The organism is Umezawaea beigongshangensis (assembly GCF_016464305.1).
Taxonomy (GTDB): Bacteria; Actinomycetota; Actinomycetes; order Mycobacteriales; family Pseudonocardiaceae; genus Umezawaea_A; species Umezawaea_A beigongshangensis.
The window spans coordinates 285210-332587 of sequence record NZ_JAEIOJ010000001.1; the positions used below are offsets into that span (position 1 = coordinate 285210).

General features: G+C 72.9%; 46 protein-coding genes (1 of these 46 only partly in view). 13 read left to right on the top strand and 33 right to left on the bottom strand.

Going from position 1 to position 47378, the window contains the following annotated elements; translation table 11 throughout:
* From IMZ35_RS01315 to IMZ35_RS01325, 3 genes are all read right to left on the bottom strand, one after another.
* Positions 1-132: the start of a sigma-70 family RNA polymerase sigma factor gene (locus IMZ35_RS01315; RefSeq protein WP_438816818.1), read on the bottom strand. 444 nt of this gene lie to the left of the window's left edge; 132 of the gene's 576 nt are visible here — the first part of the coding sequence; its start codon is at positions 130-132; its stop codon lies beyond the left edge, outside the window.
* A 203-nt stretch (positions 133-335) separates the two neighbouring features.
* Positions 336-1031 (bottom strand): RNA polymerase sigma factor, encoded by a 696-nt coding sequence (locus IMZ35_RS31255; RefSeq protein WP_199438995.1) that lies wholly within the window; start codon positions 1029-1031, stop codon positions 336-338.
* 230 nt (positions 1032-1261) lie between these two features.
* Positions 1262-1993 carry a class I SAM-dependent methyltransferase gene (locus tag IMZ35_RS01325; RefSeq protein ID WP_199438996.1) on the bottom strand — a complete coding sequence of 244 codons (732 nt, stop codon included), beginning with the start codon at positions 1991-1993 and terminating at the stop codon, positions 1262-1264.
* Positions 1994-2027: 34 nt separating this feature from the next.
* Here IMZ35_RS01325 and IMZ35_RS01330 point away from each other — a divergent pair, with 34 nt between their 5' ends.
* The 3 genes from IMZ35_RS01330 (at position 2028) to IMZ35_RS01340 (ending at position 4843) form a co-directional block, all read left to right on the top strand.
* Entirely contained in the window at positions 2028-2873 is an 846-nt protein-coding gene (locus tag IMZ35_RS01330) for a ParA family protein (RefSeq protein WP_199438997.1), read from the top strand.
* A 98-nt stretch (positions 2874-2971) separates the two neighbouring features.
* The gene (locus IMZ35_RS01335; protein WP_199438998.1) at positions 2972-3766 is read left to right on the top strand and encodes a DNA-formamidopyrimidine glycosylase family protein; all 795 of its coding nucleotides are present in this window, start codon (positions 2972-2974) and stop codon (positions 3764-3766) included.
* Between the two features lie 39 nt (positions 3767-3805).
* Complete coding sequence (locus IMZ35_RS01340) at positions 3806-4843, top strand: quinone-dependent dihydroorotate dehydrogenase (protein WP_199438999.1); 1038 nt, start codon at positions 3806-3808, stop codon at positions 4841-4843.
* Here IMZ35_RS01340 and IMZ35_RS01345 read toward each other — a convergent pair.
* The 7 genes from IMZ35_RS01345 to rimO all read right to left on the bottom strand — a co-directional run bounded on the left by IMZ35_RS01345 (position 4840) and on the right by rimO (position 11541).
* Positions 4840-6090: a uracil-xanthine permease family protein gene (locus IMZ35_RS01345; protein WP_199439000.1), complete on the bottom strand. Its 1251-nt coding sequence runs from the start codon at positions 6088-6090 to the stop codon at positions 4840-4842. The two genes, IMZ35_RS01340 and IMZ35_RS01345, sit on opposite strands and share 4 nt — an antisense overlap.
* 176 nt (positions 6091-6266) lie before the next feature.
* The gene (gene pspM / locus IMZ35_RS01350; RefSeq protein WP_199439001.1) at positions 6267-7049 is read right to left on the bottom strand and encodes a phage shock envelope stress response protein PspM; all 783 of its coding nucleotides are present in this window, start codon (positions 7047-7049) and stop codon (positions 6267-6269) included.
* Positions 7050-7075: 26 nt separating this feature from the next.
* Positions 7076-7930, bottom strand: a complete 855-nt coding sequence (locus IMZ35_RS01355; protein WP_199439002.1) for a PspA/IM30 family protein — start codon at positions 7928-7930, stop codon at positions 7076-7078.
* 356 nt (positions 7931-8286) lie between these two features.
* Positions 8287-8745: a helix-turn-helix domain-containing protein gene (locus IMZ35_RS01360; protein ID WP_199439003.1), complete on the bottom strand. Its 459-nt coding sequence runs from the start codon at positions 8743-8745 to the stop codon at positions 8287-8289.
* Positions 8746-8879: 134 nt separating this feature from the next.
* A complete protein-coding gene (locus IMZ35_RS01365; protein WP_438816805.1) occupies positions 8880-9386 on the bottom strand; it encodes a CinA family protein in 507 nt (168 codons plus the stop codon).
* Positions 9383-10069, bottom strand: coding sequence for a CDP-diacylglycerol--glycerol-3-phosphate 3-phosphatidyltransferase (pgsA, locus tag IMZ35_RS01370; protein ID WP_199439004.1), 687 nt, complete (start codon positions 10067-10069; stop codon positions 9383-9385). Before pgsA ends, IMZ35_RS01365 begins: the two co-directional genes overlap by 4 nt.
* Positions 10066-11541: a 30S ribosomal protein S12 methylthiotransferase RimO gene (gene rimO / locus IMZ35_RS01375; RefSeq protein ID WP_199439005.1), complete on the bottom strand. Its 1476-nt coding sequence runs from the start codon at positions 11539-11541 to the stop codon at positions 10066-10068. The genes pgsA and rimO overlap by 4 nt, the downstream gene beginning before the upstream one ends.
* 159 nt (positions 11542-11700) lie before the next feature.
* Here rimO and IMZ35_RS01380 point away from each other — a divergent pair, with 159 nt between their 5' ends.
* The 3 genes from IMZ35_RS01380 (at position 11701) to IMZ35_RS01390 (ending at position 13698) form a co-directional block, all read left to right on the top strand.
* Positions 11701-12201 carry an amino-acid N-acetyltransferase gene (locus tag IMZ35_RS01380; protein WP_199439006.1) on the top strand — a complete coding sequence of 167 codons (501 nt, stop codon included), beginning with the start codon at positions 11701-11703 and terminating at the stop codon, positions 12199-12201.
* 53 nt (positions 12202-12254) lie between these two features.
* On the top strand, positions 12255-13103 hold the full coding sequence (locus tag IMZ35_RS01385; protein WP_199439577.1) for a MerR family transcriptional regulator: 849 nt from the start codon (positions 12255-12257) through the stop codon (positions 13101-13103).
* A gap of 106 nt (positions 13104-13209) precedes the next feature.
* Complete coding sequence (locus IMZ35_RS01390) at positions 13210-13698, top strand: phospholipase (protein WP_307867643.1); 489 nt, start codon at positions 13210-13212, stop codon at positions 13696-13698.
* A 61-nt stretch (positions 13699-13759) separates the two neighbouring features.
* Here the strand turns inward: IMZ35_RS01390 and IMZ35_RS01395 are convergent, their stop codons facing one another.
* Positions 13760-16246: an FtsK/SpoIIIE family DNA translocase gene (locus IMZ35_RS01395; RefSeq protein WP_199439007.1), complete on the bottom strand. Its 2487-nt coding sequence runs from the start codon at positions 16244-16246 to the stop codon at positions 13760-13762.
* Positions 16247-16437: 191 nt separating this feature from the next.
* Here IMZ35_RS01395 and IMZ35_RS01400 point away from each other — a divergent pair, with 191 nt between their 5' ends.
* Positions 16438-17184, top strand: a complete 747-nt coding sequence (locus IMZ35_RS01400; RefSeq protein ID WP_229369232.1) for a lysophospholipid acyltransferase family protein — start codon at positions 16438-16440, stop codon at positions 17182-17184.
* A 43-nt stretch (positions 17185-17227) separates the two neighbouring features.
* On the opposite strand, the gene IMZ35_RS01405 is transcribed toward IMZ35_RS01400, so the two are convergent.
* Positions 17228-20323 carry an efflux RND transporter permease subunit gene (locus IMZ35_RS01405; RefSeq protein ID WP_199439009.1) on the bottom strand — a complete coding sequence of 1032 codons (3096 nt, stop codon included), beginning with the start codon at positions 20321-20323 and terminating at the stop codon, positions 17228-17230.
* Between the two features lie 92 nt (positions 20324-20415).
* Between IMZ35_RS01405 and IMZ35_RS01410 the strand changes: the two genes are divergently transcribed.
* A complete protein-coding gene (locus IMZ35_RS01410; RefSeq protein WP_199439010.1) occupies positions 20416-20862 on the top strand; it encodes a MarR family winged helix-turn-helix transcriptional regulator in 447 nt (148 codons plus the stop codon).
* A gap of 40 nt (positions 20863-20902) precedes the next feature.
* Here the strand turns inward: IMZ35_RS01410 and IMZ35_RS01415 are convergent, their stop codons facing one another.
* The 8 genes from IMZ35_RS01415 to thyX all read right to left on the bottom strand — a co-directional run bounded on the left by IMZ35_RS01415 (position 20903) and on the right by thyX (position 29927).
* The gene (locus IMZ35_RS01415) at positions 20903-22582 is read right to left on the bottom strand and encodes a ribonuclease J (RefSeq protein WP_199439011.1); all 1680 of its coding nucleotides are present in this window, start codon (positions 22580-22582) and stop codon (positions 20903-20905) included.
* Positions 22579-23496 carry a 4-hydroxy-tetrahydrodipicolinate synthase gene (gene dapA / locus IMZ35_RS01420; RefSeq protein ID WP_199439012.1) on the bottom strand — a complete coding sequence of 306 codons (918 nt, stop codon included), beginning with the start codon at positions 23494-23496 and terminating at the stop codon, positions 22579-22581. Before dapA ends, IMZ35_RS01415 begins: the two co-directional genes overlap by 4 nt.
* A 38-nt stretch (positions 23497-23534) precedes the next feature.
* A complete protein-coding gene (locus IMZ35_RS01425; RefSeq protein ID WP_199439013.1) occupies positions 23535-24161 on the bottom strand; it encodes a TIGR03085 family metal-binding protein in 627 nt (208 codons plus the stop codon).
* Positions 24162-24182: 21 nt separating this feature from the next.
* Entirely contained in the window at positions 24183-25607 is a 1425-nt protein-coding gene (locus IMZ35_RS01430) for a serine/threonine-protein kinase (protein ID WP_199439014.1), read from the bottom strand.
* 94 nt (positions 25608-25701) lie between these two features.
* Positions 25702-27156, bottom strand: coding sequence for a serine/threonine-protein kinase (locus tag IMZ35_RS01435; RefSeq protein WP_307867645.1), 1455 nt, complete (start codon positions 27154-27156; stop codon positions 25702-25704).
* A gap of 51 nt (positions 27157-27207) precedes the next feature.
* Positions 27208-28650, bottom strand: coding sequence for a serine/threonine-protein kinase (locus tag IMZ35_RS01440; protein WP_307867646.1), 1443 nt, complete (start codon positions 28648-28650; stop codon positions 27208-27210).
* A gap of 120 nt (positions 28651-28770) precedes the next feature.
* A complete protein-coding gene (locus tag IMZ35_RS01445; RefSeq protein ID WP_199439015.1) occupies positions 28771-29169 on the bottom strand; it encodes an ACT domain-containing protein in 399 nt (132 codons plus the stop codon).
* A gap of 5 nt (positions 29170-29174) precedes the next feature.
* Entirely contained in the window at positions 29175-29927 is a 753-nt protein-coding gene (thyX, locus tag IMZ35_RS01450; protein ID WP_199439016.1) for an FAD-dependent thymidylate synthase, read from the bottom strand.
* A gap of 107 nt (positions 29928-30034) precedes the next feature.
* Between thyX and IMZ35_RS01455 the strand changes: the two genes are divergently transcribed.
* Positions 30035-30565 (top strand): toxin-antitoxin system HicB family antitoxin, encoded by a 531-nt coding sequence (locus IMZ35_RS01455; protein WP_199439017.1) that lies wholly within the window; start codon positions 30035-30037, stop codon positions 30563-30565.
* 19 nt (positions 30566-30584) lie between these two features.
* A complete protein-coding gene (locus tag IMZ35_RS01460; RefSeq protein ID WP_199439018.1) occupies positions 30585-31493 on the top strand; it encodes a DUF4097 family beta strand repeat-containing protein in 909 nt (302 codons plus the stop codon).
* Here the strand turns inward: IMZ35_RS01460 and IMZ35_RS01465 are convergent.
* A complete protein-coding gene (locus tag IMZ35_RS01465) occupies positions 31474-32694 on the bottom strand; it encodes a winged helix-turn-helix domain-containing protein (RefSeq protein ID WP_199439019.1) in 1221 nt (406 codons plus the stop codon). The genes IMZ35_RS01460 and IMZ35_RS01465 overlap by 20 nt on opposite strands.
* Positions 32695-32747: 53 nt before the next feature.
* Positions 32748-33662, bottom strand: a complete 915-nt coding sequence (locus IMZ35_RS01470; protein WP_307867649.1) for an EamA family transporter — start codon at positions 33660-33662, stop codon at positions 32748-32750.
* Between the two features lie 170 nt (positions 33663-33832).
* Here IMZ35_RS01470 and IMZ35_RS01475 point away from each other — a divergent pair, with 170 nt between their 5' ends.
* From IMZ35_RS01475 to IMZ35_RS01485, 3 genes are all read left to right on the top strand, one after another.
* A complete protein-coding gene (locus tag IMZ35_RS01475; RefSeq protein ID WP_199439020.1) occupies positions 33833-34378 on the top strand; it encodes a GNAT family N-acetyltransferase in 546 nt (181 codons plus the stop codon).
* A gap of 46 nt (positions 34379-34424) precedes the next feature.
* Positions 34425-34922: a YqaA family protein gene (locus tag IMZ35_RS01480; protein ID WP_199439021.1), complete on the top strand. Its 498-nt coding sequence runs from the start codon at positions 34425-34427 to the stop codon at positions 34920-34922.
* 104 nt (positions 34923-35026) lie between these two features.
* Entirely contained in the window at positions 35027-35878 is an 852-nt protein-coding gene (locus tag IMZ35_RS01485) for a helix-turn-helix domain-containing protein (RefSeq protein WP_199439022.1), read from the top strand.
* Positions 35879-35968: 90 nt separating this feature from the next.
* On the opposite strand, the gene IMZ35_RS01490 is transcribed toward IMZ35_RS01485, so the two are convergent.
* The 11 genes from IMZ35_RS01490 to IMZ35_RS01540 form a co-directional block, all read right to left on the bottom strand.
* On the bottom strand, positions 35969-36406 hold the full coding sequence (locus IMZ35_RS01490; RefSeq protein WP_199439023.1) for a tetratricopeptide repeat protein: 438 nt from the start codon (positions 36404-36406) through the stop codon (positions 35969-35971).
* Complete coding sequence (dapB, locus tag IMZ35_RS01495) at positions 36403-37167, bottom strand: 4-hydroxy-tetrahydrodipicolinate reductase (protein ID WP_199439024.1); 765 nt, start codon at positions 37165-37167, stop codon at positions 36403-36405. Before dapB ends, IMZ35_RS01490 begins: the two co-directional genes overlap by 4 nt.
* Positions 37164-38498: a M16 family metallopeptidase gene (locus IMZ35_RS01500; protein ID WP_229369234.1), complete on the bottom strand. Its 1335-nt coding sequence runs from the start codon at positions 38496-38498 to the stop codon at positions 37164-37166. The genes dapB and IMZ35_RS01500 overlap by 4 nt, the downstream gene beginning before the upstream one ends.
* A gap of 74 nt (positions 38499-38572) precedes the next feature.
* On the bottom strand, positions 38573-40807 hold the full coding sequence (locus IMZ35_RS01505; protein ID WP_199439026.1) for a polyribonucleotide nucleotidyltransferase: 2235 nt from the start codon (positions 40805-40807) through the stop codon (positions 38573-38575).
* Between the two features lie 281 nt (positions 40808-41088).
* Entirely contained in the window at positions 41089-41358 is a 270-nt protein-coding gene (rpsO, locus tag IMZ35_RS01510) for a 30S ribosomal protein S15 (protein ID WP_199439027.1), read from the bottom strand.
* A 105-nt stretch (positions 41359-41463) separates the two neighbouring features.
* Complete coding sequence (gene thpR / locus IMZ35_RS01515; protein ID WP_307867759.1) at positions 41464-42000, bottom strand: RNA 2',3'-cyclic phosphodiesterase; 537 nt, start codon at positions 41998-42000, stop codon at positions 41464-41466.
* 1 nt (position 42001) lies between these two features.
* On the bottom strand, positions 42002-42478 hold the full coding sequence (locus IMZ35_RS01520; protein WP_199439581.1) for a helix-turn-helix domain-containing protein: 477 nt from the start codon (positions 42476-42478) through the stop codon (positions 42002-42004).
* Between the two features lie 132 nt (positions 42479-42610).
* Entirely contained in the window at positions 42611-43582 is a 972-nt protein-coding gene (locus IMZ35_RS01525; RefSeq protein ID WP_199439029.1) for a bifunctional riboflavin kinase/FAD synthetase, read from the bottom strand.
* A 45-nt stretch (positions 43583-43627) separates the two neighbouring features.
* On the bottom strand, positions 43628-44536 hold the full coding sequence (gene truB, locus IMZ35_RS01530) for a tRNA pseudouridine(55) synthase TruB (RefSeq protein WP_199439030.1): 909 nt from the start codon (positions 44534-44536) through the stop codon (positions 43628-43630).
* A gap of 11 nt (positions 44537-44547) precedes the next feature.
* Positions 44548-45879 (bottom strand): MFS transporter, encoded by a 1332-nt coding sequence (locus tag IMZ35_RS01535; protein ID WP_307867650.1) that lies wholly within the window; start codon positions 45877-45879, stop codon positions 44548-44550.
* 114 nt (positions 45880-45993) lie between these two features.
* Positions 45994-47301 carry an MATE family efflux transporter gene (locus IMZ35_RS01540; RefSeq protein ID WP_199439032.1) on the bottom strand — a complete coding sequence of 436 codons (1308 nt, stop codon included), beginning with the start codon at positions 47299-47301 and terminating at the stop codon, positions 45994-45996.
* Positions 47302-47378 lie beyond the last annotated feature (77 nt).

A 47378-nucleotide genomic window follows, 5' to 3' on the forward strand; every position in this document is an offset into this window, starting at 1 on the left:
GCTGCCGACCCGCGCGCGGCAGTAGCGCACCACGAGCGGCCGGATCGAGCCCAGCAGCCGTTCGACCGCGGCGCGGTCCCCCGCGGCGGCGGCCACGATCTGCGCGTCGGCGTCGGCCCGCGCGGACAGCACGGGCAGCGGCGGCGCGTCCACGGTGGGCTCCTCCGGCTCGGCCGCGGGCGGAGTCGCCCCCGCGACCAGCGCGGCCAGCGCGGGCCCGTCGGCGCGGCCGGCGAGACTCACCACGGCCTCCTCCCCCAGCGAGGACCCCTCCACGGTCGTCGCCGCGTCGGCGATCCTGCGGTGCCGCTCCGGTGACACGTCGATCGACGCCATCACCACTCCCCCTCCTGCTCGGAGACCTCGCGGGCCGTGGCGCGCGCTCGGCGAACGCGCGCCTCGACGGCGCGGGGCGTGATCCTCATGATCTCCGCGATCTCCGCGTGCGTGTAGTTCTGGTCGACGAGGAACATGACGGCGCTGGCGTTCTCCCCCAGCCGACGGAAGATCGAGTCCACCGCGGCCCGCGCGACGACCAGGCGCTCGGGGGACGCCGTCGTCTCCCGGAGCGACTCCTCCGGCCAGGAGTCCAGCAGCGGAACGTGCTGCCAGGTGCGTCTGCTCGTCTGCCACCGACGATAGGCGTTGGGGAAGACCAGCACGCAGGCGTTGAGGAAGTAGCTCCGCAGCGAGGCGCCGCCGTCGGGACGCCACCCCCCGCGCACCAGCCCCTCGCGCCGGAACAGCTCGAAACCCTCGCGCACGACGTCGCTGGCCAGCTCCTCGGCGTCGGCCGGGGGCAGCCGCTCGGCGTTCACGGGTCTGCCCCGCCTGGTGCACCTGCCGAAGATGGCCTCCGAGCGGACCAGCGCTGTAACGCTGGAGAGGCCGTATCCGAGTAACCGTTGTACGAAGAACTCCCACGCCGGGCCGGTGAACCCCCGTTCCCGGAAGTACTGGCAGAGCACGGCGTCGACGCGCAGCCGCTCGGGACCGGCGTCCGGGCAGCGCGAATCGAAGTAGCGCGCCACGTCGGCGACACCGAGCGGTGGGCGGGCGGTTAAGAGCGGATCGTCGGACCCGGGTTCCGCAGGCTCCTCCGGGAAGCCGTTCATGCACAATTCCTGACGTCGGCGGCTGATCGACCTTCCGATCAGGCATAGGTGATCGCGCGACGCCGACCCCACACGACGCCCGCAACTGTTCGCGAGCGCAAATCCTGGACGGCCGGCGGAACCGCGTCAAGGCATTCGTGCGGAGATCAACCCGGTCGGCGGGCCAGAACGTGCAGTCGCGCGGCGACGTCGCGCAGCGGCGAGCGGGTCGCGGCGGCCAGTTCCAGCTCCGCCAGCGCGTCGGCCGCCCCGACGCTGGACTCCAGCACCGAGCCCGGCACCAGGTCCGACACGACCCCGTGGCCCTGGAGCAGCTCGACCTCCAGACCGGCGGTCACCACCAGCGACTCCAGCCCCGCGACGTCGAAGCGGCGGCGCAGCGGGTCGCGCGTCCCGGCGAGCTGGCCCGCGTCGTCGTCGAGCAGGCGGCGCGCGTCGACGAGCTTGCCCGCGACGGCCCGGTGCAGCACCGCGGCGAACCGGTTGGCGACGAGGACCGACACGGCCCCGCCCGGCGCCGCGGCGGCGGCGAGCGCGGCGAGCGCGTTCTCGGCGTCGTCCACGACCTCCAGCAGCCCGTGCCCGAGCACCAGGTCGGCCTCGCCCTCGCGCACGAGGTCCAGCAGCGCGTCCGTGTCGCCCTGCACGGCCGTGACCAGGTGCGGGACACCCGCGTCGGCGGCCCGGCGGTGCAGCGTCGCCAGGGCGTTGGGGCTCGGTTCGACGACGGTGACCAGGCAGCCGGCCACGGCCAGCGGCACGGCCCAGACGCCGCTGCCGCCGCCCACGTCGAGCACTCTGGGCATCTCGGTGCCACGCCGACGGCCTGCGGCGGCCAGCTCGGCGTCGAGCACCCTCTGTACGGCGTCCGGTCGCATACCACCAGAGACTAGAGACCGTAGGCTGCACGACGTGCATACGGTCGCGGTGCTCAGCCTCAAGGGTGGCGTTGGGAAGACGACGGTGGCGCTCGGTCTCGCATCGGCCGCGCTCCGTCGTGGAGTGCGGACTCTGGTCGTGGACCTCGATCCGCAGTGCAACGCCACCTCCACCCTCGAACCCGGAGACACCTCGGCGAGCGTTCACGACGTGCTCCAGGACCCGACGCCGGAGACGCTGCGGGCCGCCATCGCGCCCAGCGCGTGGGGCGACGGGGTGGACGTGCTGGTCGGCTCGGAGGACGCGGAGGCGCTCAACCACCCCGATCCGAACGAGTCGAGACTGCGCAGGCTGCGCGAGGCGCTGCGGATCGCGCGGGACCTGGACGACGACCTGCCGTACCAGCTCGTGCTGCTGGACTGCCCGCCGTCGCTGGGGCAGCTGACCCGCTCGGCGCTGGTGGCGGCGGACCGCGCTCTGCTGGTGACGGAGCCCACGATGTTCGCCGTCGCCGGTGTGCAGCGCGCGTTCGAGGCCGTGCAGAACGAGCGGGACAACAACCCGGACCTCCAGCCGCTGGGCGTGGTCGTCAACCGCGTCCGCCCGCGCTCGCACGAGCACCAGTTCCGCATCGAGGAGCTGCGCGACATCTTCGGCCCGCTGGTGATGCCGGTGGCGCTGCCGGACCGGCTGGCCGTGCAGCAGGCGCAGGGCGCGTGCATGCCGATCCACGAGTGGGGGACGCCCGGCGCGCGCGAGGTCGCGCTGGCGTTCAACCTGGTCCTGGCGCGGGTGCTGAGGGTGAGCCGCAGCAGGCGCAGGCCGGTGCACCAGGAGTTCGACGAGCAGGAGCTGGACGAGGCCGTGAGCGCCGAGTAGAGCTCGAAGGCCCGGCTCGCGGTGTCTGCACGGTCGACTCGCGATGGTGGGAGCGGCCGGGTCGGAGCGACCGGGCCGCCGTCTCCGAAGGAGCGGCAGTGCCAGAGGGCGACACCGTCTTCCTCGCCGGCAAGCGGATGCAGGACGCGCTGGCCGGTGGGACCCTGCTGCGCGGGGAGCTGCGGCACCCCGCGCTCGCGACGGTCGACCTGGCCGGGCGGGAGGTGCTGGCCGTGCGCACGGTCGGCAAGCACATGTTCACCCGCTTCTCCGGGGACCTGAGCCTGCACAGCCACTTCCGGATGGACGGCGCGTGGCACCTGTACCGGCCAGGTGAGAAGTGGCGGCGGCCGGGACACCAGGTCCGCGCGGTGCTGGCCGTCCCGGACCGGGTGGCGGTGGGCTTCGCGCTGCACGACCTGGAGCTGCTGCCCACGGACGAGGAGTCGCGGCTGGTCGGGCACCTGGGACCGGACCTGCTGGACGAGGGGTGGGACCAGGTGCACGAGGACGAGGCGGTGCGCCGGTTCGCCGCCGATCCGGACCGGGAGCTGGGCGTCGTGCTGCTGGACCAGCGGGTGGTGGCCGGTGTCGGCAACCTCTACAAGGCCGAGGTGTGCTTCCTGCTGGGCGCGTCGCCGTGGTCGCCGGTGTCGGCGGTGGACGCGCGGGCCGCGGTGCGGCTGTCGCGGAAGCTGCTGCTGGTCAACGCGTGGCGGCCGGAGCAGACGACGACCGGGGACCTGGCGCGCGGACGGCACCACTGGGTGTTCGAGCGCACCGGCAAGCCGTGCCGCCGCTGCGGGACGCGCGTGCGGGCGGGTTCGCAGGGCTCCGGCGTGCAGGAGCGGGTGGCCTACTGGTGCCCGAGGTGCCAGCCGGGCCTCACGTAGTCTCTGGGCCGTCGTCGACGCACGAGCACGGGAGTCCCGGTGGTCTACAAGCAGGTGGTCCGCAGGGCCCTGTTCCAGCTCCACGGCGGTGACGCCGAGCGGGTCCACGAGACGACCCTGTCGACCCTGTCGGCGCTGTGCTCGGTCCGGCCGCTGACCCGGCTGAGCACCGCGGTGCGCTCCCCCGCGCTCGAACGCACGGTGTTCGGCGTGCGGTTCCCGAACCCGGTCGGGCTCGCCGCCGGACTCGACAAGAACGGCCGCGCGCTGCCCGCGTGGCCCGCGCTGGGCTTCGGCTTCGTCGAGGTCGGCACGGTGACCCGGCACCCGCAGCCGGGCAACCCGGCGCCGCGGCTGTTCCGCCTGCGCGACAGCGAGGCGATCATCAACCGGATGGGCTTCAACAACGACGGGGCGCAGGCGCTGGCCGCGCGGCTGGACGCGCTGGGCCCGCTGCCCGTGCCGCTGGGCATCAGCCTGGGCAAGTCGAAGGTCACCCCGGTCGAGGAGGCGGTGGAGGACTACCGCACCTCGCTGCGGGCGCTGCACCGGCACGGCGACTACTTCGCGATCAACATCAGCTCCCCGAACACGCCCGGCCTGCGGCAGCTTCAGGACCGCACCGCGCTGACCGAGCTGCTGGGCGAGCTGACGGCCACCGCGACGGAACTGGCGCACGGCGGGCCGCGCAAGCCGATCCTGGTCAAGATCGCGCCCGACCTGACCGACCAGGCCGTCGCCGAACTGCTCCAGGTGTGCGCCGACCACGGGGTGAGCGGCCTGATCGCGACGAACACCACGCTGTCGCGCGACGGCCTGGCCCCGGCGGACCGGCACCTGGCCGGTGAGGCGGGCGGGCTGAGCGGCCGGCCGCTGGCCGCGCGGGCGCTGGAGGTCGTGTCGTTCGTCGGCCGGGAGACCGGCGGGACGCTGCCGATCATCGGCGTCGGCGGCATCTCCGGCCCGGACGACGCCCGGCGGATGCTGGACGCGGGAGCGAGCCTGGTGCAGCTCTACACCGGTTTCATCTACGAGGGACCCGGTCTGGTGCGGCGCATCAACCGCGCCCTGGGCTAGGAACGAGCGGCCCGCAGCCAGCGCATGATCGGGTGCAGGACCACGACGAGCAGCGAGCCCCACACGAGGCCGCCCATCTGCATCCCGCCCGCGGTCACCGTGAGGTCGCCCACCCCGGCGACGAGCGCGGCCCCGCCGACCATGGCGTTGGTGGGGTTGGTGAGGTCGACGCCGTTGTCCGTCCAGATGCGCACGCCGATCAGCCCGATCAGGCCGTAGAGGACGAGCGCGGCACCGCCGAGCACACCGGGGGGAACCGTGGCGAGCAGCGCGGAGAACTTGGGGGAGAACGAGAGCAGCACCGCGCCGACCGCCGTGACCGCGTAGGCGGCGGTGGAGTAGACCTTGGTGACCGCCATGACGCCGATGTTCTCGGAGCGGGTCGTGGTGCCCGTGCCGCCGCCGAGGCCCGCGAGCGCCGTGGACAGGCCGTTGGCGATGATCGAGTCGCCCACGCTGCCGTCCAGGTCGCGGCCGGTCTGCGCGGCGACGGCCTTCACGTGGCCGACGCTCTCCGCGACCAGGACGATCACGACGGGCAGCACGAGCAGCGCCACGCTGGGGCGCAGCTCCGGGCCGTGGAACTCGGGCAGACCGATCCAGGCCGCGGCGGACAGCTCGCGCAGCCGGTCGGGGTCGAGCGCTCCGGTGGCCGCGGCGGCGCCCCAGCCGATCAGCACGGCCAGCAGCACGGAGAACCGGAACACCGGGCCGGAGCCGAGGACCCCGCCGAGCAGGACGAGGCCGGTCGTGGCGGCGGCCAGCAGCGGCTGCTCGGCGAACGAGTCGGTGGCGGTGTGCGAGAGGTTCAGGCCGATGAGGACGACCACGGCGCCGGTGACGACCGGCGGCATGACCGGTTCCAGCAGCCGCGGGCCCAGCGCCTTCACGGCGATGCCCACGACGACCACCAGCAGGCCCGCGGTGAGCACCCCGCCCAGCTGGGCCGCCGTGCCCTGCTCGCGGGCCGCGGCCAGCGGCGCGACGAACGCGAACGACGAACCGAGGTAGCTGGGCACGCGGTTGCGCGTGACGAGCAGGAAGAGCAGGGTGCCGAGCCCGGAGAACAGCAGGGTGGTGCTGATGGGCAGTCCGGTGGCCGCCGGGACGACGACCGTCGCGCCGAACATCGCGACGAGGTGCTGCACTCCGATGCCGACGGTGAGCGGCCAGCTCAGCCGCTCCTGCACGGCGACGGCATCGGTGCCGGTGACCCGGCCGTCGCCGTGCACGGTCCACAGCGCCACGCAGTGTCCTCCCACGGGTGCGACCGGATCAGTCCCGGTCTGACCAGGCGATCCTGCCACGGCGGGTAGTGGGCACGGCTATATAACGGTCTGATAATCACACGTTCGTATCAAGCGTTCCAGCTTTGAGTGCCAGTACGGCCCCGTGCGATCACTCGGAGTGAGACTCTGGTCGGTCAGGGCCTGATGTCGCGCAGCGCCGACGCCAGCCCGGCCAGGTGGTCCGTCGCCTCGACGAGCACCCGGCGGGGGTCGGACGCGGTGCTGGCGGCCAGCGTGCGACCGGCCGCGCCCACGAGACCGCAGTAGCCGTCCACGGCCTCGTCGAGCTGACGGCGCAGCTGCCGCACGCCCTCGACGAGCTGGGCGCGCTCCAGCGGTGGCGCGGTGTCCCGCGCCCGCTCCACGGCCTGGAGCTGGGTGGAGACCACGCGGATCGCCCGCACCGCCTCCGCCGCGGTCGCCCCGGCCTGCTCCACGGACTCGGTGGGCACCGAGGTCATCGTGGCGGAGTCGAGGTGGGCCAGCAGCTCGGCCAGCGTCTCCTCCGCCTCGGCGAGGCGTTCCATCGGCTGCCGCGCGGCCGAGGACCGTGCGGGCAGCGGCGCCCGCCGGACGGTGGCCGTCAGCTCCAGCCTGCCGCGCGCCGCGGTGATCTCCCGCGCCTTGGCCCGGTTGCGGTGCAGCAGGACGCCGGTGCCCGCGACGCCGGCCCCGCCCACCACCGCCAGCGCGGGGGTCCCCACCACCACGCCGAGCGCGACCGCGCCGGTGAAGAGGACGAGGAAGATCAGCCACAGCGTGAGCGTGCTGTTGACCCGCTGCTGCCTGCGGTCGAGCTTCGCCACCGGGTCGGTCCACGCGGCCATCCGCTGCCGGACCTGGTCGGCGACGGGGCCCCGCATCTGGCCGACGACGATCTTCGCGATCTCGTCACCGGTCTTCTTGGGGGACCCCATCGTCGACTCCTCGCTCACGGTCGTCGTCAGCCCTGGCTCGCGGGCGGGTTCTGCTGGGTCTGCTGCGCCTGCTGCACGCGCTGCTGGATCTCGCTCTGGATGCTGGCGCTCGGAGTGGCGGACGCGGTCTGCCCGGAGGTGACCTCACCGGCCACGGAGCCGCCCTTCATCGAGGCGCGGATCTGCTCCAGCCGCGACGAGCCCGCCATCTGGGTCGTGGACTGCTGGACCTCCAGCATCCGGCCCTGGACGGAGTTCTGCGCCAACTCCGCGGACCCGAGAGCCGTGGTGTAGCGCTTCTCGATCTTGTCGCGGACCTCGTCGAGGGACGGCGTGTTGCCGGGGGCGGCAAGCTCCGTCATGGAGCGCAGCGACGAGGAGACCTGCTCCTGCATCTTGGCCTGCTCCAGCTGGCTGAGCAGCTTCGTGCGCTCGGCGAGCTTCTGCTGCAGGACCATCGCGTTGCGCTCGACGGCCTGCTTGGCCTGGCCGGCGGCCTGGAGCGACTGGTCGTGCAGCGTCTTGAGGTCCTCGATGCCCTGCTCGGCGGTGACGAGCTGGGTCGCGAAGGAGGTCGCGGCGTTCTCGAACTCCTGCGCCTTCTGCTCGTCGCCCTTCGCCCTGGCCTCGTCGGCCAGCACGAGCGCCTGGCGCGCGGACGCCTGGAGCTTCTCGACCTCACCGAGCTGGCGGTTGAGCTTCATCTCCAGCTGACGCTGGTTGCCGATGACCGCAGCGGCCTGCTGCGACAGCGCCTGGTGCTGGCGCTGCGCCTCCTCGATGGCCTGCTGGATCTGCACCTTGGGGTCGGCGTGCTCGTCGATCTTCGACGAGAACGACGCCATGAAGTACTTCCACGCCTTCACGAAAGGGTTGGCCATCTGCAGTGCCTGCCTTCTCCGTACTTCCTGGTGTGCGCCCGTGGTCACGCGTGCTCGCCTCGCCGCGACCAGAAAACGACCCGGTACCGGTGTTGGTTCCATCGTGTCAGTTGCAACGCCGTGCTTCCACCGACCCGGGGACATCTCCGGGTTGTCCCGGAGATCACCCCGACCTCCGTCGACCGCCCCGCTGGGCCGCTGAGGCGGCAGCGCTGTCGTTCTCGTTCAATCCTGCCCGTTCGACGGGTCGCCCACGTCACGACCCCCGAACTGATTCACCAAAGCGTTAAGCGGCACCCGGACAGCACGACGCCGAGCAGGGGCGCTGGCCCCGGCTCGGCGTGGGTGAACAGGTCTCAGGCGGCCACCACGGCACCGCGCGGCCGGGACAGCGACGACTGCGTGATCGACGAGGACAGCCGGTGGGTGAGCACCGGCTGCAACCGCAGGTCGGACAGGTCGTCCCCCACCACGGAGGGCAGCAGGCGGCCACCCTCCAGCGCGGGCCGGCGGCCCGTGCTCGCCCCGGGTTCGACCCCGGCCGGCTCCGGCGTGAGCTCGGCCGGACTGGTCACGGGCTGCAACGCGCCGATGTCGGACGCGACGCGGTGCAGCAGTTCGGACAGGGGCAGTTCCAGCGCCTCGCAGATCGCCGCGAGCAGCTCGCTGGACGCCTCCTTGCGACCACGCTCCACCTCGGAGAGGTAGCCGAGGCTGACACGGGCGGTCCTGGAGACCTCGCGCAGCGTGCGGCGTTGGGTGGTGCGGGCATGACGAAGCCGATCACCGATCGCTTCGCGCAGCAGCACGGACATCGCGCGCCTCCTTCCGGCCGGCCGTGCCCCCACGTTACCGATCCACCACGACTGCGGGGAGCGACTTGAGAACACGTCCGCCAAGGGCGAACGAGCGGGAGCGGCCGATTGTTCCCCGGCCCGTCGCCCCGCCGTCACCCGCGTTCGTCGTCCAGCAGGGCCGAGAGCAGCGACAACGCCGCGGCGACCGCCGCGGAGCGCACGGCGTGCCGATCTCCCGGCGCGGTGATCGTCCGCACCTCGGACGCACCGGTCCGCGACACGCCGACGTGCACCGTTCCCGGCGCGACACCGTCCTGGGGGGCGGGTCCGGCCACGCCGGTGAGACCGACGCCCCACGTCGCGCCGCACCGCGTCCGGGCTCCGTCGGCGAGCCGCGCGGCCACCAGCGGGTGCACCGCGCCGTGCTCGGCGAGCAGGTCGGCGTCGACCCCGGCGAGGGAGTGCTTCAGCTCCGTGGCGTAGACGACGAGCCCGCCGCGCACCACGGCGCTGGAGCCGGGCACGCAGGTCAGCACGGCCGCGACCAGCCCGGCGGTGAGCGACTCGGCCGTGGCGACCGTCTCACCGCGGGCCCGCAGCGCGGCCACGACGCGCGCCGGGTCCACGCCGACGGCGGTGAGCAGCGGATCGGCGGTCACGACGCCTCCGAGGCGGTCTCCGGCGCCGTCTCGGAGGCAGCGGCCTCGGCCGCGGTGGCGGGCGCACCGGCCACCGCGCGGCGGCCGCGGGCGCGCAGCCGCAGCGCCCTGATCACGTAGTCCACGCCGGTGACGACGGTCAGCAGCAGGGCGACGCCCATGACGAACCAGCTCAGCGGATCGACCACCACGGGCAGCGGCAGCAGGTAGAGGCCGATGGCGAGCACCTGGGCCATCGTCTTGGCCTTGCCGCCCCGGCTCGCCGGGATCACGCCGTGCCGGATGACCCAGAAGCGCAGCAGCGTCACACCGACCTCGCGCACGGCGATGACGATCGTCACCCACCACGGCAGCTCGCCCAGCAGGCTCAGCCCCACCAGGGCCGCGCCGGTGAGCGCCTTGTCCGCGATGGGGTCGGCGATCTTGCCGAAGTCGGTGATCAGCCCGTGCTTGCGGGCGAGGTTGCCGTCGACGTGGTCGGTGAACGACGCGACCGCGAACACCACGAAGGCGGTCAGCCGCCAGCGCAGGTCGGTGCCGTCGCCCGTGAACAGCGCGAACAGGAACACCGGTACGAGCACGAGCCGGGACACCGTCAGCACGTTGGCGATGTTGAGCAGCGGCACGGCGTCGAGCGGCGGGTCCGCCGGCGCGTTCCCGGAGCCGCCGCCCGCGGTGCTCACGCCGGACCGCCCCTCGGCAGCACCTCGATCGCGCTCACGACCAGGTCCACGCCCTCCGACGCGTCGACCCGGCAGCGCACCAGGTCACCGACCGCCAGCTCGCTCACCGCCAGCGCGTCGCCGTCGACGACCACGCACTCGCCGTCGACCTCGGGAGCCTGGTGGGCGGCGCGGCCGACGCAGTCGGACTCCTCGTCCTCGACGTGCTCGACCAGCACCACGACCTCGTCGCCGACGCGGTCCTCCGCGCGCTGCGAGGTCAGCTCCTCCACCAGGGCGGACAGCCGGGCGACGCGCTCGGCGACCACGTCGGCGTCGAGCTTGTCCGGCAGGTCCTCGGCCTCGGTGCCGTCCTCGTCGGAGTAGCCGAAGACGCCCACGGCGTCCAGCCGCGCCTCGGTGAGGAAGCGCTCCAGCTCCGCCACGTCGGCCTCGGTCTCGCCGGGGAAGCCCACGATGACGTTGCTGCGGATGCCCGCCTGCGGCGCCAGCGAGCGGATCTGCTCGATCAGGCCCAGGAACGACTCGGTGGAGCCGAAGCGGCGCATCCGGCGCAGCACGGCCTCGCTGGAGTGCTGGAACGACATGTCGAAGTACTGGGCGACGCCGGGCGTGGTCGCGATGGCGCGGACCAGGCCGGGCTTCGTCTCTGCGGGCTGGAGGTAGGACACCCGGACGCGGTCGATCCCCGGCACCGCGGCCAGGCGCGGCAGCAGCAGGTCCAGCGCGCTGCCACCACCCAGCTCGCGCGGCAGGTCCTTGCCGTAGGAGGTGGAGTTCTCCGAGACGAGGAACAGCTCGCGGACACCGCGCTCGGCGAGCCAGGCCGCCTCGGCCACGACCTCGTCGGGGTGCCGGGAGACGAACGCGCCGCGGAAGGACGGGATGGCGCAGAACGAGCAGCGCCGGTCGCAGCCGGAGGCGATCTTCAGCGCGGCCACCGGCGAGGAGTCCAGCCGGGTGCGCATGACCCGCGGGCCCCAGCCGTGGCCGGGCACCTGCACGTCCTGCGCGGCGGCGGGACGGTGCACGGGCGTCAGCGGCAGCAGCGTGCGGCGGTCGACGGGCTTGTGGGACTCGACCGTCCGGCCCGCCACGACGTCGTCCAGGCGCTGCGCCAGTTCGGGGTAGTGGTCGAAGCCGAGCACGGCGTGGGCCTCGGGCAGGCTGTCGGCCAGCTCGGTGCCGTAGCGCTCCGCCATGCAGCCGACGGCGACGACCTTCGCGCCGCTGTCGGAGGCGCTCAGCAGCGTGTCGACGGAGTCCTTCTTGGCGGACTCGACGAATCCGCAGGTGTTGACGACGACCACGTCGGCCTCGGCGCCGGTGGTGCCATCGGCGTCGACCAGCTCCCACCCGCCCGCGGTGAGCCGACCGGCCAGCTCCTCGGAGTCGACCTCGTTGCGGGCGCAGCCCAGGGTGAGCAGCGCCACGCGCCGCGACGTGCTGTCGGGAGTGGTGGGAGAAGACACGGTGCTCAGGGTAACCGGCGCCGCCCCGGGCTCCGGCACTCAGCGGTGCAGCACGGCCTCGCCGGCGTGCGGAGCGCTCCTCCTCCGGTCGTGGCGCACGCCTCCGCGCGGTGGACGGCCGGCCGCCGGGCCGCTGAACGGCGGACTAGGTTGTGCACCGTGAACGACCCGATCGTCGTGCGGCGTGCCCGCACCACCGACGTGCGCGCGATGAAGGCGGTGATCGACCAGTACGTGGGCGAGGTGCTGCTGGCGAAGCCGCTGGTCACCCTCTACGAGGACGTCCAGGAGTTCTGGATCGCCGAGTCCGGCGGGGAGCTGCTGGGCTGCGGCGCGCTGCACGTGCTGTGGGAGGACCTGGCCGAGATCCGCACGGTCGCGGTGTCGCCGCGGGCGCTGGGTCGGGGCGTGGGCTTCCGGCTCGTGGACAAGCTGATCGAGGTGGCGCGCGAGCTGGAGCTGTCCCGGATCTTCGTGCTGACGTTCGAGACGTCCTTCTTCGCCAAGCACGGGTTCGTGGAGATCGACGGCACGCCGGTGTCGCCGGAGGTCTACGAGGAGATCCGCCGCTCCGCCGACGAGGGCGTGGCCGAGTTCCTCGACCTGCCCTACGTGAAGCCCAACACGCTCGGCAACACGCGAATGCTGCTCGAACTCTGACTGTGCGAGTCCTGACTCGCACAGTCTTGACCGCACGAGTCCGCGGCGAGAGGATGTGCGGGGTGGGGCTCACCATCGACGAACTCGCGGCCCGCGTCGGCCTGCCCAGCAGCACCATCCGGATGTACCGGACGAAGGGGCTGCTGCACGCGCCGCAGCGGCAGGGCCGCGTCGCCCGCTACGACGAGTCGCACGTCGAGCGGATCACCCTCGTGCAGCGGTTGCAGGCGCGCGGGTTCTCGCTGCCCGCGATCACCGAGCTGATCGCCGCGCGGGAGAAGGGCGCGAGCGTCGCCGCCGTGCTCGGCGTCGGCGACGAGGAGGGCCCCGACGACTGGGTCCACGTGCGGCTGCGCGACATCACCCGGCTCGTGCCCATCGGCGACGTGCGCCCCGGCGTGCTGCGGCGCGCGGTGCAGGTGGGACTGCTGCGCTGGCGGCGCGGCCGTCCCCAGGCGCGGCGCTGGGCGCTGGAGAGCGGCCACCGGCTGTCCGGGCTGGGCGTGCAGTCCGAGGACGTGCTCGCCACGTTCGCCCGGCTGCGCACGGCCACCGACGGGATCGCCGCGGACTTCGTGGACATCTTCGAGAAGCGGCTGTGGCCCCAGCTCGCCGAGCAGAGCACCGACGTCGACCAGCTCGACCGGGTGCGCGTGCTGCTGGTGGAGCTGACCTACACGGCCGAGACGGTGGTGGTCGGCACCCTGCGCGAGTCGATCAGGGACGCGGCGGAGGAGTTCGCCCGCCGCAACGGCCTGCTGCCGAACGCCGACTTCCAGCCCCCGTGGGCCGAGGGCCCGCTGCCGGTGATCGCCGAGCGGCTGACCGAGACGGCGGAGGAGCACGAGGACCCGGACATCGAGGGCTTCCTCGCGCGGGGAAACGACGACCCCGCTGGGTAGCGGGGAATTCACCCGGCCGTCGTCACATCCGGTACTACCGCGTCACTCCGGACCCTCGCTAGAAACACGTGTTGACCTTCACCGTCACCACGCCGAGGAGTCTCCAGTGCCGAATCGTCTGCGCCGCGCGGTCCGCGGCAGCCTCTCCGGCCTCGCCGCGTCGGTCGCCCTGGTGCTCAGCGCGAGCACGGCGTCGGCCGCCGATCCCGCGGCGATCACCGACGAGTACCTCTTCACCACCACGCTGACGGAGTTCACCGCGCTGCGCGCGCAGCGGCCGCACGCGGAGACGCTCGACTGGAGCTCCGACGGCTGCACCTACTCGCCGGACAGCCCGCTGGGGTACCAGTTCCAGCCCGCCTGCCACCGGCACGACTTCGGCTACCGCAACTACCGGCGGCAGAACAGGATGACCGAGCCCGCCCGGCTGACCATCGACGACCAGTTCAGGAGGGACCTGCACCAGCTGTGCGCCGGCCGGGTGGTGTGCATCGCCACCGCCGAGCTCTACTACGCCGCCGTGCGCGAGTTCGGCGACGACGTGGGCGGCACGGCCGCCGCCGTCGACGCGGCGGACGTCGCGAACGCGTCCTGACGGGACGCGCCGCGGGACCGTCTCGTGGAACTTCGACTCCCCGAGACGGTCTCGCGGCGACCTACTCCTCGTCGTCCCCGGCACCGCCGCGGATCAGGTGGATCACCGAGTCCAGCTCCTCGGGCTTGATCAGCACCTCGCGTGCCTTCGAGCCCTCCGACGGGCCGACGACACCGCGGGTCTCCAGCAGGTCCATCAGGCGGCCCGCCTTGGCGAAGCCCACGCGCAGCTTGCGCTGGAGCATCGACGTCGAGCCGAACTGGGACGTGACGATCAGCTCCGCCGCCTGGATCAGCACCTCCAGGTCGTCGCCGATGTCGGCGTCGATCTCCTTCTTCTCCCCGGCCTTGGCCGCGGTCACCCCGTCGGTGTACTCGGGCTGCGCCTGGTTCTTGACGAAGTCGACGATCTGCGAGATCTCCTCGTCGCCCACGAACGCGCCCTGCACGCGGACCGGCTTGCCCGCCCCCATCGGCAGGTACAGCGCGTCGCCCATGCCGATGAGCTTCTCGGCGCCGGGCTGGTCGAGGATGACCCGCGAGTCCGTCAGCGACGACGTGGCGAACGCCAGCCGCGACGGCACGTTGGTCTTGATCAGGCCGGTGACGACGTCCACCGAGGGGCGCTGGGTGGCCAGCACGAGGTGGATGCCCGCGGCTCGCGCCTTCTGGGTGATGCGCACGATGGCGTCCTCGACGTCGCGCGGCGCGGTCATCATCAGGTCGGCCAGCTCGTCGACGATCGCCATGATGTACGGGTACGGGCGGTACTCCCGCTCGCTGCCGGGAGGCGCGGCGATCTCGCCGGACTTGACCTTGCGGTTGAAGTCGTCGATGTGGCGCACCCGGTTGACCTGCATGTCCTGGTAGCGCTGCTCCATCTCCTCCACCAGCCACGCCAGCGCCGCCGCCGCCTTCTTGGGCTGGGTGATGATGGGCGTGATCAGGTGCGGGATGCCCTCGTAGGGCGTCAGCTCGACCATCTTCGGGTCGATCAGGATCATCCGGACCTCGTCCGGCGTGGCGCGGGCGAGCAGCGAGACGAGCATCGAGTTCACGAAGCTCGACTTTCCGGAGCCCGTGGACCCGGCGACGAGCAGGTGCGGCATCTTCGTCAGGTTCGCCGTGACGAAGTGGCCCTCGATGTCCTTGCCCAGGCCGATCACCATCGGGTGAGCGTCGGCGACCGTGGTCGGCGAGCGCAGCACGTCGCCGAGGCGCACCATCTCGCGGTCGCTGTTGGGCACCTCGATGCCCACGGCGGACTTGCCGGGGATCGGCGCGAGGAGCCGCACGTTGTCGGTGGCGACGGCGTAGGCGATGTTCTTGGTCAGCGCGGTGATCTTCTCGACCTTCACGCCGGGGCCCAGTTCGACCTCGTAGCGGGTGACCGTGGGACCGCGGGTGAACCCGGTGACCTGCGCGTCGATGGAGAACTGGTCGAGGACCCCGGTGATCGCCTCGATCATGTGGTCGTTGGCCTTGCTGCGGGTCTTCGGCGCGTCGCCGTCCTTCAGGACGCCCGGCGGCGGGAGCTGGTAGTCGCCCTCCACCGCGCGCACGACCAGCGGCTGCTCGCTCGGCCGCTCCGCCGGGGGCGTGGCCCTCGGCTTCGGCCGCGGCTTCGGCAGCGGCCGCGTGGGCGCGGGGGCCTGCGGCTCCTCCTCGGCGTCCAGCGGCAGCTCCGGCTGCGCGTCGGCGCTCGCGGTCTGCCGGCGGCGGGACGGGCGGCGCAGCGCGGGCGGCGCGGGCGCGGGCTCGTCGTCGTGCTCGTCGTACTCGTCGTCGAAGTCCGACTCGGCGCCGAAGCCGTCCAGATCGTCGCCGGTGCGGTTGACCAGCGCGGCCAACCGGTCCGGGATGCGGCGGAAGGGCGTCGCGGTGAACACCAGCAGGCCGTAGAGCCCGATGAGCACCAGCAGCGGCCCGGCGACCCACGCCGTGAGGCCCTGGGCGAGGAAGCCGCCCGCGAGGTAGCCGACGGCGCCGCCGGCGTCGCGGCGGGCGACGGGATCGGTGGGCAGGCCGCCGATGAGGTGGAACATGCCGAGCACGCCCAGCGTCATGAGCAGGCCGCCGATCACCAGGCGGGGACGCGACTCGGGGTCGGGCTCGGTGCGCATGAGGACGATGCCGACGACGACCAGCACGACCGGCAGGAACACAGCGGTCGTGCCGACGCTGCTGCGCAGGGCCACGTCGAAGAACGCGCCGACGGGACCGCCCGCGCGCCACCACACCCCGGCCGCGCTGATCCCGCCGAGGGCGATGAGCAGCAGTCCGAGGCCGTCGCGGCGGTGCTCGGGGTCGAGGTCCCTGGTGCGGCCGACTGCCCTGGTCATGCCGCCGACACCTCTGGCGACCAGGTTCCAGCCCGCCGTCACGCCGCCGCCCGACCGCTTCCTCGCCGCCGGGCGCCGCGCGGGCGCCCTCTTCGCCGGGGCCGCTTTCGCGCTGCCCGACCGCGCTCGGGATGTGCTGGAGCGCGGCTTCGACCCGCTCTTCGCGCGCGCCGTGCCTCTCCCGGATGTTCCAGTCCGCCCGGCCATGCCCTATACCGTATTCCCTTTCGTCACACCAGTCACACTGGTCGCACAACTCCGCGACTGGACGACGTCCCCGAGCGGTCGTGGGGAGAGCGCGTGCCATGCTCCGCCCCATGGTTGCTCGGAACGCCCGCTCACACACCCCGACACGCCGTGCTGGACGCGTCTCGTCCGCACCGGCGATCTGGCAGCTGATGGTGGCGCTCAATCGAGGTTTCGTCGCCCTGACCGGACGGCTGGAGGTGACCGGGGACGTTCCGGACGACCTGCGCGGCACGCCGCTGCTGCTCGCGTCCAACCACATCAGCAACCTGGACCCGATGACGCTGGTCGCCGCGAGCCGCCGCATCGACCTGGCGCCGCGGTTCGTGCTGGCAGGAGGGCTGCTCGGCGTGCCGGTGGTGGGGTGGGTGCTGCGCAGGAGCGGGCACCTCGGCGTGGACCGGGAGAGCGGCAACGCCGCCGCCGCGATGGCCGACATCGTCGCGGCGCTGCGCGCCGGCGTGCCCATCGTGATCTACCCCGAGGGCAAGATCAGCCTCGATCCCGGCCTGTGGCCGGAGCGCGGCAAGACGGGGCTCGCGCGCATCGCGCTCGGCTCGGGCGCGCGGGTCGTGCCGGTGAGCCAGTGGGGCGCGCACGAGGCGTGCTACTGGGGAAACCTGAAGGTGTCGGGGTGGCAGGATCTGCTGCCCTACCTGACCTCGTGGCTGCGGTCGGTGCGGCGGCGGCCGGCGCTGAGGGTCCACTTCGGCGCTCCCGTGGACCTCTCCGACCTGAGCGAGGGCCGTCCCGGTGATGCCCGGCGCGCGCACGAGCGGATCATGCGGGCGATCGCGGACGGCCTGGCCCCGCTGCGCGCGGACGAGCCGGACCTGCCCGCGTTCCACGACCCGACCAGGCCCACCACGGGCAGCAGCCCGTGGAGGCCGACCGCCTGAGACCGGCGGGTCGCGGGTGCGATCACCCGCGACCCGCTCGTCCTCAGGCGTCCACGAGGTCGGGCTCCGGCGTCGCCGGGGTGCCGCGCTTCGCGGCTCGGCGGCGCGCGATGCGCTCCTTCGTGTTCTCGACCACCGTGTAGAGCGTCGGCACGAGCACCAGGGTCAGCAGCGTCGAGCTGATCAGGCCGCCGATCACGACGATCGCGAGCGGCTGCGAGATGAACCCGCCGCTGCCGGTGACGCCCAGCGCCATCGGCACCAGCGCGAAGATCGTCGCCGCCGCCGTCATGAGGATCGGGCGCAGCCTGCGCCGCCCGCCCTCGACCACGGCCTCGATGATCCCCGCGCCCTGCGCCCGGTACTGGTTGATCAGGTCCATCAGCACGATCGCGTTCGTCACGACGATGCCCACGAGCATCAGCACGCCGATCAGCGCCGGGACGCCGAGCGGGGTGCCGGAGACGAGCAGCAGCACGATCGCGCCGGTCGCCGCGAACGGGATCGACACGAGCAGGATCAGCGGCTGGATCAGGCTGCGGAACGTCACGACCATGATCGTGAACACCAGCGCGACGGCCACGAGCAGCGCGAGTCCCAGGTCGCCGAAGGCGTCCTGCTGGTCGGCGCTGACGCCGCCGATGGAGAACGTCGCCCCCTCGGGCAGCTCGACGGCGTCGAGCCGCTGCTGGAGGTCGGCGGTGACGGCGCCGATGTTCTGCTCGGTCGCGGTGGCCGAGACCGTGGCGCTGCGCTCGCCGTCGACCCGCTTGATCTGCACGGGACCCGCGACCTCGGTCACGTCGGCCACCTCGCCCAGCCGCACGATGCCCGCCGCGGTGGGCAGCGGCAGGTTCCGCACCTCGTCGAGCGTCGCGGGCGCGGCGCCGCTGCGCAGCACGACGTCCAGCTGCTCGCCGTCCACGGACAGCTGCGTCACGGGTGCGCCGCGGAACGCCTGTGCGACGACCTGCCCGGCGGTGGTGTCGGTGAGCCCGGCCCGCGCGGCGGCCTCGCGCTTCAGGGCGATCTGCACGCGCGGGGTGCTCTCGGCGAGGTCGCTGGTCACGTCGGTGAGCCCCGGCGTGTCCTGCACGGCGGCGCGCACCGCCTCGGACGCGGTCCGCAGCACCTCGGCGTCCGTCGCCTGCACGGCGACCTCGACGGAGGTCGCGTTGAACCCGCCGCCGCCACCGGCGCCGACGGTGATGTCCCCGTCGAGCCCCTCGGTGCGGGTGCGCAGCTCCTGCTCGACGGCGGCCGTGTCGCTGTCCTCGGCCAGGGTGATCGAGAACGACGCGGTGCCGGTGTCACCGCCTCCGGCGAACGCGGCGAACCCGCCGCCGCCGGAGCCGATGGTGACCTGGTGGGTCTCGACGGCGTCGACGTCGGCGAGCACCTCCTCGACCCGCTTCGCCGCGGCGTCGGTGGCCGCCAGGCCGGTGCCCGGCGGCAGCTCCTGCCGGATGCTCAGGGTGTTCTGGCCGGAGGAGTCGATGAAGTTGGTCTCCAGGCGCGGGACGAGCGCGAGCGTGCCGCCGAAGAGGAGCACGGCGACGAGCACCGTGGCCCACCTGCGGGTGGTCGCGAACCGCAGCACCGGCAGGTAGGCGCGCTGGAGGAAGCTGCGGCGCTCCTGCTCCACGACCTCCTCCTCCGAGGTCTCCCCCGCCGACGGGCGCAGGAACCAGTACGCGAGCACCGGGATGACCGTGAGCGAGACGAGCAGCGAGGCCAGCAGCGCGACGGTGACGGTGATCGCGAACGCGGAGAACAGCTCGCCGACCATGCCGCCGGTCAGCGCGATGGGCAGGAACACCGCGACGGTGGTGAGCGTGGACGCGGTCACCGCGCCCGCCACCTCCTTCACGCCGTCGAGGACGGCCCGCTGCTTGTCCTCCCCGTAGCCGAGGTGCCGCTTGATGTTCTCCAGCACCACGATCGAGTCGTCGACCACCCGGCCGATGGCGATGGTGAGACCGCCCAGCGTGAGGATGTTCAGCGACAGGCCGCCCGCCCACAGGGCGATGAGCGCGATCACCACGGACAGCGGGATCGACACCGCGGTGACGAGCGTGGAGCGCACCGAGAACAGGAAGACCAGGATCACCAGCACCGCGAACGCGAGCCCGAGCGCGCCCTCCGTGGTGAGGCCCTCGATGGACTTCTCCACGAACGGGGCCTGGTCGAACACGACGGTGAGCGCGCCGCCGCCGCCCAGCGCGGTGGTGAGCGACGGCAGCAGCTCGCGCACCCGGTGCGACACGTCGACGGCGTTGCCGTCCGGCGTCAGGGTCAGCGAGACGCCGAGGCTGTCCTGGCCGTTGGTGCGGGTGATGGAGGTGGCGTCGGTGGCCACCTGCTCGACGGTCGCCACGTCGCCGAGGCGCACCAGCTGCGCGCCCGGCAGGTACAGGCCGCGCACCTCGTCGACGGAGGTCAGCTTCTGGCCGACCTGGACGTTGAGGCTCTGCTCGCCGTCGGTGAGCGACCCGGCGGGGATCGACACGCCGTTGGACCTCAGCACGTCGGCGACGGCCGTGGGCTGCACGCGGGCGGCGGCGAGCGCGGCGCCGTTCGGCGTGACGACGACCCGGTCGGCGCGGGCGCCGGTGACGGTGGCCTCGCGCACGCCGGTGATCGCCTGGAGCTCCGGCAGCACCGAGCGCCGCAGGTCGTCGGCGAGCTGACGCTGGTCGGCGTCGGAGCTGACCGCGAGGACCACGGCGGGCAGGTTGGCCGTGCTGCCCGCGACGACCGTGGGCTCGACGTCCTCCGGCAGCTGGGAGCTGATCCGGTTGATCGCCTGCTGCAGGTCGCTCACCGCGTCGCCGACCGGCGTGCCGTACTCGAACTCGACCTGCACGGTGGCCGAGCCGTCGCGCGAGGTGGAGGTGACGGCGTCCACGCCGTCGACCGCGCGCACGGCGCTCTCGATCGGCTCGGCGACCTGGTCCTCGACCAGTTCCGGGGTCGCGCCGAGGTAGGGCGCCACCACGACCGCGGCGGGGAACTCCAGCGACGGCAGGAGCTCCTGCTTGAGGGAGGGGATGGCGAAGATCCCGAAGATCGTGGCGGTGATCGCCACCAGCGCCACGAGGGCGCGGTTCGCGAGGCTGACTCTGGCCAGCGAGGTCATGGCGGCTCCGTGGAAAAATGATTAGCCCGAGGCAGACATTTAGCGTCAGGCGAAACATTAGCCCATCTGCGCGAGGCTGTTACCGTCACCCGGTGCTTGACGGGGAGAAGGACGAGCTGATCGCCCGCGTGCTGACCGCGCAGTACCGGTTGGAGCGACTGGTCGCCTCGTCGCACGCGAACCCGCTGCTCTCGCTGCACCTGACGATGCAGCAGCTCAAGGTGCTGGTGATCCTCTTCCGCGAGGACGCGTGCTCCAGCCAGGACCTCACCCGCGCGCTCGGGGTCAGCTCGGCGACCGTCACGGGCATCGTGGACCGGCTCGCGGCGCAGGACCTGGTGGCCAGGAGGGAGGACCCGCACGACCGGCGGGTGCGCCTGGTCGAGCCGACCGAGGCGGGACGCGCGCTCGTCCGCACGTTGCAGGAGCAGGGTTCGCAGCACATGCGCGCCCTGCTGGCGCGGCTGACCGACGACGAGCTGCGCGACCTGGAGCGCATCGTGAACCGGCTGCACGAGGTGGCCCAGCAGGACGGGTGACCCGGCGGCGGGGCTGATGCCGCCACCGGGTCCCGAGAGGTCAGACGGGGATGATCGTGGGCACGATCATCGGGCGGCGGCGGTAGGTGTCGGCCACCCAGCGTCCCACGATGCGGCGCACGGACTGCGCGATGCGGTGCGGGTCGGTCACACCCTCGATCTCGGTGCGCGACAGCTCCATCTCGACCAGCGAGACGGCCTGGTCCAGCGCCTTCGGGTCGTCGGAGAACCCGCGGCCGGACACCGTGGGCGGAGCCACCGCGCGACCGGTCTTGGAGTCGATGGCCACCGTGATCGCGATGAACCCGCCCTCGCTCAGCACGAGCCGGTCCGACAGCGTCGACTCGTTGACGTCGCCCACCGACAGGCCGTCCACGTAGACGTAGCCCACCTCGACCCGGCCGCTGATGGAGGCCTTGCCGTCGACGAGGTCCACGACGACGCCGTCCTCGGCGATCACCACGTGGTCCGGCGAGACGCCGGTCTTCACGGCCAGCGCCGCGTTGGCCCGCAGGTGCCGCCACTCGCCGTGCACCGGCATGACGTTGCTCGGGCGGACCGCGTTGAACAGGAACAGCAGCTCACCGGCCGGCGCGTGCCCGGACACGTGCACCTTGGCGTTGCCCTGGTGCACGACGTTGGCGCCGAGCTGGACCAGGCCGTTGATGATGCCGAACACGGCGGTCTCGTTGCCGGGGATCATCGAGCTGGCCAGGATGACGGTGTCGCCGGGGCGGATGGAGATCTGCCGGTGCTCACCGCGCGCCATCCGCGACAGCGCCGACATCGGCTCGCCCTGCGACCCGGTCGACACGAACATCACCTGGTCGTCGGGCATCTGCATGGCCGCGTCGAGGTCCACGAACAGGCCGTTCGGCACCTGCAGGAAGCCCAGGTCGACGGCGATGCCCATGTTGCGCACCATCGACCGGCCGACCAGCGCGACCCTGCGGCCGTGCTTCACCGCCACGTCGAGCACCTGCTGCACGCGGTGCACGTGGCTCGCGAAGCAGGCCACGATCACCCGCTGCGTCGCCTCGCGGACCACGTTGTCGAGCACCGGGCCGATCTCGCGCTCGGAGATCACGAACCCGGGGACCTCGGCGTTGGTGGAGTCGACCAGGAACAGGTCGACTCCCTCGTCGCCGAGGCGGGAGAACCCGGCCAGGTCGGTCAGCCTGCCGTCCAGCGGGAGCTGGTCCAGCTTGATGTCGCCGGTGTGCAGCACCACTCCGGCCGCCGTGCGGATGGCCACGGCCAGCGCGTCCGGGATGGAGTGGTTGACGGCGAAGAACTCCAGGTCGAACGGGCCGGCGGGGTGGTGCTGCCCCTCCGCGACCTCGATCAGCTTCGGGTTCTGCCGGTGCTCCTTGCACTTCGCGGCGAGCAGCGCCAGCGTGAACCGCGAGCCGATCACCGGCACGTCGGGCCGCTGCTTGAGCAGGAACGGCACCGCGCCGATGTGGTCCTCGTGACCGTGCGTCAGGACGACGGCCTCGATGTCGTCGAGCCGGTTCTCGATCGCGCGGAAGTCCGGCAGGATCAGGTCGACGCCGGGCTGCGCGTCCTCGGGGAAGAGCACCCCGCAGTCGACGACGAGCAGCCGCCCCGCGTGTTCGAAGACGGTCATGTTCCGGCCGATCTCGCCGATGCCGCCGAGCGCCACGATGCGCAGGGCGCCCTCGGCCAGAGGGCCGGGTGCCGTGTTGGACTTGGTCATGCCTGCACCCCCAGGGCCACGCCACCCGCGGCCAGGTCGGCGGCGACGCCGTCGACCTCCTCGGGGGTGGCTGGCACGTGCGGCAGCCTCGGGTCTCCCACGTCGATCCCGCGCAGTCGCAGCGCGGCCTTCGCGTAGGTCACTCCGGGCAGCCGGTTGAACGGTTGCAACAGGGGCAGGACGCCCTCGTTGATCTGACGTGCGCGCACGACGTCACCCGACTCGTGCGCGTCGAGCATGGAGAGCAGCCGGTCGGCCGCGAGGTGGCTGATCACGCTGACGACACCGACCGCGCCGACGGACAGCCACGGGAGGTTCAGCGGATCGTCGCCGGAGTAGTAGGCCAGATCGGTGGCCGAGATGACCCGCGCACCCGCGTGCAGGTCCGCCTTGGCGTCCTTCACGGCGACGATGCGCGGGTGCTCCGCGAGCTGCTTGAGCGTGTCGACCTCGATCGGGACGACGCTGCGGGGCGGGATGTCGTAGAGCATGACGGGCAGCGCGGTGGCGTCCGCGACGGCGGTGAAGTGCGCCAGCAGGCCGCGCTGCGTGGGCCGCGAGTAGTACGGCGTCACGACCAGCGTGCCGTGCGCACCGGCCTTCTCGGCCTGCTGCGCGAGGTGCACGCTGTGCGCCGTGTCGTAGGTGCCCACGCCGCTCACGATCGTGGCGTCGGCGCCGACGGCCTCGACGACGGCGCGGATCAGGTCCGCCTTCTCCGCGTCGCTGGTCGTCGGGCTCTCGCCGGTGGTGCCGTTGACCACGAGCCCGTCGTTGCCCAGCTCCACGAGGTGTTTCGCGAGCTGCTGCGCCGTGTCCAGGTCCACGCCGCCGTGGGCGTCGAACGGGGTGACCATGGCGGTGAGCACGCGGCCGAAGGGTCGGCCGGGTGAGGCGGTGGGACATCCGGTCATGGGCGAAACGCTACCGCGTGGCGGTCGGCGAGCAGCGACTACGTGGTCCTGTCGAGCGATCGGACGGCCGCGACCGCCTCCGGATCACCCTCGAACTCCACCCGCACGGCGTCCCGCCCGGAGCAGAACAGCACCAGTTCGCCGACCGGCCCGGTGATCGTCACCGGCGACGGCGCGTCCTTCGCGACGAGCACCCGGCCGTCCGGGCGGCGCAGCAGCACGCCGTGCGCGCTGGTGCGGAACCGCATCCGCGAGGTCTGCTTGAGCGTGGCCCACAGCGGGGCGTCGCGCCGCTCGTCGGCGGGCCGCGGCTCCCAGCCCTCGACGGCCCGGCGCACGTCCTCGTGGTGGATGAAGTACTCCCCCGCGTTCAGCAGCTCGCCGACCTTCGGCAGCGCGAACGGCGTCCAGCGGGGCGGCCCGCCGCGCACCAGGTTCACCAGTTCGGGCCACGGCTTCGCGGCGTAGGAGTCCTGCACGCGCTGCGTCCGCGCCGCCAGCGCGGGAGCCACGATCCCCAGCACGGCGTCGGGGCGCCGCTCCCGCAGCACCAGGTGCGCCGCGAGGTCCTTCGCGCGCCATCCGGAGCACAGGGTGGGCGCCTCGGGCCCGACCTCGGTGAGCAGGTCCGACAACAGCCGCCGTTCGTCGTCCGCGAGTCCCATGGCGCACACGCTACGCCGTGATCACTTGCCGGTGTCGGCGACCAGCGCGTCCATCTCGGCGTGATCGGTCCGCCACAGCACGCAGTAGACGTCGCGCTCGCCGTCGGACGCGGAGTAGTCGGTCTTCCACTCCGCCTGCGACGGCACCACGGCGGCGTACCGGAAGACCTCGTCCTTGTTCTCGACCGGCACGACGCCCGAGGTGAAGTACATCGTGCAGAGGTTCTCGGCGTAGGAGGCGAGGCGCTGCGCGCCGGGGTGGGGCACCGTGGCCGCGGAGCCGAACGGCGTCGCGTCGGCGAACACCTCGATCCGGTGGGGGTCGGTGCAGGTGGCGGAGCTGATCCGCACGGTGTCGCCGAGGAAGTCGTCGCCGCAGGACCTCGCGCTGAGCGTGAACTCGGGCAGCGTCCCGCCGGTGCCGTAGGTGACGGTGGGCTGCATCGCCTCGGGCGGTCCCGGCGGGCCGAAGAACAGCCGGTCGACGTAGATCCCGGCGGCGAACAGCAGGACGGCGGCGAACGCGGCGGCGGCGATCAGGAGGTTGCGCCGCCACGCCGGCCGGACGCCGGGCGGCGTGTACGTCACGGTGGCCGGTGTCCCGTTCGGCGGCGTGCCCGCGTTCGCGTGCTGGAGCAGCGAGCGGGCCTGCGCGCCGGACAGCCGCACCGCGGGGTCGGTCACGAGCAGACCGCTGATGACGGCGGCGAGCACGCCCTGCGCCCTGGTCAGCCGGGGTGTCTCGTTCATGATCGCGTGCAGGGTCGACGCCGTGGAGGAGCGCTCGTAGGGGTTGTACCCCTCGACGGCGAAGCAGAGGGTCGCGCCCAGTGCCCACAGGTCGGACGCGGGACCGGCCGCGTGCCCCTGGATGCGCTCGGGCGACAGGTAGGCCGGTGAGCCGATCAGGCTGCCGCTGGTGGTCAGCCGCGGGTCGTCCACGGCCTGCGCGATGCCGAAGTCGGTGAGCTTGACCCGGCCGTCCGGGCGCACCATGAGGTTGCCGGGCTTGACGTCGCGGTGCACGATGCCCGCCGCGTGCGCGGCCTCCAGCGCCGACAGCACCTGCTCCGCGACGGCGGCCACCCGCTCCTGGGGCATCGGCCCCCGCTGGGCGACGATCGCCGACAGCGTCGCGGCCTCGACCAGCTCCATCACGATGTAGGTGAGGCCGTGCTCGGCGACCACGTCGAACACCGTGACCACGGCGGGGTCGTTGAGGCGCCCCGCCGTGCGGGCCTCGCGCAGCACCCGCTCCTCCAGCACGCGCCGCTCCTCCGGCGGGACGCCGTCGGGCAGGTGCAGCTCCTTGATGGCGACGTGGCGACCGATCACGTCGTCCTGCGCGCGCCACACGACGCCCATACCACCGCGCCCCAGTTCGGCGAGCAGGGTGTACCTGCCCGCGATGACGCGCGGCTGCACGACGCCTTGCGGTCCACTCACCGTCGTCACTCCCCAAGCGGTCGGGCCAGAGCCGGAACGCTACGTCAGACCCGGCGAACGGCCCAACGGTTTCGTCGAATCGAGATGTCGCGGCTCACCCGGCCGCCGGGGCGGTGAGCGGGGCGCCGTCGGCGCGGGCGAGGACGCACAGGACCTCCTTGGCGCCCACGGTCTCGCCGTCGCGGTGGTTCCACTCGGCCTCCGACGGGACGAGGCCGGTGAAGGTCAGCGCGTCGCGGCCCTCCTGCGCCACGCGCAGGGTCCTGGCGTGCAGGTCGCAGTAGTGCAGGGCGTAGTCGCGGAACCACTGCTCACCGGGGTAGGGCACGTCGACGCCCTTGCTGGCGAGGTCGTAGAACGGGGTCTCGGCGGCGTAGCGCTCGATCTGGTGCGGCACGGTGCACTCGACGTTCTGCAACCAGTCGAACGCGACGCCCTCCACGAGCGGTTCCTTGCCGCAGCCCGGCTCCCCCATCGCCCAGACCGGGATCTGCCCCTGCCGGCCGAAGGTCATGGCGGTGACGTCCAGCTCGGTCACCGGGGCCGCGACCTGCTGCTCACCGGTGGCGGCGACCTCGGGCGCGGTGACCCGGCCGGTGGCGAACCCGGCGGCGAGCAGGGCGAGCACGGCCACGACCGCGGCGACGACGAGCGGCGCCTTCGCGCGGCCGGACCGCTGCCGCTGCGGCGGCGGGGCGGAGGAGACGGCGACCGGACCGGTCCCGCTCCCGCCGAGCAGCGCGGCGGCCTGGGTGGCGGTGAGCCTGGCGCGCGGGTCGGAGGCGAGCAGGCCGGAGATGGCGGCGGCCAGCGATCCCTGCGCGCGGTGCAGCTGCGGCGTCTCGTTCATGATCGCGTGCAGGGTGGAGGCGGTGGACGTGCGCTGGAACGGCGCCACGCCCTCCACGGCGTAGGCGAGGGTCGCGCCGAAGGCCCACAGGTCGGAGGCGGGCGTCGCGGGCTCACCGCGCACCCGTTCGGGCGACAGGTAGGCCGGTGAGCCGACGATGGCGCCGTTCACGGTCAGCCCCGGGTCGTCCACGGCCTGCGCGATGCCGAAGTCGGTGAGCTTCACCTGGCCGTCCATGCCGACCATGATGTTGCCGGGCTTCACGTCGCGGTGCACGATCCCGGCCATGTGCGCGGCGTGCAGCGCGGACAGGACGCGCAGCCCGATGCCCACGACGTGCTCCGGCGGCATGGGTCCGCGGGCTCGGACCAGGGTGTCGAGGTTCTGCGCCTCGACCAGCTCCATGACGATGTAGGTGAGCCCGCCCTCGACGACCACGTCGTGCACGGTCACCACACCGGGGTCGCTGAGCGCCCCGGCCGTGCGGGCCTCGCGCAGCACCCGCCGCTGGAGGACCTGGCGCTCCTCGGGCGGCACGCCCTCGGGCAGGTGCAGCTCCTTGACGGCGACCTTGCGGCCGATGACGTTGTCCTGGGCGCGCCAGACGATTCCCATGGACCCGCGGCCCAGTTCCGCGAGCAGCGCGTACCGGTTGCCGATCATCCGCGGCGCCGCCGCGCCGCCCAGTGGTCCGCTCACGACGTCGATCACTCCAGAGCTCGAACGGGCAGGGTGTTCGGAGGGCCGACGTTACCCAGCGGCGAACGCGCCGGTGAGGTCCCCCTCGTCCGCGCGCCACAGCACGCAGACCACGACCTGCGATCCGCGGCTGTCGGCGTCGGCGAACGTCCACTCGGTGCGCGAGGGCACGAGCGCGCCGAACGCGAGGTCCGGGCCGCCCTCGGGGCGGCGCACGCGCGGCGAGTCGAACTGCTGGGCGCAGTGGACGGCGCCGTGGTCGCGCAGCCACTCGTCGCCGGGGTACTCCGCGTTCCGGCCGAGGTCGCCGAAGGGCGCCTGCACGGCGTACACCTCGATGCGGTGCGGCTCGGCGCACGAGACGTTCTCCGAGCGCAGCACCGGGTCGCCCTCGGCGAGCCGCTCGACGCCGCAGCCGTCGCCGCCCAGCTCGAACGCCGGGACCTGGCCGCCCCGCCCGAACGTCAGGACGGTCGGCTTCCCGCTCTCCCCCGCGGACACCGGGGAGACCGCCAGCAGCAGCGGATCGGGCGCGAGGACCGTGCGACCGGCCAGCACGCCTCCGGCGAGCCCGCCGAGCGCGGCCAGCACCGCCAGCAGCCCGGCGACGGGCCTGCGCGGCCGTCGCCGCGACCGCGCCGTCTCCGCCCGGTCGGCGTCCTGCCCCGCGACGACGCCGCGGAGCAGTTCCCGCGCCCCCTCCGCGGTGAGCCGCAGGTGCGTCTCCGGCGTGAGCAGGCCGGTGATCAGGGTGGCGAGCACGCCGCTGGCCCTGGTGAGCCGAGGGGTCTCGGTGGTGATCGCGAACAGGGTCGAGGCCGTGGAGGTGCGCGCGAACGGCGCGACGCCCTCGACCGCGCACGCGAGCGTCGCGCCGAGCGACCACAGGTCGGAGGCGGGGGTGGCGTCCCAGCCGCGGACGCGCTCCGGCGCCATGTAGGCGGGTGATCCGACCACCGTGCCGCGCAGGGTGTGGCTCGGGTCGTCGACCGCCTGCGCGATGCCGAAGTCGGTGAGCTTCACCCGGCCGTCCGCGTGGACCATGAGGTTCGCGGGCTTCACGTCGCGGTGCACGACGCCCGCCGCGTGCGCGGCCTCCAGCGCCGACAGCGCCTGCACGGCGATCGACATCACCTCGGCGGCCGGCAGCGGTCCTCGCTCGGCCACCAGGTCCGCGAGCGTGGGCGCTTCGACGACCTCCATGACGATGAACGCGGAGTCTCCGTCGGGCACCACGTCGTGCACGGCCACCACGCCGGGGTGGTTGAGCCTGCCCGCGGTGCGCGCCTCGCGCAGCACGCGGCCGTGGACGTGCTCGCGCTCGCCGGTGTCGAGCGGGAGGCGGAGCTCCTTGACGGCCACGCCGCGGCCGAGGAGCAGGTCGTGCCCCCGCCAGACGACACCCGCGGCTCCGCGGCCGAGTTCGGCGGTCAGGGCGTACCTGCTGCCGATGACGCGCAGCGCGTCGCTGCCCGGCCCGTTCACGGTGCCCACCTCCTCGCGCGTGGAGCGACGTGGTGCGGCGATCCGGGTGCGCGCTGTGGACAGGACTCCGCTGCGCGGCTGGATCTCCGGTTCGTCACACCACTCGCACGTGCGCGAGCGGAAAACGGTTCAGTTCTCCTCGGGTTCCGGCACCTCGTGTCCGGCGGCGCGCAGCGCGAGCACCGCGCGCCGCAGGTCGGCGCCCTTCACGAGCAGGTGGTCGGTGTCGTAGGTGGACATCGCGAACAGGCTCACCCCGGCGGCGGCGAGCTCGCCCGAGAGGGCGGCCATGATGCCGGTGAGGGTGAACTCCAGCGGACCGCGCACGGTCAGCAGGCGCCACCCCACCTGGGCGGTCTCCACGTCCGGAGCGTTCGCGGCCGGGCACACGACGGACAGCTCGTCGGGCGTGCGCGTCACCGACACCAGGCCGGGCAGGTCGAGCAGGCCGGGCGGCAGCGGGGCGTCGGCGGCCAGCCTGGCCACCGCGTACTCGCCGGGCCTGACGTCGACGACCAGTCGCTTCATCCTCGTCAGCCCTCGGTGACCATCGGGCTGGAGGCGATCTCGGTGCCGTCGGGCAGGGCGGAGATCGAGAAGTCGGCGAAGACGTTCGGAGCGGCCTTCTGGAGCTGGCGCAGGCACTGCACGGCCAGCTCGCGGATCTCCACGTCGGCGTGCTCGGTGGCGCGCATGGCCACGAAGTGCCGCCACGCGCGGTAGTTGCCGGACACGACGATGCGCGTCTCGGTGGCGTTGGGCAGCACGGCGCGCGCGGCCTGGCGGGCCTGCTTGCGGCGCAGCGTGGCGCTGGAGACGTCGGAGAACTTCTCCTCCAGCCCCTTCAGCAGGTCGTTGTAGGCGGCGACGCTGGCCTCGGCGGCGGCCAGGAAGCGCGCGTGCAGCTCGGGGTCGTTCGCGATGACGTCCGGCTCGACCATGGCGGCCTCGCGCTCGGGCACGTAGCGCTGCGAGAGCTGCGAGTAGGAGAAGTGCCGGTGGCGGATCAGCTCGTGGGTGAGCGAGCGGGAGATGCCGGTGATGTAGAAGCTCACCGAGCCGTGCTCCAGCACGGAGAGGTGACCGACCTCGATGATGTGCTGGATGTAGCCCGCGTTGGTGGCGGTGGCCGGGTTCGGCTTCGTCCACGACTGGTAGCAGGCGCGGCCCGCGAACTCGGCGAGCGCCTCGCCGCCGTCGGTGTCGGTGGACCACGGCACGTCCGCCGGAGGGAAGAACTCCGTCTTCGCGATCAACTGCACCTTCGGCGAAACCGTCTCGGTCACGACGGACCCTCTCTTCACTGCTCGGACGACGTGGCGAGCCTAGACCACACGGCCGTGACATCACTGCGACCTTGACGTGACACCACATGTGACGTCATAGTGGCGTCATGGATCTCTCGCCGTACATCGCAGCACTGCGCGAGGACCTCGCGACCGCCGCTTCCGCCGGGGACGACCAGACCCGGCGCACGGCTGCCGTGCTGTCCGCCGCGATCGAGCCCGCCGCGCGGCTCGCCCTCATGAACGCCCTCTCCGACCTGGCGGCCCAGGTCACGGCCTCGCTGGACGACCACGTCGTCGAGGTGCGGCTGGACGGGCGGGACGTGCAGGTCGTCGTGACCGGCACCTCCGGCCACGACGACGCGCCGCCGCGGGCGGCCACGCCTCCGCCGCCGCCCTTCGGCGCGGGTGACGCCACCGGTGACATCAGCCGCATCACGCTGCGCCTGTTCGACGAGCTCAAGTCGAAGGCCGAGCGGGCGGCGCAGACGCAGGGCGTCTCGCTCAACACGTTCGTGTCACAGGCGGTGCAGGGCGCCCTGTCGGGCTCCGGCCGCAGGGGGTGGGACGACGGGGACCGGGGACACCACGCCGACGGCCGGGGCTCCTCCCGGGTCCGCGGCTGGGTCCAGGGCTGACGGCGGGGGAAGGAAGCAGATGACCGAGCAGCAGCACGAGCAGGAACAGGAGCCGGGCCTCGTCCGGCGACAGAGCTTCGAGGTGGACGGCGCGATCGAGGTCGACGTGGCGATCCTCGGTGGCCGGGTGGCGGTCCACCTGGTCGACGAGCCGGGGGTGCACGTCGAACTGCGGCACGACCCGGCCGCGGGCGGGTCGTGGACCGACGGTCTCAACGGGCTGCTGGGCTGGGTGAACGACCAGTTCGGCGGTGGCCAGCAGCAGACCGGGCCGGCCGAGGCGGTGCGCGACGCCCGCGTCGAGCTGTCCGGCCAGCGGCTGCGGGTGCAGTCCTCGCAGGCGCTGCCGCTGCGCGCCGTGCCGCTCGCGGTGACCGTGCGCGCCCGCTCCGGCAGCCACGTCACGGTGCGCACGGGTTCGGCGGACGTCGTGGTCACCGGATCGGCGGGCAGGCTCGACGTCACCACCGGCACCGGTGAGGTGACGGCGGACCGCGCCGACGCGGCGGCCCGGGTGAACTCGGGGTCCGGCGCGGTGCGCCTGGGCCCGATGCCCGCCGGGGTGCGCGTGAAGACCGGCAGCGGTGACGTCGAGGTGTCCTCGATCGGCGGCAACTCGGTGCTCACGACCGGGACCGGCGACGTCTGGCTCGGCGCGGTGCAGGGCGACGTGCAGGCCCGATCGGGCGGTGGCGACCTGACCGTCGCCGACGCGGTGGCCGGCACGGTGCAGATCGTCACCGGTTCCGGTGAGATCCGCGTCGGCGTGCGCACGGGTGTCGTCGCCAGGGTCGACCTGTCGTCCGGGTCGGGCCAGGCGCGCAGCGAGCTGGAGGTGTCCAGCCGTCCGCCCGAGGGCGAGACCCCGCTGGTCGTCACCGGCCGCACCGGCAGCGGTGACGCCCTCGTCACGACGTCGGTGAGCTGACCCCTCCCACCACGGCGCCCAGCGCGGGGGCGAGATCCCCGCGCTGGGCGACCACCACGTCGTCCAGGCCCAGCCACTCGGCCGCGTGCCGCAGCTCCGCCGCGAGTTCGACGGCGACGCGTCCGTGGTCGCTCCCCGGCTCGGCGAAGGCGCTCTGCACGCGCAGCACCCGCGCGGCCCGGTCGGCCTTGAGGTCGACCCGGCCGACGAGGTCGCCGTCGAGCAGGAACGGGAACACGTAGTAGCCGTGCACGCGCTTCGGCTCCGGCACGTAGATCTCGATGCGGTAGTGGAAGCCGAAGATCCGCTCGGTGCGGGCGCGCTCCCAGATCAGCGGGTCGAACGGGCACAGCAGGGCCCGCCCGGTGACCGCGCGCGGCACCCGCGCCGCGGTGTGCCGGTATGCGGGCGCCGACCAGCCCCGCACCTGCACCGGCTCCAGCACGCCCTCCTCGACCAGCGCCCCGATCGCGGGGCGCGTGACCGCGCGGCCGAGCCGGTAGTAGTCGGCGAGGTCGGCCTCCGTCGCCACGCCGTGCGCGGTCGCCGCCCGGCGGATCAGCTCGCGCGCGCCCTCCTCCGCGTCGACCCGGCGGGACAGCACCTCGGGCGGCAGCACCCGCTCCACGAGGTCGTACTGCCGCTCGAACCCCCTGCGGGTGCCCGTCGTGAGGACGCCGACGGCGAACAGGTGCTCGCACAGCCGCTTGACCAGCGACCAGTCCCACCACGGCCCCGCGCGCCGCGGCCCGTCGCCGACGAGCGCCCGCTCCAGCGCCCCGGCGCCGATCGGGCCCAGCTCCTTCACCGCGGCGAGGATGTCCTCCACGAGCTGAGGCGCGCCCTCGGCGGTGCGCGGGTCGTGCGCCCAGCGCAGCTTCTTCGCCCCGGAGTGCAGCAGCGGCCAGTCCTCCACCGGGATCAGGCTCGCCTCGTGCGCCCACGTCTCCACCAGCAACCGCGGTCGCCGCTTGTCGTGCGACCACGCGGCGGCGTCGAGCAGCTCGGGGGCGTAGGACCCGAGACGGCTGAACACGGGCGCGTAGTGCGCGCGCACGGCGACGTTGACGGAGTCGAGCTGGAGCAGCTGGGTGCGCGCCAGCACCCGTTGCAGGTGCCGCCGGGTCGGTTCGGCCGCCGGACGCGGATCAGCGAACCCCTGCGCCGCCAGTGCGATCCGTCGGGCGACCGCCGCGCTCATCGTCTGCACGGTCGACGATGCTTCCACGAGCCCCCGACAGTTCCAGCGCGGCGTCAGCCGCGCACCGGCTCCGGTTCCGCCACGACGCGGGGACGGCGTTCGGCGCGCACGACGAGGACCACGGCGATCAGCACGAGCACACCGCCCGCGAACTGGACCACGCCGAAGCGCTCGTGCGCCAGCGCGACGCCGAGCAGCACCGCGATCACCGGGTTGACGTAGGCGTAGGTCGCCACGGTCGACACCGGCAGCTTCCCCATCACGAACACGTACGAGCTGAACGCGAGCAGCGAGCCGAACACCACCAGGTAGCTCCAGGCCAGCCAGGACGACGTCGTGACCTCTGCGAGGTCGACCCGCTCCCCGGTGAGCAGCGAGCCGACCAGCAGCGCGGCCCCACCGGCGATCATCTCCAGCGCGGACAGCGCGAACGGGTTGGCGGGCACGGGGAGCTTCGTCCCGGCGAACGTGCCGACGGCCCAGCTCAGCGCGGCGAGCAGCACCAGCCACGGCCCCCACCACGCCGTGCCGTGCGTGCCGCCCTCGTTCCCGCCGAGCAGGAGCAGCAGCGCGAGACCGGCGAACCCGACGGCCACGCCGAGGAACGTCACGGTCGGCGGCCGTTCACCGCTGAGCGTGCGCAGCAGCACCACGTACAGCGGCACGGACGCGATCAGCAGCGCGGCGAGCGCGGAGGGCACGTGCTGCTCGGCCACGCTGACCAGGCCGTTCCCGCCCGCGGGCAGCAGCACCCCCAGCAGCGCCGCCGTGCCGAGCTGGGCGCGGGTCACCCGCAGCGCGCGCCACCCCGCCACGAGCCCGACCACCAGCGCCAGCACGAGCCCGGCGACCAGGAAGCGCGCCCCGGCGGACAGCAGCGGGGGCATCGACTCGATGGTGAAGCGGATTCCCAGGTAGGTCGATCCCCACACGACGTACACGACCCCGAGGGCCAGCCATCTGCTCACACCCCCACGCTGCCAGATCCCTCCCCGCGAGTTGAGCGTTCGAGCACCACGAGTTGAGCGTTCGGGCACCGCGAGTTGAGCGTTCGGGCACCACGAGTCGGACGGGGAGAAGACGATCACCCGCAGGGGTGGCCCACGAGCGTCCCGGAGGGACGACTAGGTTGCCGCACATGGCCGATGCAGAGGTGCGCCCCGCACGACCGTCGGACGTCGCCGAGATCGCGCGCATCCAGCGCGACACGTGGCGCGTCGCCTACGCCGAGATCCTTCCCCCCGAGGTGGTTGAGGGGCTGGACAACGAGGGCGCGTGGCGCGCGGCCGTCGCCGACGACCGCGTGCTCGTCGCCACGGAGGGCGGTGTCGTCGTCGGGTTCTGCCAGGCCGGGCCCGCGCCGGAGCCGGAGGTCGCGAACGCCGACGGCTCGCTGCCCGCCGACGCGGCCACGACGGCACTGGTCGGCACGCTGCTCGTGGAGCCCCGCTGGGGACGGCGCGGGCACGCCGGACGCCTGCTCGCCGCCGCCGCGCACGTGCTGCGCAACGCGGGCGCCACCCGTGGCATCGCGTGGGTTCCGCAGGCCGACCGGGCGTCGACCAGCTTCTACGAGCACGCCGGCTGGCTGCCCGACGGAACGGTCCGCACGCTCGACGCGGCCGGGCGCCCCCTCCGGGAGATCAGGGTTTCCGGGGGGCTGTCCCTACTCCTGGAACCGTGACCGGCTTGTTACCCTCGCCGAGTCCTCGACGCCCGGGAGGCACTGTTTGCTCGTCTGGTTGGGTCTGGCCTTCGGCATCGCGGCAGGTTCCGCTCTGGTTCCGCTCATCAGCGTCGAGCTCTTCGTGATCGGCCTGGTGAGCCAGCAGCCGCACATCTCGTGCTGGTGGCTCGGCGGCGCCGTCGCTCTCGGCCAGGTCGGCGGGAAGCTCGTGTACTTCCTCGCGGCGCGCGGGTCGTTGCACCTGCCGTCGTTCCTCAAGCGGCGCGAACGGCCGGTGCGCGAGCTGTCACCGCGACGTGCCCGCTGGGCCGCGCGGCTGGAGGTGGTGCGCGAGCGCTGCCACGAGCACCCGCACTGGATGTTCGGCACGCACGCCGTGGCGTCCGTGGTGGGGATGCCGCCGTTCATGTTCACGACCGTCCTCGCGGGTCTGGCCGGCATGTCCGTCCGCACCTACGTGGCCACCGGTGTGCTGGGCCGCTTCGCCCGCTACACCGCGCTCGCCGCCTCGCCCGCCGCGATGGTCGGTCTCCTCCACTGATCATCAGTACCGCTGGCCAAAGAGCGCACTCGAAGGTCTCCTCGGGGTGAAAGAGGCCCCGACCTGCGGAGTTCGACACCGGAGGGGCGCTAACTTGTCCGGCCATGAGGGAGTCGAAGCCGCGGATCACCACGGCGCACAGCCGGGAGCTGGGCGAGGAGCTGCGCCGGGCGCGCAAGCGGGCCGAACGCACCGGCGTGGACGTGTGCGAGGAACTGGAGTGGTCCCCCGCCAAGCTCTCCAAGCTGGAGCAGGGCTGGCGCCGCACCAGTGACGTCGAGATCGCGCTCCTGCTCGGACGCTGCGGCACCGACCGCGCCACCCGCGACCGCATCTTCCGCCTGGCCGCCGAGCACGACACGGGTTATCTGGTGCGCCCGCACGACCAGCAGGTGCCCGACACGTTGCTGTGCTTGACCATCCACGAGCGGGCCGCGCAGAGCCTGTGCAAGTACGAGCCGATGATGATCCCCGGACTCCTCCAGACCGAGGACTACGCGCGGGCGATGATGAGCTCCTACGTCACCGAGCACGACGGCTCCATCGAACCGTTCGTGCTCGCCCGCATGGAGCGACAGGAGGTGCTGGGCCAGCGGAAGCACACGTTCTTCGTGCACGAAGCGGCGCTGCGCGGAGTGGTCGGCGATCGGAGGATCATGCGCGACCAGCTGCTCCACGTCACGCTGATGTGCTCCTGGGAGGGGATCACGATCCGGATCGTGCCGTTCGCGGCGGGCAACCACCTGTCGGTGCAAACCGCTCACGCGCTCATGACCTTTTCGGCCACCACCAGTCCGGTCGCCTACGTGGAGACCGATGCCGCCACGCTCTTCCTGGACGACGACGCAGCGATCGGCACGTACCTGCGCAAGCAGACGACTCTCGCCGAACTCGCGCTCGGTCCGGACGAATCCCGGTCGGTGCTCGCCCGCTGGGCCGACACCTACGACCGGTGAGGACCCACCCGCGATGCTCGAACGCTCAACTCACCCTGCTCGAACGCTCAACTCAGCCTGCCTGAACGCTCAACTCGCGGACGTGAGAAGTCAGGGGTGGAGGTCTATCGCCTTGCGCATCGTTTCCCTGGCCCTCGTGCGGTCGCCGGCCAGGTCGTAGGCGTGGGCCAGGCGGTACCAGGCGCGCCAGTCCTCGGGGGAGGCCTCGACCTCGGCCCTGCGCTCCTCGAACCACTCGTCGGCCGCCTCGCGGTCGACGCGGCCGGACGGGCGGCGCGGGAGGCCGGACGTGTCGGGCAGACCGCCCTCGGCGTCCAGCTCCCGCGCCATCCGCTCGGTCCGCATGCCGAACTGCACGTTCGTCCAGACCACCCACACGCCGATGAGCGGCAGGATCAGCACGCCCACGCCGAGCGCGACGCCCACCGGGTCACCCGTGCCGAGCAGGGCGAACGCCCGGCCCGCGAGCAGCACGAAGTAGACCACCAGCGCGGCGATCAGGACGAAGGCGACGGTGCGGCTCCTCACAGGTCGAGGTACCCGTCGAGGCCGACCGTCAGGCCGGGGTGGGAGAAGACGCCGCGGATCGCGAGCAGGACACCCGGCATGAACGACGTCCGGTCCAGCGAGTCGTGCCGGATCGTCAGCGTCTCGCCCTCGGTGCCGAACACGACCTCCTGGTGCGCCACGAGACCGGCCACCCGCAGCGAGTGCACCCGCACGTCGCCCACGAGGGTGCCGCGCGCACCGGCCGCCTCCTGCGTCGTCGCGTCCGGCATCGGCGGCATCCCGGCGGCCCTGCGCGCCTGCGAGACGAGCCGCGCGGTGTGCGCGGCGGTGCCCGACGGCGCGTCGAGCTTGCGCGGGTGGTGCAGCTCCACGACCTCGACCGACTCGTAGTACTTGGCGGCCACCTCGGCGAACCGCATGGACAGCACCGCGCCGATCGCGAAGTTCGGCGCGACGAGCACGCCCACCCGCGGCGCCGACTCCAGCCACTGCGCGACGGTCGCGAGACGCTCCGCGTCGAAACCGGAGGTGCCGACGACGCAGTGCACGCCCCGCTCCACGCAGAACCGGACGTTCTCCATCACGACGTCGGGGTTGGTGAAGTCGACGACGACCTCGGCCCGCGCGTCGGTGAGGACGGACAGCGGCTCCCCCGCGCCGACCGTCGCGACGACCGTCGCGTCCTCGGACGCCTCGACGGCCCGGACGACCTCGGCGCCCATCCGTCCGCGGGCGCCGATCACCCCGACCCTGGTGAGGCGGGAATCGGGCTCGGTCATGCGATCACCTCGTGAACCTGTGCCGGCAAGTCGTCGGCGGAAGCGTAGGGCCCGACCACGGCGGCGGAGACGGGACGTCGGAGCAGTTCGCGCGCGAGCGCGGCGACCTCCTCGACGGTGACCGCGTCGATGCGCGCCAGCGTCTGCTCGACGCTGAGGTGGTCGCCGTAGTTCAGCTCGCTCTTGCCGATGCGCGACATGCGCGAGCTGGTGTCCTCCAGGCCCAGCACGAGGGTGCCCCGCAACTGGCCCTTGTTGCGCGCCAGCTCGGCGTCGGTGATGCCGTCGGCGGCCACCTCCTCCAGCACGGAGGAGATCACCCCGGCGACGTCGCCGAGCCGGTCGGGCTGACAGCCCGCGTAGATCGACAGGCTGCCGGTGTCGGCGTACAGGCCGACCGACGAGTACACCTGGTACGCCAGGCCGCGCCGCTCCCTGACCTCCTGGAACAGCCGCGAGCTCATGCCTCCGCCGAGAGCGGCGTTGAGCACGTTGAACGCGAACCGCCGTTCGTCGTGGCGGTCCAGGCCGCGCACGCCCAGCATGAGGTGCGCCTGCTCGGTGTCGTCGGTGTGCAGCACGAGCTTGCGGGCCGACGCGATGCGGGCACGGCCCGCGCGCGGCGCGACCGGGCTGCCCTCCCGCGACAGCCGGTCGCCGATCGCCTTGCGCGCGAGGCGCATGACGGTGGCGTGCTCGACGTTGCCCGCGACGGCCAGGATCATCCGCGGCAGCGTGTAGCGGCGCTTGTAGAAGCCGTACAGCGCGTCGCGGCTCATGTCCTCGATGGACTGCTCGGTGCCCAGCACCGGACGTCCGAGGGCGTGGTCGCCCAGGAGCGCCTCGGTGAACGCGTCGTGCAGCAGGTCCTCGGGATCGTCGTCGCGCATGGCGATCTCCTCCAGGACCACGCCGCGCTCGGTCTCGAAGTCCTTCTCCTCGCACAGCGCGTCGAACACGACGTCGCACACGAGGTCCAGCCCCAGCGCCAGGTCCTCGTCGAGGACGTGGGCGTAGTAGCAGGTGTGCTCCTTCGAGGTGAACGCGTTCAGCTCGCCCCCGACGGCGTCGATCTCCTCGGCGATCTCGGCGGCGCTGCGCTTCGCGGTCCCCTTGAACAGCAGGTGCTCCAGGAAGTGCGCCGCGCCGGCGACCTCGGGGCGCTCGTCGCGCGACCCGATCTGCACCCACAGCCCCACCGACGCCGACCGCGCGCCGGGGATCTGCTCGGTGACGACGCGCAGCCCCGACGGCAGCACGCTGCGCCGCACGACGCCTCCCGGCCCCTGCTCCAGGACCCTGGTGCTGCCGGGCTTCTGGAAGTGTCCCAACGTCGTCGATCCCGTCCTACGCGGACGGCCGCGGGTGCTCGAAGCACCCGCGGCCGTCACGTCGTGACTCGTGCTCACTGTGCAGGAGCCGCCTCGGCGTCGGCCGGGACGTCCGTCGCGGGCGTGCTCGCCGCGTCGGTGTCCTCCTCGACGAGGACCAGGCTGATCTTGCCGCGCTGGTCGATGTCGGCGATCTCCACGCGGAGCTTGTCGCCGACCTTGACGACGTCCTCCACCTTGTTGATGCGCTTGCCGCTGCCCAGCTTCGAGATGTGGACGAGACCGTCCTTGCCCGGCAGCAGGGAGACGAACGCGCCGAACGCCGCGGTCTTGACCACGGTGCCCAGGAAGCGCTCGCCGACCTTCGGCAGCTGCGGGTTGGCGATGGCGTTGATCATGTCGATCGCCGCCTCGGCCGACGGGCCGTCCGCCGCACCGACGTAGATCGTGCCGTCGTCCTCGATGGAGATGTCGGCGCCGGTCTGCTCGGTGATCGAGTTGATCATCTTGCCCTTCGGGCCGATGACCTCGCCGATCTTGTCGGTCGGGATCTTGACCGACGTGACGCGCGGCGAGAACGGGCTCATCTCGTCCGGGCTGTCGATGGCCTCGGCCATGACCTCCAGGATGGTCAGGCGCGCGTCGCGGGCCTGACCCAGCGCCCGGCCGAGCACCTCGGACGGGATGCCGTCGAGCTTGGTGTCGAGCTGGAGCGCGGTCACGAACTCCTTCGTGCCGGCGACCTTGAAGTCCATGTCGCCGAACGCGTCCTCGGCACCGAGGATGTCGGTCAGCGCGACGTACTCCGTCTTGCCGTCGACCTCGTCGGAGACCAGGCCCATCGCGATGCCCGAGACCGGCGCCTTCAGCGGCACACCGGCGTTGAGCAGCGACAGCGTGGAGGCGCAGACCGAACCCATCGACGTGGAGCCGTTGGAGCTCAGCGCCTCGGAGACCTGGCGGATCGCGTAGGGGAACTCGTCGCGCTTGGGCAGCACGGGCACGAGCGCCCGCTCGGCCAGCGCGCCGTGACCGATCTCGCGGCGCTTCGGCGACCCCACCCGGCCGGTCTCACCGGTGGAGTAGGGCGGGAAGTTGTAGTGGTGCAGGTAGCGCTTGTGCGTCTCGGGGGACAGCGAGTCGATCTGCTGCTCCATGCGCAGCATGTTCAGCGTGGTGACACCCAGGATCTGGGTCTCGCCGCGCTCGAACAGCGCCGAGCCGTGCGTCCTCGGGATGACCGCGACCTCGGCGCCCAGCGACCGGATGTCGGTCAGGCCGCGGCCGTCGATGCGGACCTTGTCGCGCAGGATGCGCTGGCGGACCAGCTTCTTGTTCAGCGAGCGGAACGCCGCGCCGATCTCCTTCTCGCGGCCCTCGAACTGCTCCGCGAGCTTCTCCAGCGTCGACGCCTTGATCTCGTCGAGCGCGCCCTCGCGCTCCTGCTTGCCCGAGATGGTCAGCGCCTGCGCCAGCTCACCGGAGGCGGCCTGCTCGACGGCGGCGAACACGTCGTCGGCGTAGGCCGGGTAGACGGGGAACTCGCCGGTCGGCTTCGCGGCGACCTCGGCCAGCTTGGCCTGGGCGTCGCACAGCACCTTGATGAACGGCTTCGCGGCCTCCAGACCGGCGGCCACGACCTCCTCGGTGGGAGCGGTCGCGCCCTCGGCGACGAGGTCGATCACGCGCTCGGTGGCCTCGGCCTCGACCATCATGATCGCGACGTCGTCACCCACCACGCGGCCGGCGACGACCATGTCGAACACGGCCTTCTCCAGCTGCTCGTGGGTCGGGAACGCGACCCACTGGCCCTCGATCAGGGCCACGCGCACGCCGCCGATCGGGCCGGAGAAGGGCAGGCCCGCGAGCTGCGTGGACGCGGACGCGGCGTTGATCGCCACGACGTCGTACAGGTCCTGCGGGTTGAGGCTCATCACCGTGATGACGACCTGGATCTCGTTGCGGAGGCCGTCCACGAAGGACGGGCGCAGCGGGCGGTCGATCAGGCGGCAGGTGAGGATCGCGTCGGTCGACGGGCGGCCCTCGCGGCGGAAGAACGAGCCGGGGATGCGGCCGGCGGCGTACATCCGCTCCTCGACGTCCACGGTGAGCGGGAAGAAGTCGAAGTGCTCCTTCGGGTGCTTCGACGCCGTGGTCGCCGACAGCAGCATGGTGTCGTCGTCCAGGTAGGCGACGACGCTTCCGGCCGCCTGACGGGCCAGGCGGCCCGTCTCGAACCGGATGGTGCGCGAGCCGAACGCGCCGTTGTCGATAACGGCGGTCGCCTCGTGGATGTCGGTGTCCGTCATGTAGTAGACCTCTCGTCGTTTGCGGGCGCAGCGCACACGGGCGCGGGGATCGCTGTTCGGACGAGGCCGGTCTTCGATCGAAGTCCCCTGGATTCCCGGCGGGCCCTGCGGGCTCTGCGCCGAACCAGGGAACCACTACCGAGGACCGGCGAACTGTCGTCCCCGTGAGCGGCGTGCTGCCCCTGTTGGTACTTCTCTTCCCGACCAGGTCCGGTTCTACACCGGTTCCCGGTTGTACGCCGAAGGGGAGTGACCCGCTGGTCACTCCCCTTCGGGACGTCTCACCTGCGCAGGCCGAGCCGCTGGATCAGCGAGCGGTAGCGCTGGATGTCCACCTTGGTCAGGTAGTTGAGCAGACGGCGGCGACGGCCGACCATCAGCAGCAGACCCCGACGGGAGTGGTGGTCGTGCTTGTGCGTCTTCAGGTGCTCCGTCAGGTCGGCGATGCGCTTGCTCAGCAGCGCGACCTGCGCCTCGGTGGAACCGGTGTCCGAGTCGTGGACGCCGTACTCCGTGAGGATCGACTTCTTCTGCTCAGTGGTCAGAGCCACCTGGTGATCTCCTCGGTTGTCAGGTCCGTGCGGCCCCGCGCGGATGCGTCGCGGGGTGAGACGGTGCTGGCCGCCACGGACCGCAGCCAGACCCGGTAGACGAGGTTACCAGGGATCGTGCCCGAGCTCGTCCCGGCCGCTCTCCGGCGGGGCCAGCGGTACCGCCGCGACCTGCGTGTACTCGTGTCCGCCCCGCTCCGCGTCGCTGCGCACCAGCACGACCTCCCGCGCGGTCCAGCCGGTGGCGGCGGGCGGCTGTGCCACGACGTGCGGCGGGGTGCGGCCCCGCCACCGGGCCACGGTGAGGTGCGGGTGCCAGCGGTCCGGGTCGGCTCCGGCGGCGAGCGCGACGGCGCGCAGCGCGTCGAGGTCACCGCCCACGCCCGCCCACAGCACCCCGGAGCCGAACGTGCCGAGCGCGCCCAGCTCCAGGCGCGGGGCCGGCAGGTGGGCGACGCGCTCCAGGCCGTCGATCCGCGCGTCGGTGTCGGCGTCGTCGCCGTGGAAGGCGAGCGTGACGTGCCACTGAGCGGGGGAGGTCCACCGCAGACCGGGGTGCGCGGCGCGGGCTCCGGCGAGCGCGGCGTCCAGCGCGCGCCGCACGTGCGGCGGCGGGACGAGCGCCGTGAACAGCCGGGTCAGCTCACTCGTCCTTCGCGGCGCGGAGCAGTGCGGCGCCCAGGAACGGGAAGACGTCGCCGAGGGCGTTCGCGGCGTTGCGCAGCTCCCTGGGGTCGGACAGCCTGCGCAGCAGCTCCACGAGGCTCGTCACGTCCTCCGCGTGGGTCGGGACGACCTCCCGGCTCACCGTCGGCTTCGACTGGCGCACGTCCTCCAGGGCCGCGCGCAGCGCCTCGGGCTTGCGCGCCCTGACCTCGGGGATGAGGACCTTGCGCTCCAGCATCATCATCCGCGCCAGCACGGCCGGGTTGCCGATCTTGGCGCGGCGTCCGCTCATCACCTGGCTCAGCATGGGCGCGCTGATGCCGAGCACCTCGGCCAGCTGCGCCTGCGACACGTCGAACGCCACCACCAGATCGCGCACCCGGTCCCCCAGGGGCTCGCCGTACCACTCCCGCTGAAGGGCGAGATTGCGCTGGACGATCTTGTGGTCCTCCACCTTCGCCTCTCCGATCGACACGCTCACTCCGTTTCACCGCATCGTGCCAGCACCACATCTCAACCACGTGGGAAAGAGCCGAACGGTTCACCACCGGGCAGACCATCCCGCCGAAACGGGCATTCCGGCCGCTCACACGTCGGCGAGCAGCTCCCTGGTGCGTGCGACGTCCAGGTCCATCTGCGCGACGAGCGCCTCGACCGAGTCGTACTTCTCCATGCCGCGCAGCCGCACCACGAAGTCCAGAGCGACGCGCTGGCCGTAGAAGTCCTCGTCGACGTCGAGCACGAACGCCTCGACGCGGCGCTCCCTGCCGGAGAAGGTCGGGTTGGTGCCGACGGAGACCGCGGCGCGCAGCCGCCGTTCCTCACCACCGGCGGAGTGGGTGAACCAGCAGGCGTAGACGCCGTCGGCCGGCACGGCCGCGAACCGGGTCGTGGAGAGGTTCGCCGTCGGGTAGCCGAGGTCCTTGCCCCGGCCGTCGCCCCGCACGACGATGCCCTCCAGGCGGTGCGGCCGGCCCAGCGCGGCCGCCGCGGCGGCGACGTCACCGGCGTCGACGCACGCGCGGATGTAGGTGGAGGAGAAGGTCACCTCCCCATCCTGCGCCTCTCCGGAGTCGGGAAGGTGAACGGTGACCAGATCCGCGCCCTCCGCCACGAATCCGAACCGCTGTCCGAGGCGGCGCAGCAGGTCGACGTTGCCCGCCGCGCGGTGGCCGAAGGTGAAGTTCTCACCCACGACGACCGCCGCGACGTGCAGCCGGTCGACCAGGAACTCGTGCACGAACTCGTCGGGGGGCATCCGCGACAGCTCGACGGTGAAGGGCATGACGCAGAACACGTCCGCGCCGAGCCCCTCGACCAGTTCGGCGCGCTGCCGCAGGGTCGTGAGCTGAGCCGGATGGCTGCCGGGCCGGACGACCTCGGAGGGGTGCGGGTCGAACGTCATGACGACGCTCGGCACTCCGCGCTGCGCGGCGAGCTTCACCGCGCGGTCGATGAGCGCCTGGTGCCCGCGGTGCACCCCGTCGAACACGCCGATGGTCACGACGCAGCGACCCCAGCCGCCGGGAAGATGATCGAGTCCTCGCCACCGTTGCACGCGATCAGCCTACGACTCGCCCCCGCGGCCACGGGGCGGGACGGGTCACTCCGCCGGCGACAGCACGACCAGCGCCCTGGCGACGGGGCCCTCGTCCCTGGCCAGCGCGACCACGTGACCGTCCGGTCCGAACACGCCGTAGGCGCCGTCGAAGCCGCCGGCCGCCAGTCGCTGCCCGTGGGACAGGGCGAGGACCTCGCGCGGGTCGATCTCGCGGCGCGGGAACGCGGTGGCCACGGCGGCGTCGAGGTTCAGCGACAGGCCGGGCTCGGCCTCCAGCTGCTCCAGCGTGCGGGCGACGCGCAGGTCGAACGGGCCGACGCGGGTGCGGCGCAGCGCGCCGAGGTGGCCGCCGACGCCGAGGTCGGCGCCCAGGTCGCGGGCCAGGGCGCGCACGTAGGTGCCGGAGGAGCACTCCACCATCACGTCCAGCTCGACGCCACCGTCCTCGCGGCGCAGCTGGAGCAGGTCGAAGCGGTGCACCGTCACCGGACGGGCCGGGATCTCGACCTGCTCGCCGTCGCGCACCCGCTTGTAGGCGCGCTTGCCGTCGATCTTCACGGCGCTGACGGCGCTGGGCACCTGCTGGATCGGGCCGGTGAGCGTCGCGATCCCGGCGCGCACGGCCTCGTCGGAGACGCCGGAGGAGTCGGCGGTGGAGAGCACCTCGCCCTCGGCGTCGTCGGTGGTGGTCGACGAGCCGAGGCGGATGGTCGCGAGGTACGCCTTGCTGTCCAGGGCCAGGTGGCCGAGCAGCTTCGTCGCCCGCTCCACTCCCAGCACGAGGACGCCGGTGGCCATCGGGTCGAGCGTCCCGGCGTGCCCGACCTTGCGGGTGCCGAGGATGCGGCGGACCCGCGCGACGACGTCGTGGGAGGTCATGCCGTCCGGCTTGTCGACGACGACGAGGCCGGGAGGGACGACGGGGCGCTGAGCACGGGCTGAAGCGGGCACGACCGCACATCCTAGGCGGACGCCGGCTCCAGCTCGGCCGCGTCCCACCGGCGCTGCCGGATCCGGACCGGGACCTCCTCGCCGCGGGCCTCCGCGGCGAACACCTCGGCCCGCGCGCGCCGCCACCACGCGGTGGTGCGCCACGTGCCGAGCAGCAGCACGACGGCCACCGGCAGCAGGCCGATCCGGTAGGCCTGCGCGCGCGGCAGGCCGTCGGCCAGGTCGAGCAGCACGCCCACGGCCAGCGCGGTGAACGTGACCGCGAGGAAGCCCCCGACGTTGACCACGCCGGTCGCGGTGCTGACCCGGTGCATCGGGTTGTAGTCGCGGGCCAGCGCGAACGCGACGCCGGAGATCGGGCCGCCCAGGGCGAGCAGGAAGAACACGACGGCGATCACCGGCAGCGGGACGCGGCCGCCGGGCCAGCCCAGCAGCACGGTCCAGAGCACGACGGCGAGCGCGAGGTAGCCGATGGTGATCGGCATCCGGGCCGCGGGAAGCCGGGAGATGACCGCTCCGAACAGCGGGCCGCCGACGATCGCGGACACCACGAGCAGGCTCAGCACCGAACTGGCCGCGGTGGCGCTCAGCCCCTGCCCCTGCACCAGGTACGGGTAGCCCCACAGCATCCCGAGGACGGCGGGCGTGGACATCGTGGAGAAGTGGGCCCAGAAGCCGAGGCGGGTGCCGGGCACGCGCCACGCGGTCCGCACCCTGCGGGCGAGCGTGCGCAGCGGGACCGGTTCGACGACCGGGACCGGTGCGCCGGAGGGCACGTCGCGCACCCCCAGGACGACCGCGGCGGAGAACACCGCGGTGGCGACACCGGCGATCAGGAACGTCCACGTCCAGCCCGCGCTGTGCAGCAGCAGCGTCAGCGGCACGGTGGACACGAGGTTGCCCGCCGCGCCGAGCGCCGCCGTCAGGGTCATGATGACCGGGAAGCGGCGGGGCGGGAAGTGCGCCGCGGCCAGGCGCAGGACGCTCACGAAGGTCATGGCGTCGCCGACGCCGAGCACGACGCGGGCGGTGACGCCCAGCGCGTAGGAGTCGGCGAGGGCGAACAGCGTCTGCCCCGCGCCCATGAACAGCGCCGCCGCGGTGAGCACGCGGCGGGGGCCGAAGCGGTCGACCAGCAGCCCGGTGGGGATCTGCATGAGGGCGTAGACGCCGACCTGGAGCACGGTGAACGTGCTCAGCGCGGCGGGTCCGAGCCCGAACCGCTCACCGGCCTGCAGACCGGCCACGCCGAGCGTGGTGCGGTGGAAGACGGCGGCGACGTAGACGAGCACTGCGGTGGTCCAGATCAGCCACGCCTGCCCGGTGGCACGATCGACCGGCACGGGTGTTCCCTCCTCGGGGTCCGGGCGCGGGCGTCGTCGGCCGCTGGGTGTGTTCCTCACCCGGTACATCGCGTCGCGCCCCCGGCGGGTGACGCTCCGGCGACGTGGGTCTGGTCACGAGCGCACGGCGCCCACGACGGCCCAGCGGCCCGTGCGGGTCCGCGCGAGCACGGCGACCAGCCTCAGGAGCATGAACAGCGACAGGCCCGTCCAGATTCCGGTCAGGCCCCAGCCGAACGCCAGCGACGCCCAGATCAGCGGCAGGAACCCCGCGGCGGCGGAGACGAGGGTGGCGGTGCGCAGGAACGCCGCGTCGCCCGCGCCGAGCAGCACGCCGTCCAGCGCGAACACCACCCCGGCGACCGGCTGGAGCGCCACGAAGAACCACCAGGCGTGCGGCACCTCGGCCAGCACCGCCGGATCGGTGGTGAACACGCGCGGCAGCACCCCGGACAGGGCGGCGAACAGCACGCCGAGAGCGGTGCCGAACACCAAGCCGTAGCGGGTGATCTGCCACGCGAAGCGCCGCGCCCGCTCCTGCCGCGCGGCGCCGAGGGCAGCGCCGACGATGGCCTGGGCGGCGATGGCGAGCGAGTCGAGCACCAGCGCGAGGAACGACCACAGCTGGAGCACGATCTGGTGCGCTCCCACGGCGGCGATGGACGTGCGCGCCGCGACCGAGGCCGCGGACAGGAAGCACGCCTGGAAGGCGAGGCTGCGCAGCACGAGGTCGCGGCCCACGCCGAGCTGGACGCGCATCAGGGCGGGCTCCGGCCGCAGCGGCACCCGCTCGACGGCGAGCGCGCGGAAGAACAACCCGGCCGACACCACCTGCGCGACGACGTTGGCGACGGCCGAGCCCTCCAGGCCCAGGCCGGCCGGGTAGACGAGCACCGGGCACAGGACGGCGGACAGGCCGTTGCCGAACAGCACGTACCGCAGCGGGCGCGCGGTGTCCTGCACACCGCGCATCCAGCCGTTCCCGGCCATCGTGACCAGCACGAACGGCGCGCCGAACAGGGCGATCCGCAGCCAGGACACCGCCGTGGCGGCCACCTCGCCGTTCCCGGCCAGCGCCCGCGCGACGGGCCAGGCGACGAGCTGGCCGACGAGCACGATCAGCAGACCGGCGGCCAGCGCCAGCCAGGTCGCCTGCACGCCCTCGGCGACCGCGGCGGAGCGGCGACCGGCGCCGTGCAGCCGGGCGGCGCGGGCCGTCGTGCCGTAGGACAGGAACGTGAGCTGGGACGACACCTGGGTGAGCAGCACCCCGCCGAGCGCGAGCCCGGCCAGCGGCAGCGCGCCGAGGTGTCCCACGACGGCGGTGTCCACCAGCACGTAGAGCGGTTCGGCCGCCAGCACCCCGAGCGCGGGCACCGCCAGGGAGACGACCCGTCGCGCGGGCACCCGGTCGTCCACCACGGCACCCCCGAAAGCGTTGAAACGAAGTCAGTCGTTACACCCTAGCTCCGGGGAAGGCCGCGCGGGAGGGCCGGGTG

Coding starts and splice junctions, on each gene's coding strand:
- IMZ35_RS01325 (WP_199438996.1), bottom strand. CDS start 1,993: ATGCGACCGGACGCCGTACAGAGGGTGCTCGACGCCGAGCTGGCCGCC.
- pspM (WP_199439001.1), bottom strand. CDS start 7,049: ATGGGGTCCCCCAAGAAGACCGGTGACGAGATCGCGAAGATCGTCGTC.
- IMZ35_RS01355 (WP_199439002.1), bottom strand. CDS start 7,930: ATGGCCAACCCTTTCGTGAAGGCGTGGAAGTACTTCATGGCGTCGTTC.
- IMZ35_RS01360 (WP_199439003.1), bottom strand. CDS start 8,745: ATGTCCGTGCTGCTGCGCGAAGCGATCGGTGATCGGCTTCGTCATGCC.
- IMZ35_RS01385 (WP_199439577.1), top strand. CDS start 12,255: ATGTGCGGGGTGGGGCTCACCATCGACGAACTCGCGGCCCGCGTCGGC.
- IMZ35_RS01395 (WP_199439007.1), bottom strand. CDS start 16,246: ATGGCCGGGCGGACTGGAACATCCGGGAGAGGCACGGCGCGCGCGAAG.
- IMZ35_RS01400 (WP_229369232.1), top strand. CDS start 16,438: ATGGTGGCGCTCAATCGAGGTTTCGTCGCCCTGACCGGACGGCTGGAG.
- IMZ35_RS01405 (WP_199439009.1), bottom strand. CDS start 20,323: ATGACCTCGCTGGCCAGAGTCAGCCTCGCGAACCGCGCCCTCGTGGCG.
- IMZ35_RS01415 (WP_199439011.1), bottom strand. CDS start 22,582: ATGACCAAGTCCAACACGGCACCCGGCCCTCTGGCCGAGGGCGCCCTG.
- dapA (WP_199439012.1), bottom strand. CDS start 23,496: ATGACCGGATGTCCCACCGCCTCACCCGGCCGACCCTTCGGCCGCGTG.
- IMZ35_RS01425 (WP_199439013.1), bottom strand. CDS start 24,161: ATGGGACTCGCGGACGACGAACGGCGGCTGTTGTCGGACCTGCTCACC.
- IMZ35_RS01445 (WP_199439015.1), bottom strand. CDS start 29,169: ATGAAGCGACTGGTCGTCGACGTCAGGCCCGGCGAGTACGCGGTGGCC.
- IMZ35_RS01455 (WP_199439017.1), top strand. CDS start 30,035: ATGGATCTCTCGCCGTACATCGCAGCACTGCGCGAGGACCTCGCGACC.
- IMZ35_RS01460 (WP_199439018.1), top strand. CDS start 30,585: ATGACCGAGCAGCAGCACGAGCAGGAACAGGAGCCGGGCCTCGTCCGG.
- IMZ35_RS01465 (WP_199439019.1), bottom strand. CDS start 32,694: ATGAGCGCGGCGGTCGCCCGACGGATCGCACTGGCGGCGCAGGGGTTC.
- IMZ35_RS01475 (WP_199439020.1), top strand. CDS start 33,833: ATGGCCGATGCAGAGGTGCGCCCCGCACGACCGTCGGACGTCGCCGAG.
- IMZ35_RS01485 (WP_199439022.1), top strand. CDS start 35,027: ATGAGGGAGTCGAAGCCGCGGATCACCACGGCGCACAGCCGGGAGCTG.
- dapB (WP_199439024.1), bottom strand. CDS start 37,167: ATGACCGAGCCCGATTCCCGCCTCACCAGGGTCGGGGTGATCGGCGCC.
- IMZ35_RS01505 (WP_199439026.1), bottom strand. CDS start 40,807: ATGACGGACACCGACATCCACGAGGCGACCGCCGTTATCGACAACGGC.